At 71.0% G+C, this 56,621-nt stretch carries 50 protein-coding genes and 1 riboswitch (2 of these 51 cut by a window edge); of the genes, 20 read left to right on the forward strand and 30 right to left on the reverse strand.

The window, feature by feature from the left end:
* The 4 genes from AB0959_RS24695 to AB0959_RS24710 form a co-directional block, all read right to left on the reverse strand.
* Window positions 1-511, reverse strand: partial view of an NlpC/P60 family protein gene (locus tag AB0959_RS24695; RefSeq protein ID WP_366828683.1) — the beginning only. Its footprint begins 518 nt before the window's first position; 511 of the gene's 1,029 nt are visible here — the first part of the coding sequence; the start codon lies at window positions 509-511; its stop codon lies beyond the left edge, outside the window.
* A 225-nt stretch (window positions 512-736) separates the two neighbouring features.
* Window positions 737-1,768 carry an NlpC/P60 family protein gene (locus AB0959_RS24700; RefSeq protein WP_366828684.1) on the reverse strand — a complete coding sequence of 344 codons (1,032 nt, stop codon included), beginning with the start codon at window positions 1,766-1,768 and terminating at the stop codon, window positions 737-739.
* A gap of 375 nt (window positions 1,769-2,143) precedes the next feature.
* Window positions 2,144-3,493, reverse strand: a complete 1,350-nt coding sequence (locus AB0959_RS24705) for an NYN domain-containing protein (protein WP_366828685.1) — start codon at window positions 3,491-3,493, stop codon at window positions 2,144-2,146.
* Window positions 3,494-3,539: 46 nt separating this feature from the next.
* Window positions 3,540-3,782, reverse strand: coding sequence for a hypothetical protein (locus tag AB0959_RS24710; protein WP_366828686.1), 243 nt, complete (start codon window positions 3,780-3,782; stop codon window positions 3,540-3,542).
* A 152-nt stretch (window positions 3,783-3,934) separates the two neighbouring features.
* Between AB0959_RS24710 and AB0959_RS24715 the strand changes: the two genes are divergently transcribed.
* The 7 genes from AB0959_RS24715 to AB0959_RS24745 all read left to right on the forward strand — a co-directional run bounded on the left by AB0959_RS24715 (window position 3,935) and on the right by AB0959_RS24745 (window position 10,252).
* Complete coding sequence (locus AB0959_RS24715) at window positions 3,935-4,666, forward strand: rhomboid family intramembrane serine protease (protein WP_366828687.1); 732 nt, start codon at window positions 3,935-3,937, stop codon at window positions 4,664-4,666.
* Complete coding sequence (locus AB0959_RS24720) at window positions 4,663-4,944, forward strand: Lrp/AsnC ligand binding domain-containing protein (RefSeq protein WP_366828688.1); 282 nt, start codon at window positions 4,663-4,665, stop codon at window positions 4,942-4,944. Before AB0959_RS24715 ends, AB0959_RS24720 begins: the two co-directional genes overlap by 4 nt.
* A 140-nt stretch (window positions 4,945-5,084) precedes the next feature.
* Complete coding sequence (locus AB0959_RS24725) at window positions 5,085-5,354, forward strand: small secreted hydrophilic protein (protein ID WP_366828689.1); 270 nt, start codon at window positions 5,085-5,087, stop codon at window positions 5,352-5,354.
* Entirely contained in the window at window positions 5,323-6,780 is a 1,458-nt protein-coding gene (locus AB0959_RS24730) for an ATP-binding protein (RefSeq protein WP_366828746.1), read from the forward strand. Before AB0959_RS24725 ends, AB0959_RS24730 begins: the two co-directional genes overlap by 32 nt.
* Window positions 6,777-7,439: a response regulator transcription factor gene (locus AB0959_RS24735; protein ID WP_366828691.1), complete on the forward strand. Its 663-nt coding sequence runs from the start codon at window positions 6,777-6,779 to the stop codon at window positions 7,437-7,439. The genes AB0959_RS24730 and AB0959_RS24735 overlap by 4 nt, the downstream gene beginning before the upstream one ends.
* A gap of 124 nt (window positions 7,440-7,563) precedes the next feature.
* Window positions 7,564-8,979, forward strand: coding sequence for an SLC13 family permease (locus AB0959_RS24740; protein WP_366828692.1), 1,416 nt, complete (start codon window positions 7,564-7,566; stop codon window positions 8,977-8,979).
* Window positions 8,980-8,989: 10 nt separating this feature from the next.
* Window positions 8,990-10,252: a glycerate kinase gene (locus tag AB0959_RS24745; protein ID WP_366828694.1), complete on the forward strand. Its 1,263-nt coding sequence runs from the start codon at window positions 8,990-8,992 to the stop codon at window positions 10,250-10,252.
* Here the strand turns inward: AB0959_RS24745 and AB0959_RS24750 are convergent.
* The 6 genes from AB0959_RS24750 to AB0959_RS24775 all read right to left on the reverse strand — a co-directional run bounded on the left by AB0959_RS24750 (window position 10,207) and on the right by AB0959_RS24775 (window position 17,550).
* Window positions 10,207-11,574: an aminotransferase class V-fold PLP-dependent enzyme gene (locus AB0959_RS24750; RefSeq protein WP_366828695.1), complete on the reverse strand. Its 1,368-nt coding sequence runs from the start codon at window positions 11,572-11,574 to the stop codon at window positions 10,207-10,209. The two genes, AB0959_RS24745 and AB0959_RS24750, sit on opposite strands and share 46 nt — an antisense overlap.
* 148 nt (window positions 11,575-11,722) lie before the next feature.
* Window positions 11,723-11,839, reverse strand: a riboswitch (SAM riboswitch).
* A gap of 259 nt (window positions 11,840-12,098) precedes the next feature.
* Window positions 12,099-13,163 carry an anthranilate phosphoribosyltransferase gene (trpD, locus tag AB0959_RS24755; RefSeq protein ID WP_366828696.1) on the reverse strand — a complete coding sequence of 355 codons (1,065 nt, stop codon included), beginning with the start codon at window positions 13,161-13,163 and terminating at the stop codon, window positions 12,099-12,101.
* Window positions 13,164-13,311: 148 nt separating this feature from the next.
* Window positions 13,312-14,973 carry a cytochrome bc complex cytochrome b subunit gene (locus tag AB0959_RS24760; RefSeq protein ID WP_366828697.1) on the reverse strand — a complete coding sequence of 554 codons (1,662 nt, stop codon included), beginning with the start codon at window positions 14,971-14,973 and terminating at the stop codon, window positions 13,312-13,314.
* The gene (locus AB0959_RS24765) at window positions 14,970-16,028 is read right to left on the reverse strand and encodes a Rieske 2Fe-2S domain-containing protein (protein ID WP_366828698.1); all 1,059 of its coding nucleotides are present in this window, start codon (window positions 16,026-16,028) and stop codon (window positions 14,970-14,972) included. The genes AB0959_RS24760 and AB0959_RS24765 overlap by 4 nt, the downstream gene beginning before the upstream one ends.
* Entirely contained in the window at window positions 16,025-16,834 is an 810-nt protein-coding gene (locus tag AB0959_RS24770) for a c-type cytochrome (RefSeq protein ID WP_366828699.1), read from the reverse strand. The genes AB0959_RS24765 and AB0959_RS24770 overlap by 4 nt, the downstream gene beginning before the upstream one ends.
* A 95-nt stretch (window positions 16,835-16,929) precedes the next feature.
* Complete coding sequence (locus AB0959_RS24775; RefSeq protein ID WP_366828700.1) at window positions 16,930-17,550, reverse strand: heme-copper oxidase subunit III; 621 nt, start codon at window positions 17,548-17,550, stop codon at window positions 16,930-16,932.
* Between the two features lie 145 nt (window positions 17,551-17,695).
* Between AB0959_RS24775 and AB0959_RS24780 the strand changes: the two genes are divergently transcribed.
* Complete coding sequence (locus AB0959_RS24780; RefSeq protein ID WP_366828701.1) at window positions 17,696-18,094, forward strand: hypothetical protein; 399 nt, start codon at window positions 17,696-17,698, stop codon at window positions 18,092-18,094.
* 143 nt (window positions 18,095-18,237) lie between these two features.
* Here the strand turns inward: AB0959_RS24780 and AB0959_RS24785 are convergent, their stop codons facing one another.
* The 4 genes from AB0959_RS24785 to coxB form a co-directional block, all read right to left on the reverse strand.
* Window positions 18,238-19,476 carry an Ig-like domain-containing protein gene (locus AB0959_RS24785; RefSeq protein WP_366828702.1) on the reverse strand — a complete coding sequence of 413 codons (1,239 nt, stop codon included), beginning with the start codon at window positions 19,474-19,476 and terminating at the stop codon, window positions 18,238-18,240.
* A 130-nt stretch (window positions 19,477-19,606) separates the two neighbouring features.
* Window positions 19,607-20,005: a cytochrome c oxidase subunit 4 gene (locus AB0959_RS24790; protein WP_366828703.1), complete on the reverse strand. Its 399-nt coding sequence runs from the start codon at window positions 20,003-20,005 to the stop codon at window positions 19,607-19,609.
* Window positions 20,002-21,738, reverse strand: a complete 1,737-nt coding sequence (ctaD, locus tag AB0959_RS24795) for a cytochrome c oxidase subunit I (protein WP_366828704.1) — start codon at window positions 21,736-21,738, stop codon at window positions 20,002-20,004. Before ctaD ends, AB0959_RS24790 begins: the two co-directional genes overlap by 4 nt.
* A complete protein-coding gene (coxB, locus tag AB0959_RS24800; protein ID WP_366828747.1) occupies window positions 21,735-22,661 on the reverse strand; it encodes a cytochrome c oxidase subunit II in 927 nt (308 codons plus the stop codon). The genes ctaD and coxB overlap by 4 nt, the downstream gene beginning before the upstream one ends.
* 387 nt (window positions 22,662-23,048) lie before the next feature.
* Here coxB and AB0959_RS24805 point away from each other — a divergent pair, with 387 nt between their 5' ends.
* Window positions 23,049-24,431: an aminotransferase class V-fold PLP-dependent enzyme gene (locus AB0959_RS24805; RefSeq protein ID WP_366828705.1), complete on the forward strand. Its 1,383-nt coding sequence runs from the start codon at window positions 23,049-23,051 to the stop codon at window positions 24,429-24,431.
* A 156-nt stretch (window positions 24,432-24,587) separates the two neighbouring features.
* On the opposite strand, the gene AB0959_RS24810 is transcribed toward AB0959_RS24805, so the two are convergent.
* Window positions 24,588-25,562, reverse strand: a complete 975-nt coding sequence (locus AB0959_RS24810; protein WP_366828706.1) for a carbohydrate kinase family protein — start codon at window positions 25,560-25,562, stop codon at window positions 24,588-24,590.
* A 144-nt stretch (window positions 25,563-25,706) separates the two neighbouring features.
* On the opposite strand from AB0959_RS24810, the gene AB0959_RS24815 reads away from it, so the two are divergent.
* Window positions 25,707-25,925, forward strand: coding sequence for a hypothetical protein (locus AB0959_RS24815; RefSeq protein ID WP_366828707.1), 219 nt, complete (start codon window positions 25,707-25,709; stop codon window positions 25,923-25,925).
* 216 nt (window positions 25,926-26,141) lie between these two features.
* Window positions 26,142-28,064, forward strand: a complete 1,923-nt coding sequence (locus AB0959_RS24820) for a hypothetical protein (RefSeq protein ID WP_366828708.1) — start codon at window positions 26,142-26,144, stop codon at window positions 28,062-28,064.
* 172 nt (window positions 28,065-28,236) lie between these two features.
* Here the strand turns inward: AB0959_RS24820 and AB0959_RS24825 are convergent, their stop codons facing one another.
* On the reverse strand, window positions 28,237-28,593 hold the full coding sequence (locus AB0959_RS24825) for an iron-sulfur cluster assembly accessory protein (protein ID WP_366828710.1): 357 nt from the start codon (window positions 28,591-28,593) through the stop codon (window positions 28,237-28,239).
* A gap of 340 nt (window positions 28,594-28,933) precedes the next feature.
* Between AB0959_RS24825 and nadA the strand changes: the two genes are divergently transcribed.
* Window positions 28,934-30,118 (forward strand): quinolinate synthase NadA, encoded by a 1,185-nt coding sequence (gene nadA, locus AB0959_RS24830; protein ID WP_366828711.1) that lies wholly within the window; start codon window positions 28,934-28,936, stop codon window positions 30,116-30,118.
* Window positions 30,119-30,148: 30 nt separating this feature from the next.
* On the opposite strand, the gene AB0959_RS24835 is transcribed toward nadA, so the two are convergent.
* The 6 genes from AB0959_RS24835 to AB0959_RS24860 form a co-directional block, all read right to left on the reverse strand.
* The gene (locus AB0959_RS24835) at window positions 30,149-32,446 is read right to left on the reverse strand and encodes a protein kinase (protein WP_366828712.1); all 2,298 of its coding nucleotides are present in this window, start codon (window positions 32,444-32,446) and stop codon (window positions 30,149-30,151) included.
* A 122-nt stretch (window positions 32,447-32,568) separates the two neighbouring features.
* The gene (locus AB0959_RS24840) at window positions 32,569-35,712 is read right to left on the reverse strand and encodes an efflux RND transporter permease subunit (RefSeq protein ID WP_366828713.1); all 3,144 of its coding nucleotides are present in this window, start codon (window positions 35,710-35,712) and stop codon (window positions 32,569-32,571) included.
* A gap of 202 nt (window positions 35,713-35,914) precedes the next feature.
* On the reverse strand, window positions 35,915-36,598 hold the full coding sequence (locus AB0959_RS24845) for a response regulator transcription factor (protein ID WP_366828714.1): 684 nt from the start codon (window positions 36,596-36,598) through the stop codon (window positions 35,915-35,917).
* 58 nt (window positions 36,599-36,656) lie between these two features.
* Window positions 36,657-37,886, reverse strand: a complete 1,230-nt coding sequence (locus tag AB0959_RS24850; RefSeq protein WP_366828715.1) for a sensor histidine kinase — start codon at window positions 37,884-37,886, stop codon at window positions 36,657-36,659.
* Window positions 37,887-38,217: 331 nt separating this feature from the next.
* The gene (locus tag AB0959_RS24855) at window positions 38,218-38,502 is read right to left on the reverse strand and encodes a hypothetical protein (protein WP_366828716.1); all 285 of its coding nucleotides are present in this window, start codon (window positions 38,500-38,502) and stop codon (window positions 38,218-38,220) included.
* Window positions 38,503-38,541: 39 nt separating this feature from the next.
* On the reverse strand, window positions 38,542-39,342 hold the full coding sequence (locus AB0959_RS24860; protein ID WP_366828717.1) for a PspA/IM30 family protein: 801 nt from the start codon (window positions 39,340-39,342) through the stop codon (window positions 38,542-38,544).
* Window positions 39,343-39,643: 301 nt separating this feature from the next.
* Between AB0959_RS24860 and AB0959_RS24865 the strand changes: the two genes are divergently transcribed.
* The 3 genes from AB0959_RS24865 to AB0959_RS24875 all read left to right on the forward strand — a co-directional run bounded on the left by AB0959_RS24865 (window position 39,644) and on the right by AB0959_RS24875 (window position 42,239).
* Window positions 39,644-40,273 (forward strand): DUF3043 domain-containing protein, encoded by a 630-nt coding sequence (locus AB0959_RS24865; protein WP_366828748.1) that lies wholly within the window; start codon window positions 39,644-39,646, stop codon window positions 40,271-40,273.
* Window positions 40,274-40,356: 83 nt separating this feature from the next.
* On the forward strand, window positions 40,357-41,058 hold the full coding sequence (locus AB0959_RS24870; protein WP_366828749.1) for a methyltransferase domain-containing protein: 702 nt from the start codon (window positions 40,357-40,359) through the stop codon (window positions 41,056-41,058).
* A gap of 71 nt (window positions 41,059-41,129) precedes the next feature.
* Window positions 41,130-42,239, forward strand: coding sequence for a trypsin-like peptidase domain-containing protein (locus AB0959_RS24875; protein WP_366828718.1), 1,110 nt, complete (start codon window positions 41,130-41,132; stop codon window positions 42,237-42,239).
* Window positions 42,240-42,297: 58 nt separating this feature from the next.
* On the opposite strand, the gene AB0959_RS24880 is transcribed toward AB0959_RS24875, so the two are convergent.
* The gene (locus tag AB0959_RS24880) at window positions 42,298-42,504 is read right to left on the reverse strand and encodes a hypothetical protein (protein ID WP_366828719.1); all 207 of its coding nucleotides are present in this window, start codon (window positions 42,502-42,504) and stop codon (window positions 42,298-42,300) included.
* Window positions 42,505-42,629: 125 nt separating this feature from the next.
* On the opposite strand from AB0959_RS24880, the gene AB0959_RS24885 reads away from it, so the two are divergent.
* A complete protein-coding gene (locus AB0959_RS24885) occupies window positions 42,630-43,832 on the forward strand; it encodes a bifunctional adenosylcobinamide kinase/adenosylcobinamide-phosphate guanylyltransferase (protein ID WP_366828720.1) in 1,203 nt (400 codons plus the stop codon).
* On the opposite strand, the gene AB0959_RS24890 is transcribed toward AB0959_RS24885, so the two are convergent.
* Entirely contained in the window at window positions 43,821-44,726 is a 906-nt protein-coding gene (locus tag AB0959_RS24890) for a class I SAM-dependent methyltransferase (protein WP_366828721.1), read from the reverse strand. The genes AB0959_RS24885 and AB0959_RS24890 overlap by 12 nt on opposite strands.
* Window positions 44,727-45,021: 295 nt before the next feature.
* On the opposite strand from AB0959_RS24890, the gene cobT reads away from it, so the two are divergent.
* Complete coding sequence (gene cobT, locus AB0959_RS24895; protein WP_366828722.1) at window positions 45,022-46,134, forward strand: nicotinate-nucleotide--dimethylbenzimidazole phosphoribosyltransferase; 1,113 nt, start codon at window positions 45,022-45,024, stop codon at window positions 46,132-46,134.
* A 747-nt stretch (window positions 46,135-46,881) separates the two neighbouring features.
* Window positions 46,882-47,598, forward strand: coding sequence for a hypothetical protein (locus tag AB0959_RS24900; protein ID WP_366828750.1), 717 nt, complete (start codon window positions 46,882-46,884; stop codon window positions 47,596-47,598).
* Here the strand turns inward: AB0959_RS24900 and AB0959_RS24905 are convergent.
* Window positions 47,529-48,302 carry a hypothetical protein gene (locus tag AB0959_RS24905; RefSeq protein WP_366828723.1) on the reverse strand — a complete coding sequence of 258 codons (774 nt, stop codon included), beginning with the start codon at window positions 48,300-48,302 and terminating at the stop codon, window positions 47,529-47,531. The genes AB0959_RS24900 and AB0959_RS24905 overlap by 70 nt on opposite strands.
* A gap of 84 nt (window positions 48,303-48,386) precedes the next feature.
* Between AB0959_RS24905 and AB0959_RS24910 the strand changes: the two genes are divergently transcribed.
* A complete protein-coding gene (locus AB0959_RS24910) occupies window positions 48,387-49,184 on the forward strand; it encodes an adenosylcobinamide-GDP ribazoletransferase (protein WP_366828724.1) in 798 nt (265 codons plus the stop codon).
* 6 nt (window positions 49,185-49,190) lie between these two features.
* Here the strand turns inward: AB0959_RS24910 and AB0959_RS24915 are convergent, their stop codons facing one another.
* The 5 genes from AB0959_RS24915 to AB0959_RS24935 all read right to left on the reverse strand — a co-directional run bounded on the left by AB0959_RS24915 (window position 49,191) and on the right by AB0959_RS24935 (window position 55,867).
* Complete coding sequence (locus tag AB0959_RS24915; protein ID WP_366828725.1) at window positions 49,191-49,982, reverse strand: endo alpha-1,4 polygalactosaminidase; 792 nt, start codon at window positions 49,980-49,982, stop codon at window positions 49,191-49,193.
* Window positions 49,979-50,674, reverse strand: coding sequence for a spherulation-specific family 4 protein (locus AB0959_RS24920; RefSeq protein WP_366828726.1), 696 nt, complete (start codon window positions 50,672-50,674; stop codon window positions 49,979-49,981). The genes AB0959_RS24915 and AB0959_RS24920 overlap by 4 nt, the downstream gene beginning before the upstream one ends.
* Complete coding sequence (locus tag AB0959_RS24925; protein ID WP_366828728.1) at window positions 50,671-52,188, reverse strand: hypothetical protein; 1,518 nt, start codon at window positions 52,186-52,188, stop codon at window positions 50,671-50,673. The genes AB0959_RS24920 and AB0959_RS24925 overlap by 4 nt, the downstream gene beginning before the upstream one ends.
* Window positions 52,185-53,705: a GT4 family glycosyltransferase PelF gene (pelF, locus tag AB0959_RS24930; RefSeq protein ID WP_366828729.1), complete on the reverse strand. Its 1,521-nt coding sequence runs from the start codon at window positions 53,703-53,705 to the stop codon at window positions 52,185-52,187. The genes AB0959_RS24925 and pelF overlap by 4 nt, the downstream gene beginning before the upstream one ends.
* A 119-nt stretch (window positions 53,706-53,824) precedes the next feature.
* Window positions 53,825-55,867 carry a hypothetical protein gene (locus AB0959_RS24935; protein WP_366828730.1) on the reverse strand — a complete coding sequence of 681 codons (2,043 nt, stop codon included), beginning with the start codon at window positions 55,865-55,867 and terminating at the stop codon, window positions 53,825-53,827.
* Window positions 55,868-56,574: 707 nt separating this feature from the next.
* Between AB0959_RS24935 and AB0959_RS24940 the strand changes: the two genes are divergently transcribed.
* Window positions 56,575-56,621: the start of a leucyl aminopeptidase gene (locus tag AB0959_RS24940; RefSeq protein WP_366828732.1), read on the forward strand. It continues 1,489 nt past the right edge of the window; the window shows 47 of its 1,536 coding nt (coding positions 1-47); the start codon lies at window positions 56,575-56,577; its stop codon lies beyond the right edge, outside the window.

Raw genomic sequence — 56,621 nt, forward strand, 5'->3', positions numbered from 1 at the left:
CCAGCTGCCGGAGTTTGCCGCTCGCCTCCCGGCGCTCCTGGGCGAGGTCGCGCAGGGCCCGCTGGAGGTCCTCGAGTTCCCTGGCGTGGTGGGCGCTGATCCGGTCGAGTGCGGCGGCCTTGTCGAGGTAGCTCTCGGGGTCCTCGGTGAGCAGCAGGGCGAGCGAGGGGTCGACCCCGCCGGAGCGGTACTGGGCCACCGCGAGCGAACCGAGCGCCTCCCGCATGGTGTTGACGCGCTCCTGCTGGCGGGCGATCGTGTCCTGCGCGTCACCGATCTGCTGGCGCAGGGCGCCGGCACGTTCGTCGGCCTTGTTGAACGCCTCGGTGGCCTGCTCGGCCTCCTCGTAGAGGCGGTCCACCTCGGCACGGGTTTCGTCAGGCGGCGCGGCGGCGGCCGGCCCGGCCGGTACGACGCCGAGGGCCGCGGCCGCGGCGGACAGTACGCAGAGTGCTGCGCTCGCGCCCCGGTCGGACCCGGGCGGTGCGAGGCGGCGATGGTGGGACCCCACGGGAAGCCGCTCTCCCTTCTCTGGCGGACACGGACCGTCCCCCTGTGCGGGGAAACGGCCAGACAGTAGCCCTGTGACCAGGCGTCGGCCAAAGAAGTCGTGGGGTGCGGAACGGGCACACAGCGTGACGCCCCGCCTCAGACGCAGGTCATCAGCGGGGCGTGGGGTCAGCGTCGCTCGCGGCAATTCGCCCGTTCGGGCGCTACGGCGTTCTGATCGTGAAGGTCAGATGCGGACGCCGAACTGGAAGGAACCGACGGTGTTCATCGACTCGTAGCGAACGACGGCACCCGGCTTCGGGGAGTGCAGGATCGTGTTGTTGCCCGCGTAGAGGCCGACGTGCGCCAGGTTGTTGAAGAAGACCAGGTCGCCCGGCTTGAGCTGGCTGCGGCCGATCTTCGTGCCGTCGTTCTGCTGGGTGTACGTGGTCCGGGTGATCGACACCCCGGCCTGGGCGTACGCCCACTGGGTCAGCCCGGAGCAGTCGTAGGAGTTGGGACCGGTGCCGCCGGACAGGTACGGCTTGCCGAGCTGGGTGGCGGCCGCGTTGAGGGCGGCGGCGCCGCGCTGGGAGGCAGGCGCCTCGTTGCCGAGTTCGACACGTTCCCCGGCGGAACGGCTGGCGCGCTGCTCGCTGTCCGCCAGCGCCGCCCTCTCCTGGGCCGTCAGGGTGTTGAGGAGCTTCTGCGCCTCGGCGAGCTTGTCCTGGACCTGCTGCTTCTTGTCGCCCAGGGACTTGCGGGTGTCCGCGAGGTCCTTGAGCTTCTCGGCGGCTTCCTCGCGCTGCTGGGCGAGCATCCGCTGCTTGTCCTGGACCTTCTTGAGCGCCTCGACCTGCTGAGCGCTCAGCTGGTCCATCGTGGACGCCTTGTCGAGGTAGTCGTCCGGGTCGGCGGAGAGGAAGAGCTGGACGGAGGGGTCGATGCCGCCCGTGCGGTACTGGGAGCTGGCCATCAGGCCGAGACCCTCACGCAGGTCGTTGAGCTCGCCCTGGCCGCGCGCGACCTCGTCCTGGAGAGTGCTGATCTCCTTCTCGAGCTTCTTCTGCTTCTCCTTGGCCCCGTTGTACTTGTCGGTGGCCAGCCCCGCCTCTTCGTAGAGGGCGTCGACCTTGGACTTGACCTCGTCCTTGCTCGGCTTCTCGCTGGGCGCGGCGTTCGCGGCCTGCGAGGTCAGAGCCACGGCGGCGGCGGCCGCGGTGGTGAGCACGGTGACACGTGCGCGGTTCGGCTGCTTCGGTCGACGGTGGGACGCCACGGAGGCGAGCTCCTTCTTCCTTCAGCCGCCTACCGACACACCGGTGGGCGGTGCCCCTCCACCGTCACTCCCCATGAGTGATCAACCGAGCGGAGGTTCGGGCCAGACCCTAGTGACCTTCTTGTGATCAGATCAAATCCTCGCGTGAAAAAACTATGTGACGCAGCGCATTCTTTGCCCTTAACTCACGTGCGGTGATGTCGGCTTGACGCTACGTTGCGTGACGATTCCGCCAATTCGGGCATAGGGACCCGTACGTTGCGCTTGGGACCTACGTGGCCCATGGGATGTACGGATCAGAAGGATCCGACGTTCAACCGGGCGTTCGGAGGCGACCGGAATCAGGCCACCGCGCGCCGCACCTGGGGACGGGTTTCAGCCGCGCGAGAACCGCTTCAGCAGGACCACCGAAGCCACCGGCCGGGCCCCCGCCTTCGCCACCCCGTCGGCCACCTCACGGTCGGTGGAGGCGACGATGACCGGACGCCCGGGCGGCTCCGCGCGCACCAGCTGGCGGATCAACTCGTCCGCGGTGACACCCGGCTTGGAGAACAGCACGCGCACCCCGCGCGGCGGCGCGAGCAGCACGGGCGCGGCCAGCTCGGCGCCGTCGAAGACACACGTCACCTCGGCGTTCGTCTGCGCGGCGAGCTGCGAGAGCTGCCCGAGGAGCCTGAGGCGCTGCTTCTCCAGCGGCATCTGCGGATAGCCGGTCTTGGTGACGTTGTAGCCGTCGACGACGAGGTGCGCCTGAGGCAGCGCGAGCAACTGGTCGAGGATCGCGGGGTCGTTCTCGGACAGGGCGCGGGCGGCGATGTCCTTCGGGGTCATGCGGCCGGGCTCGACGGCGTCCACGGTCTCGGCGGGCCGTACGGACACCGGCGGCAACGCCAGCTCGCGCCGCAGCCCTTGGGCCGCCTCCAGCACGGTGTCCAGGAGCAGCCGGACGCGCATGTCCTCGACGCTGCGCCCCTCGCGCGCGGCGCGCCGGGTGGCCTCCAGCGCCGCCTCGGCCTCCCCCAGCCGCGCCTTGAGCCGCCGGGTCTCGCTCTCGGCGGCCGACACCTGGGCGTGGCTCTCGGCGCGCACGGCCTCGACCTCGCCCTGCACCTTGCGCAACGCGGCCTCGCCCCGCTTGACGTCGCTGAGGGCTGCGCGCAGTTTGCGGTGCAGTGCTTCGGCTTCCTTCTTGGCCGAGTCCAGTTCCGCGCGCAGCCGCTCGGTCTCGGCCCGGGTGTGCCCGCGGGCCTCCGCGAGCTCCTCGCGCAGCCGCTCCAGCTCGGCGCGGCTCTCCTCGTCCGCGCGCTCCGCGTCCGCCCGCTGGGCCTCCTCGCCGGCGGCGGCGACCAGCTTGACCCATCCCGTGGGGCGCAGCACGTAGGCCGCGGCCGCGACGTCCAGCGGGTCCGCGGCCGGGGGCGGCGCGCCCGAGTCCAGGGCGGCGGCGAGCTCGGGCTGGGCCTCTCTGAGCCGCTCCCCGATGCGCTGCCGGAACAGTGTGTCGCCCTCCAGGGCCGCCGCCATGGCGTTGCCCGCGAACTTGGCCCTGCGGTTGGGCGCGAACCGGGCGTACTGTCTGAGCTGCGCGGGCAGTTCCGAGACGGTCAGCCCGCCGAAGCCGTCCGACACGATCTGCACCACGCGTCGGCGCACGCCCTCGGGCAGCGGACGGTCGAGCACCTCGGCGGCGCCGTCGCCCGGCCCCCCGCCTGTGGTCTCCACCATCCGTCACCCCAATACCTGTCCGGTACCTTTGCGGGGGCCGCTCCCGTCAGGAGCCTGCCCCCGGCCTGTCCACGAGTTCCACCTGGTCCACGGCGTTGCACCAGCGGCAGCGCACCGACTCGATCGTCTCACTGAGCACCTCGCGCTCCTCGACGTTCGGCTGCCCCGCCAGGTCGAGGTGCACGTACTCGACGACCTTCGACGAGCGGGTCACGTCGAACCGCGTGAGGTTGCCGCAGAGCGTGCAGCGCCAGCGGGTGGTGTCGGTCGGCAGGGGGACCGTCGTCATCGTGGCTGCTCTTCCTTCCAGTCTCCGTGATGCGCCAGTTTCCCTGGTGCGTGTGGCTCGTAACCCTACGGCCTGGCGGGTACTCGCCGCCCGTCCGGCCATGGCGGCGAGGCGCTCTGCGCGGTTCGGTCCCGTTACGTCATGATCTGCTCATGATCGGCGAGTGGAGCGCGAGGGCGGGCCGGGCGCTGCGGGAGCATCGGGCGCCGGTGACGTACGGACTGATCGGCGCCTGCTGCGTGATCTTCCTGATCGGGCCCTCGTCCGGCATGAACGCCGCGTTCGGCACCGGGGACGAGCTGCTCACCGCCCAGCGGGTGTACTTCCGGCGCTGGGGCGTCGTGCCGGCCGAACTGATCGGCGCCGAGCCGCGCGCCGTGCTCACGCCCGTGACGGCACTGTTCGTCCACGGGAGCTGGCTCCACCTCCTCGGCAACATGCTGTTCCTCTACGTCTTCGGCGCCATGACCGAGGAGCGGATGGGCCACATCCAGTTCGCCCTCTTCTACGTGGCCTGCGGCTGCCTCGCCCTCCTGGGGTACGCGGTCGCCAACGCCGACTCGTCGCAGACGCTGGTCGGGGCCTCGGGGGCGATCTCCGCGGTCCTCGGCGCGTTTCTGTACCTGTTCCCCGGAGCGCGGGTCACCAGCCTCTTTCCGTTCCTGTTCTTTCTTCCGCTGCGCTTCCCGGCGTGGGTGACCCTGCCGTTCTGGGTGGCCCTCCAGTGGCTCGCGGCCGGGCACGCCACGCGGGGGCCCGGGGTGGCCTACCTGGCGCACGTCGTGGGCTTCCTGCTGGGGTTCGCCTACGCGTGGGTGCGGTACATGTGGCCGACTAGAGTGACATCCCCAGCGTCCGCCCCCGAGGGAGAGAACCCGCCGTGATCACCGCGATCGTGCTCATCAAGACCAGCGTGGACCGGATCCCCGAGATCGCCGAGTCGATCGCCGCGCTGGACTCCGTCAGTGAGGTGTTCTCCGTGACCGGTACCTATGACTTGATCGCCATGGTTCGGGTGCGGAGCCATGACGATCTGGCTGATGTCATTCCCGGGCGGATCAGCAAGATCCCGGGGGTTGAGGGCACGGATACGCATGTGGCGTTCCGGACGTACTCCCAGCATGATCTTGAGGCTGCGTTCGCGATCGGGCTCGACAGCTGAGGTTGTTTGGCGTCTGCGGGTTCGTCGTGGCTTGTCGCGCAGTTCCCCGCGCCCCTTAAAAGCCTCCACTCCCCCTCAGATGAAGAGTTCCTCATCTTGGGCTCATCCTCGCTGTCGGGTGCCCGGCCCAGGCTGTGCTCATGGTTTTCTCTCGCCGGATGGTGGCCCTTGCCGCTGTTGTGCTGATTCCTCTCGGGATCGCCGCCACCAGCTTCGCCCTTACCGACAGTCCGGAGTCGCCCAAGGTGCCGCCCAAGGTCGAACTGGACAGCGGCTCACCCTCCCCGGCGCTCACCCCCTCCTCGCCCTCGCCCACGCCCAGTGACGAGGTCGTGTCGCGGCCTCCGGTGACGGACAGCAGCTCTGCGGATGACGACGATGACGACGACGGGCCCGGCGACGACGGATGAACGTCCGCGACGGCCGCTGTCCGCCCGGGTCCGCATCCTCCTCTGGCTGCTGCTCATGATGGCCGTGGCCCTCGGCTCGGTGGCGGCGACGACGCGATCGATACTGGTGCGGGACGTCGAGCACCGGATCAACGGACTGCTGGCCCAGGAGACCGGTGAGTTCGCCCACTTCGAGGAGCGGGGGGTCGACCCCGAGACCGGCCGGCCGTTCACCGATCCGGGGCGGCTGTTGCACGTCTTCCTGGAGCGGCAGTACGCCGACCCGGACGAGGAGCTGATCGGGCTGGTGGGGCGCCAGGGCCGGGGTCCCGCGCAGATCATCCAGCCGCCCCGGGACCTCCCGGTCACCGTGCCACTCCACCGGGACGCCGACGCCCGGCGCCGTATCTTCGACTCGCCCGGCTCCACCGGCGTCCTGGACCGGGCGTCGGGCGAGATCCGCTGGGCCAAGGTGGCCGTCGCCCGGCACGGCAGCGAACCGGACGCCGCGTTCGTGGTCGCCTTCCATCCGGGGCGCGAACAGGGCGGCGTGGACGACGTGTTCCGCATCATGCTCGCCATCTCCGGGGTGGCGCTGGTGCTGACGACCGGGATCGGGTGGGTGGTCGCGGGGCGGATCCTGCAGCCCGTACGGCTGGTGCGCGCCGCGGCCGCGCAGCTCACCGAGCAGGACCTCACCCGCCGTATCCCGGTGCGCGGCAAGGACGACGTGGCCGCGCTCGCCGAGACGTTCAACGCGATGCTGGACCGGCTGGAGCGCGCCTTCGCCGCCCAGCGGGAGTTCGTCGACGACGCCGGTCATGAGCTGCGTACTCCCATCACCATCGTGCGCGGGCACCTGGAGCTGATGGGCGACGATCCCGCCGAGCGCGAGGAGACCGTGCGCCTCGTCACCGACGAGCTCGACCGGATGAGCCGCATCGTCGAGGACCTGCTCCTGCTCGCCAAGGCCGAGCGTCCCGACTTCGTCACCCCGGAGCCGGTCCAGCTCGCCGAACTGACCGCCGACGTCTACGTCAAGGCCCGCACCCTGGGCGAGCGCGACTGGCGGCTCGACGAAGTCGCCGACCGGGAGGTGGAGTTGGACCCCCAGCGGATCACCCAGGCGATGGTCCAGCTCGCGCAGAACGCCGTGCAGCACACGACGCCGGGGCAGACCATCCGCATCGGCTCCCGCGCCGACGGCTCGCGCGTCGAGTTGTACGTCGTCGACTCGGGGCCCGGTGTGCAGCCGCAGGACGCCCGGGTCATCTTCGAGCGGTTCCGGCGCGGGACCTCACGGCGCGGCGCACGGGGTTCGGGGGCCGGGCTCGGGCTGTCGATCGTGCGGGCGATCGCGGAGGCCCACGGCGGCCGGGTCCGCCTGCACGACACGGAGGGCGGCGGCGCCACCTTCGTACTCGCCCTGGGAGAGGCACGCACATGAACCGCATCCTCATCGTCGAGGACGAGGAGCGCATCGCCTCCTTCGTCGAGAAGGGCCTGCGCGCCAACGGATTCACCACCACGGTGGTCGGCGACGGCGACGCCGCGTACGAGTACGCGCTGACCGGCGGCTTCGACCTCGTCGTCCTCGACATCGGGCTGCCCGGCCGCGACGGCTTCACGGTCCTGCGGGAGCTTCGGGAGGCCCGTGTGACGATCCCGGTGATCGTGCTCACCGCGCGGGATTCCGTACGGGACACCGTGGCCGGTCTGGAGGGCGGCGCCGACGACTGGATGACCAAGCCGTTCCGCTTCGAGGAGCTGCTCGCACGGGTGCGTCTGCGGCTGCGTACGGCGGCACGGGCGCCCGAGGTGACGGTGCTGCGGTCCGGTTCGCTGAGCCTGGACCTGCGGACGCGCAGGGCCCGGTCCGAGGAGCGGACGGTCGATCTCACGGCCCGCGAGTTCGTGCTCCTGGAACTGTTCCTGAGGCATCCGGGGCAGGTGCTGTCCCGCGAGCAGATCCTGTCCCACGTGTGGGGCTACGACTTCGATCCGGGCTCCAACATCGTCGACGTGTACGTGCGCGCGCTGCGCAGGAAGCTGGGCACGGAGCGGGTGGAGACGGTGCGCGGGATGGGGTACCGGTTGCCGGCGTGACCGGTGAACGCGCTGGTGACCGCACTCGTGACCGCACTGCTGACCGCGCTGGTGAACGGCCGCGTGAAGTTCCCTTCATGTGCGGCTCATCGACGGCTCACGGCCCGGGTGAACCCTCGATGACGTGACCCTGAACCTCCGCCTGACCGCGGCCCTCTGCGGGGCGCTGTCCCTGTGCGCGCTGCTCGTGGTCCCCGGCAACTTCCCCGGGCTCGGCCCCGACGCCCGCCTCACGCTCGCGGTCTTCGCCCTGGCCACCTGCGCCTGGATCGCCACGCCGATCGACGACACGTACATCGCGCTGGGCGCCGGGCTGGCGCTGACGGTGACCGGCGTGATCAGCAGCGACACGCTCTTCGGCACCCTCGGCGACTCGACGGTGTGGCTGCTGATCTGCGCGTTCGTGCTGGCGGCGGCGGTGACCCGGACGGGGCTCGCGGGGCGGGCGGCGGTGTTCCTGGTCGGCGGCGCGCGCACCGTACGGCAGTTGACGCATCTGACGACGGCCGCGCTGGTCGTGACGGCGTTCGCGGTGCCCGCCACCTCCGGCCGGGCCGCCCTCGCGCTGCCCGTGTTCCTCGCCCTCGCCAAGGCGCTGGCCGACCGGAAACGACTGGTCGTGATGCTGGCGTTGCTGTTTCCCACCGTGATCCTTCTGTCGGCGGTGGCGACCCTGATCGGGGCGGGCGCGCATCTGATCACCGTGTCGGTGCTGTGGGAGGCCACCGGTGACCGGATCGGCTTCACGGAATGGCTGCTGCTGGGCCTGCCGCTGGCCGTGGTGTCCTCCCATCTGGCGGCCGAGGCCGTTCTGCTGACGACGACCCGCCGCGCGGACCGCCGGGGTCCCGTGCGCATCACCGCCGAGCAGATCCAGGAGCACAGCGACCGCCCGGTCACCGGCCCCTGGTCGCAGGCCGAGACCCGGTGCGCGCTGCTGCTCGCCACGGTCGTTCTCCTGTGGTGCGCCGAGCCGCTGCACCGGGTGCCGCCCGCGGTCGTGGCGCTGATCGGCGCGGTCGTCGCGTCCTCACCGGCCCTGGGCACCGTGCGGCTGAAGGACGCGCTGAAGACGGTCCCCTGGTCGCTGCTGCTGTTCATGGCGGCGACGATGGCGATGGGTGTCGCGCTGGCGGACTCGGGCGCGGCGAAGTGGCTGGTCTCCGGGCTCCCGGTGAGCGTCACCCCGGCCGTGTTCCTGACCGTCGTCGTCGTGGTCAGCACGGCGGCGCACCTCGTCCTGCAGTCCCGTTCCGCGCGCTCGTCGGTGCTGGTCCCGCTGGTGGTGGCGGCGGCCGTGGGCGCGGGCGTCAACCCGGTCGCGGCGGCGCTCGCGTCCACCGCGGCGGCGGGCTTCTGCCACACCCTCCCGGCCTCCGCGAAGCCGGTCACGCTCTTCGCCGAGATCCCCGGGACGCCCACGTACACCCCGCGCGACCTGCTGCGCCTGTCCGCCGTCCTGGCGCCGCTGAGCGCCGTCCTCGTCCTGCTCTTCGCCGTCGCGGTGTGGCCGCTGCTCGGCGTGCCCACGACCCGCTAGGAGGAATCCCATGCTCAGCCGTGTCGCCGTAGCCCCCAGTGGCTTCAAGGAGTCCCTGTCGGCCCGGGCCGCCGCCGACGCCATCGCGGACGGCGTCCGCCGCGTCGTACCCGGCGCCGAGATCGACCTCATCCCCCTCGTCGACGGCGGCGAGGGCACGGCCGCCGCGCTGGCCGCCTCGACCAGGGGCCGGCTGGTCGCCCTGCCCGCCACGGGCCCGGTCGGTGAGCCCCTGGGCACCCACTTCGCGCTGCTCGGATCCCGGGACACGGCGGTCGTCGAGATGGCGGCCGTCGCGGGCCTCTCCCTCGTCCCGCACAGCCTCCGCGACCCGGGGGCGACGACGACGTACGGCGTGGGCGAGCTGATCCGGGCCGCCCTCGACCAGGGCGTACGACGCGTCCTCGTCGGCTGCGGCGACTCGGGTACGTCGGACGGGGGCGCCGGCGCCCTCCAGGCGCTGGGCGCCCGGCTGCTCGACGTGGACGGCTTCGAACTCCCGCCCGGCGGCCGTGAGTTGTCCCGGCTCCACCACATCGACCCGTCGGGCCTGGACCCCCGTCTCAAGGACGTCGACCTGCTGGTCGCCTGCAACCCGTACAACGTGCTGTGCGGCGAGCGCGGAGTGGCCCGTGTCTTCGGCCCGCAGAAGGGCGCGACCCCGGCGCAGGTGGAGGAGCTGTCGGCGGCCCTGGAGAACTGGGCGTACGTCCTGACCCGGGACGTCGCCGCCCCGGGCACGGGTTCGTACGGCGGCCCCGGCCTGGATCTGTACGCCGGCCCCGGCACCGGAGCCTCCGGCGGCCTGGGGGCGGGCCTCGCCGCCCTGGGCGCCCGCCTCCTGCCCCGCTTCGAGGTGCTGCTCGACCACCTCGACCTGGACGCCCGTCTGGCCCGCGCCGACCTGGTCGTCACCGCCGAGGGCGCGCTGGACCGCCAGACGCCGCGCGGCAAGGTGCCGGCCGAGGTGGCCCGCCGCGCCAAGCTGCACGGGCGGCCGGTGCTCGCCCTGGCGGGAACGCTCGGCGAGGGCGCGCACGAGGTGCCGGGCGTGGACGCCTGTCACGGCATCCTGCCCGCTCCGATGGCCCTGGCGGAGGCGCTGGTCCGGGCCTCCGAGCTCCTCACGGACGCCACCGAGCGCGCGCTGCGGATGATCGCGCTCGGGACCCGGCTACCGGTTCACGCCGGCACGGCTCACGCGGAGACGGCTCGGTCGGAGATGGCTCACGCGGAGGTGTCGGGCACGCAACGGCCGTTCTCCGTGCGGTAGTTCCACTGGGCGCCGTTCCGGACGAGCTCCTTGACCGCGCCGACGAACCGCTCGACGTGCTCGTCCGGCGTACCGGCACCGAAGCTCACCCGGATCGCGTTGAGCGACTTCTCGCCGGGCGCGGCCTCGGGGGCACCGCACTCGCCCTGGGTCTGCGGGTCACTGCCGAGGAGCGTCCGCACCAGCGGGTGGGCGCAGAAGAGACCGTCCCGTACGCCGATCCCGTACTCGGCGGAGAGGGCGGCGGCGAAGTGCGAGCTGTTCCAGCCCTCGACGACGAAGGAGATGACGCCGACACGCGGGGCGTCGTCCCCGAAGAGGGAGAGAACCCTGACCTCGGGGACCTCGGCGAGACCGTCCCGTACCGTGCGGACGAGGTGCTGCTCACGGGCGACCAGGTTGTCGAACCCGGCCTCGGTGAGGGCCTTGCAGGCGGAGGCGATGGAGTAGACGCCGATGACGTTCGGCGAACCGGCCTCGTGGCGCGCGGCGGTGTCGTGCCACTCGACGTCGACACCCCCGTCCGTACGCCGGGACACCTTGCGGCTCGCGCCGCCGCCCGCGAGGTACGGCTCCGCCTCGCGCAGCCAGTCGGCGCGGCCGGCCAGGACGCCGGAGCCGAAGGGCGCGTACAGCTTGTGCCCGGAGAAGGCGATCCAGTCGACGTCCAGCTCCCGTACGGAGACGGGGTGGTGGGGCGCGAGCTGGGCGGCGTCGAGGACGATGCGGGCGTCGTGGGCGTGCGCGGCGGCGGCCAGCTCGCGGACGGGCCACAGCTCGCCGGTGACGTTGGAGGCGCCGGTGACGCAGACGAGGGCGGGTCCGTGGGGGTCGCGGGCGGCGAGGGCGCGCTCAAGGGTGGTGACGGCCTCGGCCGGCGTGCGGGGGGCGTCGAGGTAGGTGACGCGGGCGTCGCGCCAGGGCAGCAGCGAGGCGTGGTGCTCGGTCTCGAACACGAAGACCTGGCAGTCGGCGGGGAGCGCGGCGGCGAGGAGGCCCAGCGAGTCGGTGGTGGAGCGGGTGAAGACCAGCTGGTCGTCGTCCCGGCAGTCGAGGAACTCGGCGACGGTCCTGCGGGCGTTCTCGAAGAGGTCGGTGGACAGCTGGGAGAGGTAACCGGCGCCACGGTGCACGCTGCCGTAGTACGGCGCGTACGCGGCCACGTCGTCCCAGACGCGCTGCAGGGCGGGGGCGCTGGCGGCGTAGTCGAGCGCGGCGTACGTGACTTCGCCGCCGGTCACGAGCGGGACCGTGACGTCTCGGCCGAGAACGGGCAGAGGGGTGCAAATGGCCTGGGCGGAGGCAGCGGTGACGACAGACATGGGGAACTCCCGTGAGAGGCACGCACGGCAAGAGAAGCGTGCGGGAAGAAGGGAAAAGGGTGCGCGGAGGCGGGGCTCTGCGGCCCTATCGCATTCGCTTGCTCACGGAAGGCTCCCTCGACGACCAGGACCCCTGGTTTTCGCGAGGGGTCCGCGCTTGCCGTAGACCTCGCTGCCTACGGCCTGGTCTTCACCCGGGGCACCCCGCCACGGACGGAGGGTTGCCGGACAGCCGGCCGGGGCCTTGTGGCTGTCGCTCATGACCTGTGCAGCATCTTGCCACACGATCATCCGGACGCAAGTGGGGTGTCCGGATGGCGGGATGGGGGGGTGCGGGGGTGGCTGCGGGCGGATTGTTTTCGCCCCCGCCGCCCCTACCCTCCCCCAGCTACCGCTGGGAGGTGCCCCCAAGGGGCTGAATGATGCGGGGACCTGCACGGTTTTTTAGGGGCGCGGGGAACTGCGCGACCAGCCCCCACTCACCCGCACCCAACGCACCCGCCCGCCCAGCCTCAGGGGCACCGTTACGCGTTGCTCGCCGCGACCCACCGCTCCAGCGCCCGCTTCGCCGCCCCCGAGTCGATCGACTCCGCGGCCTTCTCCATGCCCGCCCGGAGCTGGGCCGCGAGCGGCCCGTCCCCCGGCTCCAGCGCCACCAGCGCCGCCGCCGAGTTCAGCAGAACCGCGTCCCGCACCGGCCCGCTCTCCCCGTTCAGCAACCGCCGGGCCACATCCGCGTTGTACGACGCGTCGGCGCCCCGCAGCGCCTCCACGGGGACCAGGTCGAGACCGACGTCCCGCGGATCGAAGGTCTCCTCCGTGACCTTGCCGTCGCGGACCACCCACACCCGCGACGTCGCCGTCGTGGTCAGCTCGTCCAGCCCGTCGTCACCGCGGAACACCAGCGAGGAGTTGCCGCGCTCGGCGAAGACACCGGCGACGATGGGCGCCATCCGCGGATCGGCGACCCCGACCGCCTGGGCGCGCACGTTCGCGGGGTTGGTCAGCGGACCGAGGGCGTTGAACACCGTACGGATGCCCAACTGCCCGCGCGCAGCGCCCGCATGGCGCAGCGCCGGATGGAACTTGATCGCGAAGCAGAAGGTGATCCCGGCCTCCTCGGCCACCTCGGCCACCCGCTGCGGGGTCAGTTCGAGGTTGACGCCGAGCTTCTCCAGGACGTCGGAGGCGCCCGACGCCGACGACGCGGCCCGGTTGCCGTGTTTGACGACCTTCGCACCCGTACCCGCGATCACGAGCGCCGACATCGTCGAGATGTTCACCGTCTTGGCGCCGTCACCGCCCGTACCGACGATGTCGACCGTCTTGCCCGGCACCTCGATCAGATTGGCGTGCTCGTACATCGTCCGGACGAGCCCGACGATCTCCTCGACGGTCTCCCCTTTGGCCCGCAGCGCCACCACGAACCCGGCGATCTGCGCGTCCGTGGCCTCGCCGCGCATGATCAGGTCCATCGCCCAGGCGGTGTCGTCCGCCGTCAGGTCGCGGCCGGCGAGCAGTCCGTTCAGCAGAATGGGCCATGAGCGGCCCGCCGCGGTGTCGCCTCCAGCGGGGATCACAGCGCTCATAAGCCGCTCCTGGGTGATGGGGCAACCGATCAACGGATCAGTCGCACGGATCTCAACGGGTCCACCCTATCCAGCCCGGAGCATGGCGAAGGGCCCCGTCCGTACAACGGACGGGGCCCTTCGACTGTGCGCGTGGCGAGCGCAGCGATCAGTGGTGGCCGTGGCCGCTCGTGATCTCCTTGTACTCCTCGACGGTCGGCTTGGCGATCTGGCTGTCCTCGTCGTAGTACGCCTTGCTGAGCTTGGCGCGCAGCTTCGCGGAGCCCTTGATCTTGCGCTTGACGCCGTTCTCGTCGACGGCCGGGCCGATCTCGGCCGGCTGGTACTGCTCGTGCGCCGTGAGCGTGTGCAGCTGCTCCTGGCTGAGCGGCTCGTGGACCTCGATGAACTCACCGTGCGGCAGGCGCTTGATGATGCCCGTCTCGCGGCCGTGCAGCACCTTGTCGCGGTCCCGGCGCTGGAGGCCGAGGCAGATGCGCTTGGTGATGACGAACGCGATGACCGGGGCCACGAAGAACGCGATCCGGACGAACCAGGTGATCGAGTTGATCGACAGGTGGAAGTGGGTGGCCCAGAGGTCGTTTCCACCACCGATCAGCAGGACCATGTACCAGGTGATCCACGCGACACCGAAGGCCGTGCGGGTCGGGGCGTTGCGCGGGCGGTCCAGGATGTGGTGCTCGCGCTTGTCGCCGGTGACCCAGGACTCGATGAACGGGTAGACCGCGATCGCGACCAGCACCAGCGGGAAGATGACCAGCGGGATGAACACACCCAGGACGAGCGTGTGACCCCAGAGGTTGATCTCCCAGCCCGGCATGACACGGATCAGGCCCTCGGAGAAGCCCATGTACCAGTCGGGCTGGGCGCCGGTGGACACCTGGTCCGGACGGTAGGGACCCATGGTCCAGATCGGGTTGATCGTGGCGATCGCCGAGATGACCGCGATGACACCGAAGACCAGGAAGAAGAAGCCTCCGGCCTTGGCCATGTAGACGGGCAGCAGCGGCATGCCGACGACGTTGTTGTTCGTCTTGCCGGGGCCCGCGAACTGCGTGTGCTTGTGGTAGAAGACCAGGATCAGGTGCGCCACCACGAGGCCGAGCATGATGCCCGGCAGCAGCAGGATGTGGACCGAGTAGAAGCGGGCCACGAAGTCGCCGCCGGGGAACTCTCCGCCGAAGAGGAAGAAGGAGAGGTACGTGCCGACGACCGGCACGGACAGGACCGCGCCCTCCATGAAGCGGACACCGGTGCCGGAGAGCAGGTCGTCGGGGAGCGAGTAGCCGGTGAAGCCGGTGAACATGCCCAGGACGAACAGCAGGAAGCCGAACAGCCAGTTGACCTCACGCGGCTTGCGGAACGCGCCGGTGAAGAACACGCGCATCATGTGCACGAACATGCCGGCGAGGAAGATCAGCGCCGCCCAGTGGTGGATCTGCCGGATCAGCAGACCGCCGCGCACGTCGAACGAGATGTGCATCGTCGAGTTGAACGCCTCGGACATCAGCTGACCCTGCAGCGGGATGTACGAGCCGTGGTACTCGACCTCGTTCATCGACGGGTGGAAGAACAGCGTCAGATAGACACCCGTGATGATGATGATCAGGAAGGTGTAGAGGCAGACCTCGCCCAACATGAACGACCAGTGGTCGGGGAAGATCTTGCGCATGTTGGCCTTGGCCAGGGAGTAGATCCCCAGGCGGCCGTCGGCCCAGTCGGCGACCCGCTCACCGGCGGGCGCCTTCCCGCGGGAGCGGTCCGCCGCGCCGGCGTCCGATGCGGCCGTGGTGTTGTCGTTGGTGCTCATCCGCGCTCCCAGAAGGCAGGACCGACCGGCTCCTCGAAGTCGCCGAGCGCCTCGAGGTAACCGTCGTCGTTCACGCCGATCCGCAGCTGAGGCAGGGCGTGACCGGCCGGGCCGAAGATCACCCGGCCGCCGTCGGACAGGTCGAAGGTGGACTGGTGGCAGGGGCAGAGCACGTGGTGCGTCTGCTGCTCGTACAGGGAGATCGGGCAACCGACGTGGGTGCAGATCTTCGAGAACGCCACGATGCCCTGGAAGGACCACTCGAGCTCTTGCTTGTCCTTGATGTTGTCCGGCTGGATGCGGACGATCATCGTCGCGGCCTTGGCGATCTCGGTCTGGAAGTCGTGGTCGTGCTCCTCCAGGCCCTCGGGCTTGACGAAGGTGAGTGACCCGACCGCGATGTCGGCGGGACGCAGCGGCTCGTTCGTGTTCATGTTGACGAGCAGCTTGCCCTTGGACCAGATCGTGTGGCGCAGCTTGGTGCCGGGCAGCGGGCCGAGGTCGCGCAGCAGGACGACGCCGGAGAGCGGGAACAGGGCCAGCGCGCCGAACATCGTGTTGCGGATCAACTTGCGGCGACCGAGCGCGGACTCCTTGGCGCCCTCCGCGAAGTCGGCCATGACCTTGGCCTTGACCTCGGGCGTGGCCTCGATCGGGTGACGCTCGTCGGCGATCTCCGCGTCCGACATCAGCGTGCGGGCCCAGTGGACCGCGCCGGCGCCGATGCAGAACAGGGCGAGGCCCAGGCACAGGCCCAGCGCGAAGTTCAGCGCGCTGACGTGCCCGATCGGCCAGACGTAGATCGACTTGTCGACGTCGATCGTCACGTACGAGGCGATGAAGCCGACGGTGGCCAGCATCGACACCGTGAACAGCAGGGCGACCGTGCGCTCGGACCGCCTGGCGGCCCGCTCGTCGATGTCCTGGACGCGGTGCTCGTGGGGCGGCAGGCCGGGGTCCGCGAACGGGTTCTTCTCGTCCGCGACGCTCACGGCACCGTGCGCGTGCTCCTGCTCTGCGGGCAGGTTCTCTTCTGGAATGTCTTGGCTACTCATGACTTCTTGGCCTTTGCGGTCCGAGCGGCGACCCATACGGCGACGGCGATCAGCCCACCGAGACCGAAGACCCAGGCGAACAGGCCCTCGCTGACCGGACCGAGACCGCCGAGGCTGAGGCCACCGGGCTCCACGGTGTCGTCGCCGTTGACCGCGTCGAGGTACGCGATGATGTCCTTCTTGTTCTTCTCCGTCATCGTGGTGTCGGGGAAGGACGGCATGTTCTGCGGGCCGGTCTGCATGGCCTCGTAGATGTGCTTCGGGTCGACACCCTCAAGGGTCGGCGCGTACTTGCCCTCGGACAGCGCACCACCCTTGCCGGTGAAGTTGTGGCACTGCGCGCAGTTGGTACGGAAGAGCTCGCCGCCCTTGGCGATGTCCGCGCCCGCGGGGCTGTACTCCTCGTCGGTCGGGATGGACGGACCGGCGCCGAGCGACGCGATGTAGGCCGCGAGCTGGTCGATCTCCGCCTGGGAGTAGATGACCTTCTTCTTCGGGATCTGCGCGCCCGGCTGCTGGGCCGGCATGCGGCCGGTGCCGACCTGGAAGTCGACGGCCGCGGCGCCCACGCCCACGAGCTGGGGCCCGTCGGAGGTGCCCTGACCGCCGGTGCCGTGGCAACTGGCGCAACCCACGGAGTAGAGCCTCTTGCCCTCGTCGATGGCGAGGGACTGCGAGGTCTCATCGGCCTGCGCCTTGTCCGCGGGTGCGAAGGCGGTGTACAGCCCCGCGCAGGCCGCCAGCGCGATGAATAGGACGACGACCGCCGCCAGGGGATGGCGTCGTCGTGCGGAGAGCTTTTTCACGGATTACCCCGGTGTCAGGATCTTCTGCGTCGATGCTTCTGGCTGTGATCGGTTGTGGCCCGCGGCCGATGGGTCCGCCGCGGTCGGCAGCCCGATTACTTGATCAAGTAGATCGTGGCGAAAAGGCCGATCCAGACGACATCGACGAAGTGCCAGTAGTAGGACACGACGATGGCGGCGGTCGCCTGCTCGTGGGTGAACCTCCGGGCCGCATAGGTACGGCCGAGGACCAGCAAGAAGGCGATGAGACCGCCCGTCACGTGCAGGCCGTGGAAGCCGGTGGTCAGGTAGAACACCGAGCCGTACGCGTCGGACGAGAGCGAGAGGCCCTCGTGCTTGACCAGCTCCGTGTACTCGAAGACCTGACCGCCGATGAAGATCGCACCCATGATGAAGGTCACGATGAACCACATCCGGAGCTTCTTCACGTCCCCGCGCTCGGCGGCGAACACGCCGAGCTGGCAGGTGAGCGAGGAGAGCACCAGGATCGTGGTGTTCGTCGCCGAGAACGGCAGGTTCAGGGAACTGGCCTTCTCATGCCAGAAATCGGCCCCGCTCACCGATCGCAGGGTGAAGTACATCGCGAAGAGGGCCGCGAAGAACATCAGCTCGGAACTCAACCAGATGATGGTTCCGACGCTGGTGAGGTTCGGCCGGTTGACCGACGGGTGCGCGTGCCCGGTATCTACTGTCGTTGCTGTCGCCACGACCGACATTATGTCGGTCGCTTATCCCGCCCTCACTCCGGGGGGTCCCGTTCGGAGTGTCCGGGGTGTGCGAACCGCTGTTGACGTGGTGTTCATGGGGGTAGCATCCGCGCAACGGTGCTTGTCCGTACGACGCTGACGTCCCGGAGGAAGAATGCAGCCGACCGCCACGGTGCTGGTCTACAGCGACGACTCCAACACCCGCGAACAGGTGCGGTTGGCCACGGGCCGGCGGCCGGCTCCCGATGCCCCCTTGGTGGAGTTCGTGGAGTGTGCCACCCCCGCTGCCGTGATCCGGGAGCTGGACAAGGGTGGGATCGATGTCTGTGTCCTGGACGGTGAGGCCGTGCCCATGGGGGGTATGGGGGTGTGCCGTCAGATCAAGGACGAGATCTTCAACTGTCCGCCTGTACTGTTGTTGATCGGGCGGCCTCAGGACGCGTGGCTGGCGACGTGGAGTCGGGCGGACGCGGCGGTGACGCTGCCGGTTGAGCCGGTGGAGTTCGCGGGTGCGCTGGCTTCTTTGCTGCGGCGCCATGCGTTGAGCGCCTGAGAGCTCGGGCGGGGTTGTTGTAGGGCGGCTGCGGGTTGTGTGTGGCTGGTCGCGCCCACGCGGCGGAGCCGCATATGTACACAGCCCCGCGCCCCTGAAAGCCTCCCCGCGCCCCTTTCGGGGCGCGGGGAGGAGGCTTCCCGTCAGGTGGACTGCGGGGTCAGGCGGGGGCTCTCGTCGTGGTGGGCCGGGGTGCCGGCCATCAGGGCGCTGCCGGTCTGCCACTTGTCCCAGGGCAGGTTCCAGTCGCCGTAGCCGTTGCCGAAGGGGGCCATCGTGTCACCGTTCGAGTTGACGACCTGGACGATGTCTCCCTCGCGCACGGTGTCGTAGAACCACTGCGCGTTCGCGTTGCTCATGCCGGTGCAGCCGTGGCTGACGTTGGCGTAGCCCTGGGATCCGGTGGACCAGGGGGCGGCGTGGACGTACTCACCGCTGGTGGTGACCCTGACCGAGTTGTGCACGACCAGGTCGTAGAAGTCCGAGGCGCCGATGCTGGCGCTGGTCATCCGAACGGTGCCTTCCTTGGCCAGGATGACCTTGACGCCGTTGCGGGTCTCGTAGCCGGGCATGCCCGTGGTCACCGGGATCTCCTTGATGACCTCGCCGTTCTTGTAGACGGTCATCTGGTGGGCGGAGGCGTCCGTGACGGCGACGACGTTGTCGGCCGTGCTGAGCTTCAGGGGCTTGGCCCGGCCGCCCCAGAGGCGGTCACCGATCTTGATGCCGTTCAGGTTGCTGCGGACCTGGATCGTGGCGTGGGCGGGCCAGTACTCCTCGGGGCGGAAGTGGAGCTTCTTGTCGTCCACCCAGTACCAGGCGCCCTTGACGGCGGGCGTCGAGTCGACCTTCAGGGCGCGTTCCACGACGGCCCGTGAGGCGCTGTCCTTGACGGGGGCGCTGAGTTCGGCGGTGACGGGCTGGCCGACGCCGTACGTGCCCGCTCTGGGGCCGAAGGTGACGTTCAGCCGCTTCTTGGTGGTGGGTCTGCCGGTGCTGAGGGTGAGGACCTTGCGGCCGGGGGCACCGTCCTCGTCCTCGGTGCTCACACGGACCGTGTAGTGGGCGCTCGCGGCCAGCGGGGAGGTGCTGTGCCAGCGCCTGCCGTCGGCGGAGAGTTCGCCCGCGACGTAGCGTCCCGTCGCGTCCACGGCCGTGACGTCGGTTATTCGCCCGTCGTCGTCGGCCGTTATCTCCAGGGGTTTGTCGGGGTCGGCCTTCCGGCCCTCGCCGGTGGGTGCCTTGACCGAGATCTGGTCCGCCGCGTCGTACGGATCGGCGGAGAGCGGGTTGCCGCCCGAGCAGGCGGCGACGGCTATGCCGAGGGTGAGCGCCGGCAGGTAGCGCCGGGCGACCGTGCGGTTTCGCGGAGTGTGGCTCATGGCCCTCACGCTAGGAACGCGCCCCGGCGGCGGCGCGGTGAGTGGGCCGTACGGGGGAATTCGGCGTGGCAAACGAGGGAGCCCGGGCCTCCTCGCGGAGTGTCCGGGCTCCCTTGTCGCTCAAGCCGTGTTACTGGTTCTGGTTCTCACCACGGTAGTACTCGAAGACCCAGCCCCACAGGCCGATCATGATGATCGGGGCCGAGAAGTACAGCAGCCACCAGCCGAAGACGACGCCCATGAAGGCGAGCGCGCCACCGACGCCGAGGGCGAGCGGCTGCCAGCTGTGCGGGCTGAAGAAGCCCACCTCGCCGGCGTCGTCCGCGACATCGGCCTCCTTGTTGTCCTGCGCGCCCGCGTCGACCCGCCGGGCCGTGAAGGCCAGGTAGTAGCCGATCATGATGCACAGGCCGAAGGCGAGGAAGAGCGCCGTGGTGCCGGCCGGCTCCTTCGACCACACGCCATAGACGATCGCCATGGCGAGGACGAAGACGCTCAGCCAGATGAACATCTTGCCCTGGATCTTCACTTACCGGCCTCCTTGCCGCTGCCCGCGAGCTCACCGGAAGCCGGGCCGCCGTGGCCGAGCTGTTCGAGCGCGGCGATCTCGGGGTGGTGCAGGTCGAACGCCGGGGATTCGGAGCGGATCCGCGGCAGGGTGACGAAGTTGTGCCGCGGCGGCGGGCACGAGGTCGCCCACTCCAGCGAGCGGCCGTAACCCCACGGGTCGTCGACCTCGACCTTCTTGCCGTACTTGGCGGTCTTCCAGACGTTGTAGAAGAACGGCAGGATCGACAGGCCCAGCACGAAGGAGCTGATCGTCGAGATCGTGTTCAGCGCGGTGAAGCCGTCGGCCGCGAGGTAGTCCGCGTAACGACGCGGCATGCCCTCGGCGCCCAGCCAGTGCTGGACGAGGAACGTGCCGTGGAACCCGACGAACAGGGTCCAGAACGTGATCTTGCCGAGCCGCTCGTCCAGCATCTTGCCCGTCCACTTCGGCCACCAGAAGTGGAAGCCGGAGAACATCGCGAAGACGACGGTGCCGAACACCACGTAGTGGAAGTGCGCCACCACGAAGTACGAGTCGGAGACGTGGAAGTCCATCGGGGGCGAGGCCAGGATGACGCCGGTCAGACCACCGAAGGTGAAGGTGATCAAGAAGCCGACGGCCCAGAGCATCGGTGTCTCGAAGGACAGCGAGCCCTTCCACATGGTGCCGATCCAGTTGAAGAACTTCACACCGGTGGGCACCGCGATCAGGAAGGTCATGAAGGAGAAGAACGGCAGCAGCACACCGCCGGTGACGTACATGTGGTGCGCCCACACCGTCACCGACAGACCCGCGATGGCGATGGTCGCGCCGATCAGGCCCATGTAGCCGAACATCGGCTTGCGGGAGAAGACCGGGATGACCTCACTGATGATGCCGAAGAACGGCAACGCGATGATGTACACCTCTGGATGGCCGAAGAACCAGAAGAGGTGTTGCCATAGCAAGGCTCCGCCGTTGGCCGCGTCGAAGACGTGGGCTCCGAACTTGCGGTCCGCCTCCAGGGCGAACAGCGCCGCCGCGAGGACGGGGAAGGCGAGCAGGACCAGGACCGCGGTCAGCAGCACGTTCCACACGAAGATCGGCATGCGGAACATGGTCATACCGGGTGCGCGCATGCAGATGATCGTGGTGATGAAGTTGACCGCGCCGAGGATGGTGCCGAAGCCGGAGAAGGCCAGACCCATGATCCACATGTCGGCGCCGATGCCCGGCGAGCGGACCGCGTCCGAGAGCGGGCTGTAGGCGAACCAGCCGAAGTCGGCCGCGCCCTGCGGGGTGAGGAAGCCACCCACCGCGATGAGCGAGCCGAACAGGTACAGCCAGTAGGCGAACATGTTCAGCCGGGGGAAGGCCACGTCCGGCGCGCCGATCTGCAGCGGCATGATCCAGTTCGTGAAGCCGGCGAACAGCGGCGTCGCGAACATCAGCAGCATGATCGTGCCGTGCATCGTGAACGCCTGGTTGAACTGCTCGTTCGACATCAGCTGCGTGCCGGGACGGGCCAGCTCGGCGCGCATGAAGAGCGCCATGACGCCGCCGATGCAGAAGAACGCGAACGACGTCACCAGATACATGGTGCCGATCGTCTTGTGGTCCGTCGTGGTCAGCCACTTCACCACGACGTTGCCGGGCTGCCTGCGCCGTACGGGAATCTCGTTCTCGTACGAGTCTTCGGCGGCGGCACCCTGAGGTTCGTTGAGGATGCTCACAGTTGGGTCGTCTCCCGGTTCTTCTCGTTGCTCGTCTGCTCAATACCGGAGGGGACGTAACCGGTCTGACCGTTCTCCGCGAGCTTCTTGAGGTGCTCCTCGTAGCGCTCGGGAGAGACGACCTTCACGTTGAAGAGCATCCGAGAGTGGTCGACGCCGCAGAGTTCGGCGCACTTGCCCAGGAAGGTGCCCTCACGGTTGGGGGTCACCTGGAAGACATTGGTGTGGCCCGGGATGACGTCCTGCTTCATGAGGAACGGCACCACCCAGAAGGAGTGGATGACGTCCCGCGAGGTGAGGATGAAGCGGACCGTCTTGCCCTTGGGGAGCCAGAGGGTCGGTCCGGGGTTGCCGGTCTGCGGGTTCTTCTCACCGGGGGTACCGCAGTTGTAGACGCCGCCCGCGTTCGCGGGGAACTGGTCCTTCCACTTCTGCGGGATCGCGTCCAGGTTCTTGTCGGTCTTCGCGTCACCGGTGGAACCGGGGACGTCCGCGATGGTGTTGAAGCACCAGCTCCACTGGAAGCCGACCACGTTGACCGTGACGTCCGGCTTCTTGGAGGTACTCAGGAGCTCCGACTCGTCGCGGGCCGTGAAATAGAACAGCACCGAGACGATGATGAGCGGGACAACCGTGTACAGCGCCTCGATGGGCATGTTGTACCGGGTCTGCGGGGGAACCTCGACCTTGGTGCGGCTGCGCCGGTGGAACATGGCGCTCCACAGGATCAGGCCCCACACCAGCACGCCGACGGCGAGCGCAGCCGCCCAGGACCCCTGCCACAGGGAGAGGATCCGCGGAGCCTCTTCCGTGGTCGGGGTGGGCATACCAAGGCGGGGGAAGTCTTCCCAGTTGTACGAGCAACCGGTGGCTGTCGCCAGGACCAGGCCCGCAGTCAGTGCCTGCAGCAGCTTCCGCCGCATCGGGCGCCGCGACGTGGGGGTACCACCCGCGCCCTTCAGGCCGCGGGGGAGGTCGGAGCCGTTGGGACTCACGTAGCGCCTTCCCGAGAGTCTCGCCCGCGCTGTTGGCTGCGGCCTTCTCGCTGGTCCGGTCGCCGCCCTGCGTCGGGCAGGGGTTTGATGTTTATGCGGACCAAACCCTACTGGACGCCGTCCGGCGGTCTGCGGGGAGGGTGTGCCTAACGCGTGGCGGGTCGCACTGGGCGCCTGAGAGCTCGGGGGGTTCGCTGTTTTGGCGGTGCGGGTTGTTCGTGGTTTCTCGCGCCCACGCGGCGGAGCCGCATATCGACACAGCCCCTCGCCCCTTGCGGGGGCGCTGCAGCCAGCCGGAGGAATTAGCGTTGCTGTGTGGCTTACTTCGACGCTGCTTCCGCTGCTCCTCTTCATCCCGTTGCGCGGCAGGCGCTTCAGGCCTCTCTCGATGAGGGGTGGGCCGATCCCGCTCGTCTCTATCGGGAGGGGCGGCGGGCCCGGTTGCTGCTGGATGCCGCGCGGGAGGCGGCGGCCGAGGCTGCGGGGTGCCGGCCGGACGAGTTGGTGTTCACCGCTTCGGGTACGCGGGCCGTGCACTCCGGGATCGCGGGGGCGCTGGCGGGGCGGCGGCGCGCCGGGGCTCACCTGATCGTGTCCGCCGTCGAGCATTCTTCCGTGTTGCACTCCGCGGAGGCGCACGAGGCCGGGGGCGGGACCGTGACGCGGGTGGCCGTGGATCGCGCGGGTGCGGTGGCGCCGGAGGCGTACGCCGCCGCCCTGCGGTCCGACACCGCCCTGGCCTGCCTCCAGTCGGCCAACCATGAGGTGGGTACGGAGCAGCCGGTGGCCGAGGTCGCGTCGGTGTGCCGGGACGCCGGGGTGCCGCTGCTGGTCGACGCGGCGCAGTCGCTGGCGTGGGGTCCGGTGGAGGGTGACTGGTCCCTGTTGACGGCGAGTGCCCACAAGTGGGGTGGGCCGCCGGGTGTCGGACTGCTCGCCGTCCGGAAGGGGGTGCGGTTCGCGCCCCAGGGTCCCGTGGACGAGCGGGAGTCGGGGCGGTCGGCCGGGTTCGAGAACATCCCCGCGATCGTGGCGGCGGCGGCCTCCCTGCGGGCCGTGCGGGCCGAGGCGGCCCAGGAGGCGGTACGGCTGCGGGAGTTGACCGAGCGGATCCGGGCGCGGGTGCCGGCGTCGGTGCCGGACGTGGAGGTGGTGGGGGACCCGGTGCGCCGGCTGCCGGGTGTGGTCACCTTCTCCTGTCTCTATGTCGACGGAGAGACCTTGCTGCACGAGCTGGACCGGGCCGGTTTCTCCGTCTCGTCCGGTTCGTCCTGTACGAGCAGCACGCTGACGCCCAGCCATGTACTCAGGGCCATGGGGGTGCTGAGCGAAGGCAACGTGCGGGTCTCGCTGCCGCCGGGCACCTTGGAGGAGGACGTCGAGCGGTTCCTCGACATCCTGCCGGGTGCGGTGTCGGGGGTCCGCGACAAGCTGGGCGCCTCGCCCGCGGCCCCCGCGGCGGCCGTGCGGGAGGACGCCCTCGTCGTGGACTCGCTCGGCAAGCGCTGCCCGATCCCCGTCATCGAGCTCGCCAAGGTCATCGGGGACGTCCCGGTGGGCGGCACGGTCCGCGTGCTGTCGGACGACGAGGCCGCGCGGCTGGACATCCCGGCCTGGTGCGAGATGCGCGGGCAGGAGTACGTGGGTGAGGAGCCGGCGGAGCGAGGAACGGCGTACGTGGTCCGCCGGGTGACCTGACGCGCCCCTCAAGGGGCGCGGGGCTGTATCGACAGCGGCTCCGCCGCGATGGGGGTCCCCCCGCTCGAGCGAAGCCGAGAGTGGGGGAGCGACCAGCCCCGACGGACCGCAAGTCGACAACGGATCCGCCGGGGCAGATGAATGGTCGCACCCAGCTCAGCTCAGGTGAACCTGAACCTCCTCAGCGGCAGCGTCCCCGTACGCCTTGGTGAAGCGCTCCATGAAGTGGGCGCGGCGCAGCTGGTACTCCTGGGTGCCGACCGTCTCGATGACGAGTGTGGCGAGCATGCAGCCGACCTGGGCCGCGCGCTCCAGGGAGACACCCCAGGCGAGTCCGGAGAGGAAGCCCGCGCGGAAGGCGTCGCCCACACCCGTCGGGTCGGCCTTGCGCTCCTCGTCCGGGCAGCCGACCTCGATCGGCGCCTCGCCGGCCCGCTCGACCCGCACGCCCTGCGCGCCGAGGGTGGTCACGCGGTGGCCGACCCGGGAGAGGATCTCGGCGTCGGTCCAGCCCGTCTTGGACTCGATGAGCCCCTTCTCGTACTCGTTGGAGAAGAGGTACGTCGCGCCGTCCAGCAGTATGCGGATCTCCTCGCCGTCCATGCGCGCGATCTGCTGGGAGAAGTCGGCGGCGAAGGAGATGCCCCGGGAGCGGCACTCCTCGGTGTGCCGCAGCATCGCCTCGGGGTCGTCCGCGCCGATCGAGACGAGGTCGAGGCCGCCGACGCGGTCCGCGACCGTCTTCAGCTCGATGAGGCGGGCCTCGCTCATGGCGCCGGTGTAGAAGGAGCCGATCTGGTTGTGGTCGGCGTCCGTGGTGCACACGAAGCGGGCCGTGTGCAGCGTCTCGGAGATGCGCACGGAGTCCGTGTCGACGCCGTGCCGGTCCAGCCACGCGCGGTACTCGTCGAAGTCCTGGCCGGCCGCGCCGACGAGGATCGGCTTCGTGCCCAGCTGACCCATGCCGAAGGCGATGTTCGCGCCGACTCCTCCCCTGCGGACGTCGAGCTTGTCGACCAGGAAGGAGAGGGAGACCGTGTGCAGCTGATCCGCGACCAGTTGGTCCGCGAACCGGCCGGGGAACGTCATGAGGTGGTCGTTGGCGATGGAGCCGGTGACTGCGATACGCACGGCTAGGACACGCTCCTGCGACGGGAGGGGATTGACAGTTCACGCTATCGGGTCCTCCTCCCGGGCTGAAACAGCACCGGGGCAGGAAAAACTACCCGATAGTAGGGCTTTTTCCGCGGCTTCGGCGGTGCATACGGTTCCGTTATGACGAACCACCAGGACCTGAAGGTCCACAGTTACGCTCCGCTCGACCCGGAAGGCGGTCTGGCGGCGCTGCGCGGCGACTGCGCCCGGATGGTGCCGCACTGGGCGGCCCCCGACCGGATCGTTGCCCTCCCCGTGTCCCCGTCACGCATCCACGGTGTGAAGGTGCCTCCGGCGTCGGCCCGTCTCGTGGACGCGATGTCCGACTACGGCGACTGATTCGGCCACTGCGGCCAAACCCGTGAGGTGCCCTCGCAGCCACTCGATGACCAAGAGGATGACCAAGAGGGCGCCTGAACGGGGAACCGCGCGCTCCCCCGCCGCGTCCCATCGCTGTCCCCCGTAAAGGGGATCCGGTATACGACCCTTCCGTGCCCCTCCCTCCTGGCAGGACCGGGTCACCAGGGACAGCTGTGGAGCTGAAGGAGCGATGCGGTGAGCACCGAGCGACCCGACAACGACGCGGCACCCGACGCGACCGATCCGGCCGACGCCACCCCGTCGGCCGAGGACGCCGAGAGCGGCGTGGGGGCCGAGCGCGCCGAGGGTGCCGCGAGCACCGAGGGTGCCAACAGCGCCGAGAGCGCCGCTGAGAGTGCCGCGAGCGCCGAGCATGCCGAGAGCGCCGGGAGTGCCGCTGAGAGTGCCGCGAGCGCCGAGCATGCCGAGAGCGCCGGGAGTGCCGCGAGCACCGCCGATAGCGCCGCGAGCGCCGAGCATGCCGAGAGCGCCACTGGCAGTGCCGCGAGCACCGAGGGCGCCGCTGGCAGTGACGAGAGCGCCGAGCCTGTCGCGGGCGCCGAACGCGCGGCCGGTACCGACGACGCCGCGAGCCCCCAGGGCCCCGAGAAGTCCTCGCCTCCCGAAGCCGCTCCCCACCCCGACACGGACGTGAGTACCCGGACCGTCGGGGGCGCCGAGGAGCGCAAGGCCGGGCGTGGGCGCTCCTCCGTGCTCGTCGCCTCGGTGGCGGCCGCGGTGCTGCTCGTCGGAGGTGGCGGGGCCTACCTCGCCACGAGCGCCACCAGCGACTCCGGTGGCAGCGACTCGGGCGCCCCGGCAGCCGACGGCACTCCCCCGCCACTGGCCCTCGACGGCTCCACCGAGGGCGGTACGAACGGGATCGCCCCCGGCGAGCCCGACCCCAACGGCGTGACCTACCGCGCCGGCGGCGACCTGCCCGACGGCCCGGACTCCGCGCCCGTGTACCGGTCGGCCGGCGAGGTGACCTCGGCCGAGGTGGCCCGGCTCGCGAAGGCGCTCGGCGTCGAGGGAACGCCCGCGATGCAGGGCGGCACCTGGAAGGTGGGTGGCACGAAGGACGGTTCCGGACCGAGCCTCCAGGTGAACAAGGACGCACCGGGCACCTGGACCTTCAGCCGGTACACGCCCGGCGCGGACAACTGCCGGAAGGCCGACGTCTGCGCCTCGGGCAGCGCGGCCGGGGGCGACCCGGCCAGCGAGGCCGTGGCGAAGAAGGCGGCCGCGCCTGTACTGAAGGCCCTCGGCCAGGACGCGGCCAAGCTGGACGCCACCCAGGTCTCGGGCGCCGTCAGGACGGTCAACGCCGATCCCGAGATCGGCGGGCTGCCCACGTACGGCTGGACCACCGGCATCCAGGTCGGCGCCGACGGCCGGGTGGCCGGCGGAAGCGGCAACGTGAAGGCGCCGGACAAGGGGGACACGTACCCCGTGACCGGCGCGGACAAGGCGCTGGACCTGATGAACGGGACGGGTCAGGGTCAGGGAACCGGCGACGGGCGCAAGGGTCCCGGTGGCTGCCCCAGTCCCGTACCGCTGAAGGACAAGGACGAGGCGCCGTGCGGATCGTCGACCGCGGCTCCGGCGTCGCGGTCGGTCGCCGTCGAGGACGCCGTCTTCGGGCTGGCCGCGCGCTTCTCGGAGGGGAAGTCGGTGCTGGTGCCGTCCTGGCTGTTCCAGGTGCGGCCGGAGGGGGCCGGCGCGAGCTTCACCGTGACGCAGCCGGCCGTCGACCCCGCCTACCTGACCACGCCCGAGCCGCCGTCGGTCAACCCGTCTCCGGGTGAGCCATCGGGTTCGGCGCCGAAGAAGCGCGACGTCAAGGTCGAGGGCTACACGGCGCAGGGCAAGGAGCTGACCGTGAGCTTCTGGGGTGGGGTGTGCGATGAGTACTCGGCCTCGGCGGACGAGAAGAACGGCGAGGTGACGGTCACGGTGACCGACAAGCCGTCTGACGAGGTCTGCATCATGATCGCGAAGGCCATGGAGCGCACGGTCCAGCTGGACAAGCCGCTCGGCGACCGGGAGGTCGTGGGCACGAACGGCAAGGAGGTCCCGAAGGGGAGCCTCGCCGACCGGGTCCCGAGCGCCCAGTAGTTCACCGGCATCGGCACCGACATCGGCATCGGCACCGGCACCGGCACCGGCACCGGCACCGATTACGGATCGCGGATTACGGATTGCGTAGGCGAAGGCGGCGTCCCCCTCGGAGGGGGCGCCGCCTTCGTGTGCGCTGGTACGCGCGGTGTGCGCCGAACGGGTGGGCGGCTCAGTTGAAGGAGTCGCCGCAGGCGCAGGAACCCGTGGCGTTCGGGTTGTCGATCGTGAAGCCCTGCTTCTCGATGGTGTCGACGAAGTCGATGGAGGCGCCGCCCAGGTACGGGGCGCTCATGCGGTCGGTGACGACCTTGACCCCGCCGAAGTCCTTGACGACATCGCCGTCGAGGGAACGCTCGTCGAAGAAGAGCTGGTAGCGCAGGCCGGAGCAGCCGCCGGGCTGAACGGCGACGCGCAGCGCCAGATCGTCACGGCCTTCCTGGTCGAGCAGGGCCTTGACCTTCGCCGCGGCGGCGTCGGACAGGATGATGCCGTCGGTGACGGTGGTGGACTCGTCCGATACGGACATCTACATCTCTCCCGGGTTGTACGGAGACTGCTTGGCGACGTGTCCAACCGGCAGGGCCGCGGATTCATTCCGGGCCGGGCGGTTTTCCTTTCGCCGCTCTCTTCATGCTCGCACATGGGCCGTGGAACGGGGATCGCCCTGTGGACGGGGCGTCGCGGCGATCACTCGTCAGCGGCCGCCGGGATTCACGTCACATCGACGCTATGGCCATCGTCAAAGTGACGTGAAGCAGTTATCATAGATAACGTCAATTCGACGAAAAGCCGTCAACGGTGTCCCGCATGTCCCGCCGGTCCGGATTCCCGGACCGGCGAGCCGCAGAACAGAAAGGGTGCGTGTCGTGACCACCGCCCAGACCCAGGAGCTCGACGTAACTCCGACGCCCCTCGCCCTGCTGCTGCTCGGCCGTGAGGCCGACCCCAGGAGCGAGCGCGGTGTCGAGTGCCCCGGCGACCTGCCCTCCCCGTCCGACCCCGACCTGGTGGAGCGCGCCCGCGCGGCCAAGGCGAAGCTCGGGGACAAGGTGTTCGTGCTCGGCCACCACTACCAGCGCGACGAGGTCATTCAGTTCGCGGACGTCACGGGCGACTCCTTCAAGCTGGCCCGGGACGCGGCGGCGCGCCCGGAGGCGGAGTACATCGTGTTCTGCGGTGTGCACTTCATGGCGGAGTCGGCGGACATCCTGACGTCCGACGCCCAGAAGGTGGTCCTCCCCGACCTGGCCGCCGGCTGTTCCATGGCCGACATGGCGACGGCCGAGCAGGTCGCCGAGTGCTGGGACGTGCTGACGGAGGCGGGGATCGCCGAGCAGGTGGTGCCCGTCTCGTACATGAACTCCTCGGCGGACATCAAGGCGTTCACCGGGAAGCACGGCGGCACGATCTGCACGTCCTCGAACGCCGAGCGGGCCCTGGAGTGGGCCTTCCAGCAGGGCGAGAAGGTGCTGTTCCTGCCGGACCAGCACCTGGGCCGCAACACCGCTGTCCGCGACATGGGGATGTCCCTGGAGGACTGTGTCGTCTACAACCCGCACAAGCCGAACGGCGGGCTGACGGCGGAGCAGCTGCGTGACGCGAAGATGATCCTGTGGCGCGGCCACTGCTCGGTGCACGGCCGCTTCTCGCTGGACTCGGTGAACGACGTACGCGAGCGCATCCCGGGCGTGAACGTCCTCGTCCACCCGGAGTGCAGGCACGAGGTCGTGGCCGCGGCGGACTACGTCGGTTCGACGGAGTACATCATCAAGGCCCTGGAGGCGGCCCCGGCGGGCTCCAAGTGGGCCATCGGCACGGAGCTGAACCTCGTGCGGCGCCTCGCGAACCGTTTCGCGCCCGAGGGCAAGGAGATCGTCTTCCTGGACAAGACGGTCTGCTTCTGCTCGACCATGAACCGCATCGACCTGCCCCACCTGGTCTGGGCGCTGGAGTCGCTGGCCGAGGGCAACCTGGTCAACCGCATCGAGGTCGACCAGGAGACCGAGGCGTTCGCGAAGCTGGCGTTGGAGCGGATGCTCGCCCTGCCGTAGTCCTTCCTCAGCCCTCGTCCCGCCCCGCCGTCACCCCGACGCGGACTTCCGGTCGGGGTGGGCGGGGTCGAGGCTGACGACGGTGCCGTCGGGGGTGTTCACGATCAGCGCGCCGCCGTACGGCAGCACCTCGGACTTGATCGTGTCGCTGGTCGCGAGCCGCTCGGCGTGTGTGCCCGTCTCCCACAGCAGCGTGCCCTTGCGTGCGTCGAGGGCCGCGACCCGGCCGCTGGGGCTGGCCAGGTACAGGGTGCGGGTGCGGGCGTCGTAGGTGGGTTGGCCGGAGCCCTCGACGCTGGTCCGGGTCTGCCACAGCTGTTTGCCGGTCAGCGGGGACACGGCGGTCACCTGGCCGTCGGCCCCGGCGATCCACAGGGTGTCGGCGGCCAGCGTCACCGAGCCCTCGTAGGTCTTCGCCAGCTTCGTCGTGGTGCCGGCGCCGGTGTCCGGGTCGGCCAGCAGGATCTTGCCGAACGTCAGGTCCTCGGGGCGCATCGGGCCGGTGTCGCCCCCGACCACGAAGGCCAGGCGGTCGTCGACGGCGCCGAGCAGACCGCTCGCGTTCGGGGTCTTCAGACGCCGGATCACCGACCCGTCGGTCCGCTTCAGCTCCAGGAGCTCGGCGTCCCGGTTCTCGTCGTCCGGGAAGCAGTGCTGGTACAGGCCGGAGCCGACCGTCAGGAACTGGCAGTAGTCGCCGGCGGGCAGCTGCTTGGTCCAACGGTCGGTGCCGGTGCGCGGGGAGCGGGCCGTCACCAGCCGGCCGCCGGCGTCGGTGGTCAGCACGAGGTCGCCGGACAGGGTCAGGTCGACGCTCGTGTCGTTCACCTTGCGGACCCACAGCCGCGTGCCGCTCTGCGCGTCGAGGGCGACGATGCTGACCGTGCCGTTCGCGCCGTTGTCCGGGTAGACGACCTGCCGGACGAGCACCGCGCCGTCCCGCGCGCCGAGGATCGTGAAGGCGTTCAGCGCTCTCTCGCCGGAGTGGGCGGACGCGAGGGAGGCACGCCAGACGGTCTTGCCGGTACGGCCGTCCAGCCGTACGGGAAGGATGTTGCTGCCCGCGCAGTAGACCGCGTCCTCGTACCTCCGGCAGGTGGCGTCGCCCGAGTCGCCGCTCGCCTTCCCCAGTGGATCGACCTCGCCGCGCGGTGCCGGCTTGAGCGCCGTCGTCTGCCAGGGCTCCCAGCCGGTGGGGACCGCCGCCCAACGGGAGGCCGCGGCCGCGGAGGAGCCCGCGGGCTGGGGATCCGCGAATCCCGGCCCGAACCGTAGGTACCAGAGCAGCCCCAGGCCCACCGCGCCGACCACGGCGGTGGCGGCCAGCACAGGGCGCCCGCGACCACGGCGGGCGGGGAACCGATCCTTACGGGGGATACGGCTGACACGGCGGATACGGCCGCCACGGCGGACGGGATGATCGGCGGCCGTCGGGCCGGCGAGGTCACCGGGATGGGTCGGCTCCACGAGCGGCAGATCGGCCGCGCGCAGCGTCACGGTGGACGGTTCGTCCTCCCCCGGCGCCGGCAGGTCGGCGAACTCCCGTGCCAGCTCGTCGAGTTCGGGCCGGTCCGCGGCCTTCTTGGCCAGGCAGCGCTCCAGGATGCCGAGCAGTGGCTGCGGTACGCCGTCGAGGGCGGGCTGGTTGTGGACCACCCCGTACGCCGTCATGTAGGGGCTCTCGGCGTCGAAGGGGCCGCGCCCGATCACCGCGAAGCCCAGCAGCGCCCCGAGCGAGAAGACGTCCGAGGACGAGGCGACCGCGCGCGGGTCGGTGAACTGCTCCGGGGACATGAAGGGCGGGGTGCCGATCATCTGGCCGGTCTCGGTCAGGGTGTTGCCGTTCTCCACCGCCCTGGATATGTCGAAGTCGATGACCCGCGGGCCGTCCTCGGCCATCAGGACGTTGGCCGGCTTCAGATCGCGGTGCACGACCCCCGCCCGGTGGATGTCCCGCAGCGCCTCGACCAACCCCAGCGCCAGCCGCCGCAGTTCGGCGCCCCGCAGCGGGCCCCCCTCGCGGATCCGTTCGGCGAGGGAGCGGCCGGCCACGTACTGGGTCGCCATCCAGGGCCGTGCCGCCTCCGGGTCGGCGTCCACGACCGGCGCGGTGAAGGCGCCGCTCACCCGGCGGACGGCCTCGATCTCCTGCCGGAACCGGGCCCGGAAGACGGCGTCCTCGGCGTACTGGGCGTGCACGACCTTGACGGCGACCTCGCGGCCGGAGCGCGATCTGCCCCGGTAGACGATTCCCATACCCCCGGCCCCGAGCCGGTCGACCAGCTTGTACCCGCCGACGGACCTCGGGTCCTCACCGCGCAGTGGCACCGCCCGAACTTCCTTCCGCGTAGATCAGTTCGCGCCACACAATACGGAACCGGAATGCCGAACGGCCGGGTACCGAGAGGTTCGGTAACCGGCCGCCGTGGATCAGGACGTGGATCAGGACGTCAGACGCCCGCGGGCTCCGGCTCCTGCACCGGCGTGCCCGTCTTCGCCGTCTTCTTCCCCGCGCGCTTCTTCGCCCGGCGCTCCTTGCGGAGCTCGATCATGGCGTAGAGGGTCGGGACCAGGAGAAGGGTCAGCAGGGTGGACGTGATCAGGCCACCGATCACGACCACCGCCAGCGGCTGCGCGATGAAGCCGCCCTCGCCGGTGACGCCGAGCGCCATCGGGAGCAGGGCGAAGATCGTCGCCAGGGCCGTCATCAGGATCGGGCGCAGCCGGTGGCGGCCGCCCTCGACGACAGCCTCGACGACGCCGTAACCCTGCTTGCGGTACTGGTTGATGAGGTCGATCAGGACGATCGCGTTCGTCACCACGATGCCGATCAGCATCAGCATGCCGATCATCGCGGGGACACCCATCGGGGTACCCGTGGCGACCAGCAGTCCGAGTGCGCCGGTCGCCGCGAACGGGATGGAGACCAGCAGGATCAGCGGCTGCACGAGGGAGCGGAACGTCGCGACCAGCAGCATGAACACGATCGCGATCGCCGCCAGCATCGCCAGACCCAGGTTCGCGAACGCGTCGTCCTGGTCCTGCGAGACACCGCCGATCTCGGCCGTGGCACCCTCCGGAAGCTTCAGCGCGTTCAGCTTGGAGGTGAGCTGCGTGCTCACCGCACCCGTGTTGTCACCGGTCGGCTTGGCCGTGATGGTGGCCGCGCGCTGACCGTCGATGCGGGTCATGGAGACCGGGCCGTCGACCAGCTTCACGTCCGCGATGTCGCCCAGCTTCACGGGACCGAGGCGGAGGGCCTTCAGCTCGTCCATGGTGTCCGCCGGCTTCGCCGACTTCACCACGATGTCCCGCTCCGTGTCGTCCAGGATCGCCCGGCCGCTCGTGGTGCCGCGCACCGCCTGGGCGACGGCCGCGCCGAGCGTGGTGTCGTCGAAGCCGGCCGCGGCCGCCTTGTCGTTGGCCCTCACGGAGATCCGTGGCACGCTCGTCGCCAGGTCGCTCGTGACGTCGGTGACGTCGTCGAGCTTGGCGACCTCGTCACGGACCTCGTCCGCTGCCTTGCGCAGCACGTCGCCGTCGGCGGCCTTCACGACCACGCTCAGGTCCTGGTTGCCGAAGCCGTCGCCGGCCGCGATCGTCGTCGTACCGATGCCGGAGAGCTCCCCGAGTCCCTTCTCGATACGGTCCTGGACGGCCTCGGCCGAGGCCGAGTCCTCCAGCATGACCGTGTACGACGCCTGGTTGGTGTCCGTACCGCCGCCGAAGGCCGCCAAGAAGCCGGACGAGCCGATGGTGACCTGGTAGTCCTTGACGCCGTCGATGCCCGAGAGCATCTTCTCGACCTTCTTCGCCGCCACGTCCGTCGCCGCCAGGCTGGTGCCCGGCTTCAACTCCTGCTTGACGTTGAGGACTTCCTGCTCGCCCTGGTCGAAGAAGTTCGTCTTGAGCAGCGGGGTCATGGCGAAGGTGCCGATCAGGACCACCACGGCGATCGCCACGCTCGTCAGACGGCGGCGGGTCGCGAAGCGCAGGACAGGGACGTAGAGGCGCTGGAGCCGGCTCTTCGCCTCCTTCTCCTCGGCCTTGCGGCGGGCCTCCTCGGCGTCCTCGGGCGTGCCCTTCGGGGCGCGCAGGAACCAGTACGACAGCACCGGGACGACCGTCAGCGACACCACGAGGGAGGCGAGGAGAGCCGCCGTCACCGTCAGGGAGAACGAGCCGAACAGCTCGCCCACCATGCCGCCGGTCAGGCCGATCGGGAGGAAGACCGCGACCGTGGTGAGCGTCGAGGACGTGACCGCGCCCGCGACCTCGCGTACCGCCTTGAGGATCGCCTCCTGGCGCTCCTCGCCGTAGCCGAGGTGGCGCTTGATGTTCTCCAGGACCACGATCGAGTCGTCGACGACCCGGCCGATGGCGATGGTGAGCGCGCCGAGCGTGAGCATGTTCAGGGAGAGGTCGCGGGTCCACAGGACGATCAGGGCCAGGACGACGGAGAGCGGGATGCTCACGGCCGTCACCAGCGTCGAGCGGATCGACGCGAGGAAGACCAGGATGACGAGGACCGCGAAGACGAGGCCCAGAGCGCCCTCGGTCGTCAGGCCCTCGATGGACTTGGCGACCGCCGGGCCCTGGTCGCTGACGACGGTGATCGTCGTCCCCGAGCCGAGGTCCTTGCGCATGCCGGGCAGCGCGTCCTCGACGGCGTCCGAGATGGCGACCGCGCTGCCGTCGCGGTCCATCGTGACGCTCACGGCGAGGCTCGGCTTGCCGTCGGTCCGCGTGATGGAGTCGGCGCGGGCCTCCTGCTCCTTGACGGTGGCGACGTCACCGAGGCGCACGGGCTTCTTCGCACCGCCGGTCGCGGCACCGCCGGGCGCCCCCTGACCGGTGACCATCAGGTCCTCGATCTGCTTCAGCGAGGTGTAGCCGCCGCCGACCTGGACGGTGTGGTTGGCGCCGTCCTCGTCGAACGAGCCGGCCGGGACGGTCGCGCCGCCCGCCTGGAGGGCCTGGCCGAGCGCGGCCGACGTGATGCCGGCCTGAGCGAGCTTCTTGTCGTCGGGCGTGACGGTGACCTGCAGGTCCCGTACGCCGTCGACCGTCACCTGGCCGACGCCGTCGATGGCCTTGAGGTCGGGTACGACGGTCCGGTCGAGCTTGTCGGCGAGGGCCTGCTGGTCCTGGCCGGAGCCGGAGCTGACGGCGAGGACGACGGTCGGGATGTCGTCCGTCGAACCGGCGACGACCTGAGGGTCGACGTCGTCCGGGAGCTGGACGCGGGCCCGGTTCACGGCCTGCTGGACATTGGCGACCAGCTGGTCGGTGCCCTGGCCGTAGTCGAAGGAGGCCATGATCAGGGCGTTGCCCTCACTGGCCGTGGAGGTGACGCCCGTGATGCCGTCGACGGCTTCCAGGCTGTCCTCGATGGGTTCGACGACCTGCTTCTCGACCACGTCGGGCGAGGCGCCCTGGTAGGGCGCGAGGACGGACACCATGGGAAGTTCGATGGTGGGCAGCAGCTGCTGCTTGAGCTGGGGTATCGCGATCGCCCCGAAGGCGAGCGCGATGATCGACATCAGGCCGATCAAGGCCCGTTGTGCGAGGCTGAATCGGGACAGCCAGGACATGGGTCAGGGTCTCTCTTCTGGGAGCGGCAGAAGCGGGCGTGCCCGCGGAACGCTTGCCGCGGGGTGAAGCACACGGGTGCCTGTGCTGCACATGTGAGCACCCGCCCTTACACCCTGAGCCATGGCAGAGCCCCCACTTGTAGGCCCCAGGTCCATTTCCTTATACGGCGCATACTCCGGCCGCAGTACACCCGGGTTGAGGTCACTCCACCCTTGGGCGTACGAGTCCGGACTCGTACGCGATCACCACGAGTTGGGCCCGGTCGCGGGCGCCGAGCTTGGCCATGGCCCGGTTGACGTGCGTCTTCACGGTCAGCGGGCTCACCTCGAGCCGTTCGGCGATCTCGTCGTTGGAGTGCCCGCCCGCGACCTGGACGAGGACCTCGCGTTCCCGGCCGGTCAGGGAGCCGAGGCGCTCGGAGCGGGCGGGGTCGCGCCCGTCGTCGTCTGCGTCGCCCTGGGCGAGGAACCTGGCGATGAGCCCCTTCGTGGCGGCCGGCGACAGCAGTGCCTCGCCGCTCGCCGCGACCCGGATGGCGTTGAGCAGCTCCTCGGGCTCCGAGCCCTTGCCGAGGAAGCCGGAGGCCCCGGCGCGCAGCGACTGCACCACGTACTCGTCGACCTCGAACGTCGTCAGCATGACCACGCGGACGTGGGCGAGCGCGGGGTCTGCGGTGATGAGCCGGGTGGCGGCGAGCCCGTCGGTGCCCGGCATGCGGATGTCCATCAGCACCACGTCCGCCCGCTCACCGCGGGCGAGTTCCACGGCCTCCGCCCCGTCCGAGGCCTCCCCCACGACCTCCATGTCCGGCTCGGAGTCGACGAGCACACGGAAGGCGCTGCGCAGGAGCGCCTGGTCGTCGGCGAGCAGGACGCGGATGGTCATGCGGTGTTCCCCCCGGTCGGTCACAGCTGGGTCGGTCGTACGGGCCCGCCCGCGGCGGTCACGCGGTGTCCTCGGCCGGGGCGGTACGACTGCTGACCGGAAGGATCGCATGCACGCGGAAGCCGCCTCCGTAGCGGGGGCCCGCGGTGCAACTGCCGCCGAGGGCGGTGACGCGTTCGCGCATCCCGAGCAGTCCGTGGCCGCCACGGCCGTCGTCGTCCTCGGGGGCGGTGTGTTCTCCGCCGCCGTTGTCGAGCACGGTGACCTCGATGTTCGGTCCCACACGTACGACGCTGACCTCGGCCTTCGCTTCGGGCCCCGCGTGTTTCTGGACGTTGGTGAGGGCCTCCTGGATCACCCGGTACGCGGCGAGGTCGACGGCGGCCGGGAGGGCGGTGCCGTGGTCGGCACGGGCGACCTCGACGGGCAGTCCCGCGTTGCGGAAGGTGGCGGCGAGTTCGTCGAGCCGGTTCAGCCCGGGGGCGGGCTCGGTGGGGGCCTCGGGGTCTCCCGACTGCCGCAGCAGGCCGACCGTGGCGCGGAGCTCGTTGAGCGCTGAACGGCTGGCCTCGCGGACGTGGGCGAGGGCCTCTTTCGCCTGGTCGGGCCGCTTGTCCATGACGTGGGCGGCGACCCCGGCCTGGACGTTGACGAGGGCGATGTGATGGGCGACCACGTCGTGCAGGTCGCGGGCGATGCGCAGGCGTTCCTCGGCGACCCGGCGGCGGGCCTCCTCCTCGCGGGTGCGTTCGGCGCGTTCGGCGCGTTCCCTGATGGCGTGGACGAAGGCGCGGCGGCTGCGTACGGCGTCTCCGGCGGCGGCGGCCATGCCGGTCCAGGCGAAGATGCCGAGGTTCTCCTGCTCGTACCAGGGCAGGGGGCCGGCGAGCATGGCGGTGCCCGTCAGGGTGGTCATGGTGAGCAGGCCGACGCGCCAGGTGGTGGGGCGGTCGGTGGTGGAGGCGACCGTATAGAGGGCGACTACGGCGGACATCGCGACCGGGGCGCGGGGATCGCCGTTCACGAGCTCCAGGAGGGTGAAGCCGGCCGTGACCGCCAGTACGGTCCTGGGGGCGCGGCGGCGCAGGACGAGGGCGGTCGCGCTCAGTGTCATCAGGGTGACGCCGAGGGCGTCCGGGGTGCGGGCGCCCCACTTCGCCCCGTGGTCGGCGTTCGGGTCGACGAACGAACCGGCCAGCATGCAGACCAGCACGGCGGCCGCCAGGGCCGCGTCCAGCGCCAAGGGGTGCGTTTTCAGCCAGTGGCGGGCGTGGAGGAGGGTGCTCACGGTTTCACACGGTACGGGGCCCTGCCGGGGGCGGAACAGGTACGGGGGTGTTGGGGATGGGTGGGTTGGTGCGGGTTGAGTGTGGCTGGTCGCGCAGTTCCCCGCGCCCCTGAAAGACCGGGCCGTCCCCCGCGGCCCTGAAAGGCGCGCACTTCCCCGCGCCCCTAAAAAGCCGCAGTTCCCCGCGGCCCTGAAGACCAGCCCCGGCCGGGAAAATTCAGCGCCACCCCGCACCATCCAGCCCCTCCGGCGATTGAGGAGCGGGGTCCGGGGCGGAGCCCCGGGGAAGGGACGGGTAGGGGCGGCGGGGGCGAAGGACGCCGGGGTCGGGTCAGGTCGCGCCCGGGATCAGGCCGTCGTCGCTCAGGAGGTCGCGGACCTGGTCCAGGGTCGCGTCGGCGGCCGGGAGGATGAGACCGGAGGGCTCAAGGGTGTCGTCCGGCAGCGGCGTGCCCAGTTCGCGGACCTTGTCCAGGAGCGAGTGGAGGGTGCGGCGGAAGCCGGGGCCGTCGCCGCTCTCCATCTCCACGAGCAGTTCGTCGTCGAGCCTGTTCAGTTCGGTGAGGTGGCTGTCGTCCAGCCTCACCTGCCCCTCCCCCATGATCCGTACGATCATGTCGCCCTCCTCAGGCGTGGGACGCGGACCGTCAGCCGGTCACTGCTTGTCGAAGCGTGGGGTGTCCTGCTGCTGGGACTGCGACTGCTGGGAGGTGTTGTCCGCGCCGCCCTCGATCGCCTGCTGCGAGGACGAGCCTCCCGCCAGCTCCGCCTTCATGCGCTGCAGCTCCAGCTCTACATCCGTACCACCGGACAGCCGGTCCAGCTCGGCCTGGATGTCGTCCTTGGCCATGCCGGAGGGGTCGTCGAGGGCGCCCGAGGCGAGCAGCTCGTCGATGGCGCCCGCCCGCGCCTGGAGCTGGGCCGTCTTGTCCTCGGCCCGCTGGATGGCCAGTCCGACGTCGCCCATCTCCTCGGAGATGCCGGAGAAGGCCTCGCCGATCCGGGTCTGCGCCTGGGCCGCCGTGTACGTCGCCTTGATGGTCTCCTTCTTGGTGCGGAAGGCGTCCACCTTGGCCTGGAGCCGCTGGGCCGCCAGGGTGAGCTTCTCCTCCTCGCCCTGCAACGTCGTGTGCTGCGTCTCCAGGTCCGTCACCTGCTGCTGGAGCGCCGCACGGCGCGAGAGCGCCTCACGGGCCAGGTCCTCGCGACCCAGCGCGAGCGCCTTGCGGCCCTGGTCCTCCAGCTTGGACGACTGGGACTGGAGCTGGTTCAGCTGAAGTTCCAGGCGCTTGCGCGAGGTCGCGACGTCCGCGACACCGCGGCGCACCTTCTGGAGCAGCTCCAGTTGCTTCTGATACGAGTAATCGAGGGTTTCGCGCGGGTCCTCGGCCCGGTCAAGGGCCTTGTTCGCCTTCGCGCGGAAGATCATCCCCATACGCTTCATGACACCGCTCATGGGCTTCGCGCGCCCCCTTCTGACGGACTCCAGCTCACAGGTCTGCGACAGAACCCACAGTACGGGCCCTGCATCCATTACCGCACTGTTCGGGGACGGATGCGCTCATCCCCAAGGACGACTGCGTACGGCACTGCTCCGGCGTAGGGAGTAGGTGCCTCCCGGGGTTGTGTACGGGACGGGCCCCGGAATTCCTCAGCTCCCTCGGGGGCGGGCCGTCGCCGGCCTTCCCTTTCAGGCCACTCTGTCCCCCTACATGACGAGCGGTGTTGCCGGATCGTTCCCCGCCCGGCTGCGGTCCATGCCGGGAAACCCCGTACCCTTGGGTTTCGTGTTCCGTAGCCGCGCCAAGAGCGAGAAGGACACGGCCGCCGAGAAGGCGCCCGTGAACAACTCCCAGCAGACCCGTGACCCGCAGGCCAAGAAGGGCCGACCCACGCCCAAGCGCAGTGAGGCCCAAGGCCAGCGCCGAAGCGTCGCCAACACGCCGACGTCGCGCAAGGAGGCCTCCAAGCGTGCCCGCGACGATCGCCGGGCCGCGATGGAGAAGCAGCGCCAGGCGCTGGCGGGCGGTGACGAGCGCTACCTGCCCGTGCGCGACAAGGGCCCCGTGCGGAAGTTCGCGCGGAACTTCGTGGACTCGCGGTTCTCCATCGCGGAGTTCTTCCTGCCGCTGGCCGTGGTCATCCTCGTGCTGAGCATGGTGCGGGTGGCGTCGCTGCAGAACATCGCGCTGCTGCTGTGGCTCTTCGTGATCGTGCTGATCGTGGTCGACTCGTTCTGGATCGCCTTCCGTCTGAAGAAGCAGCTCAGCGAGCGCTTCCCCAACGAGAACAGGCGCGGGGCCGTCGCCTACGCGCTGATGCGCACCCTCCAGATGCGTCGCCTCCGGCTGCCGAAGCCGCAGGTCAAGCGCGGAGAGCGGCCCTGAGCACGACGTCCTTCTCCGGGGGCGCGGCGGATGCCTGGCTGAGCAAGGTGGGCGGGCTGCGTGACGTCGTACGGCAGGAGCTGGTGGCCCGGCAGCTCGACGAGCAGATAGCCGGGCGGTTCCCCGTCGGGCAGCGGCTGCGGGTGCTGGACGTCGGCATGGGACAGGGCACCCAGGCACTGCGGCTGGCCCGGGCCGGGCACAAGGTGACCGGGGTCGAGCAGGACGCGACGATGCTCGCCGTGGCCCGCGAGGCCCTCGCCGGTGAGCCCGAGGGGATAAGGAGCCGCGTCCGGCTGGTCGAGGGCGACGGCCGGGACACGGGCGTGCACTTCCTGCCGGGCAGCTTCGACGTGGTGCTGTGCCACGGCGTGCTCATGTACCTGGAGGACCCGGACGCGCTGCTGGCGGGCCTGGCGCGGATGCTCGCCCCCGGAGGGCTCCTCTCCCTCCTCGTACGCAACGGTGACGCGCTCGCCATGCGGCCGGGCCTGGCCGGCGACTGGGCGACCGCGCTGGCATCCTTCGACAGCACCGCGTACACGAACCGTCTGGGCCTCGACGTGCGCGCCGACCGCCTCGACGCCCTCACGTCGACCCTCGCGGGCATCGGCGCCCCGCTCCACGCCTGGTACGGCGTCCGGGTCTTCACGGACCTCGCCGCCGACGACGCCCCCGCCCCTCAGGACATGGACGCGCTGCTGGCGGCGGAGGAGCGGGCAGGACGGACGGATCCGTACCGCGCGGTGGCGGCTCTGCTGCATCTGTGCGGGGTGCGGGGCTAGCGCCGTACCCCCGGGGCCCGTTCGGGTGCCCACCGGGAGCCGGGGGCGGACGGCGACGTGAGACTCGGGCCATGGACGTTCTCCGTGCCCGTGACGCCCGCCGCGGTCGTCTCCGTGCCCGTTCCCCCGCCCTGCGGCGGCTCCTTCCCGTGGCCGTCCTCGCCGTCGTCTGCGGCCTGCTCCCCGGCTGCTCCGGTGACGCGGCGCCGGGCGCCGCGGGCAGGTCCACCACCGCCCGGGCGGCCGTCCCCCTGCAGCCGGGCGATCTGCAGGGCGCCTACCAGAAGGTGGTCAGGAACGTGCTGCCCTCGGTCGTGCAGATCCAGGCGGGCGACCACCTGGGCTCGGGAGTGGTCTACGACGACAGGGGGCACGTCGTCACGAACGCGCACGTCGTGGGGAACGAGCAGAAGTTCCGGGTGACGATCGCCAACAGTGAGGTCGAGCTGGGCGCGACCCTCGTGTCCTCGTACCCGCAGCAGGACCTCGCCGTCGTGAAGCTGGACCGGGTGCCGGACGGGCTCAGGGCGGCCAGGTTCGGGGACTCCGGCAAGGTCGAGGTGGGGCAGATCGTCCTCGCCATGGGCTCACCACTCGGGCTGTCCTCCAGCGTGACCGAGGGGATCGTCTCGGCGACCGGGCGGACCGTGAGCGAAGGGAACGACGACGGGGGGACGGGCGCGACCATCGCGAACATGGTGCAGACGTCCGCCGCGATCAACCCGGGCAACAGCGGCGGAGCCCTCGTCGGCCTCGACGGCCTGGTGATCGGCATCCCCACACTCGCCGCCGTCGAGCCGGACCTGGGCGGAGAGGCGGCGCCCGGGATCGGTTTCGCCATCCCCTCCTCGACGGTGACGAACATCGCCGACCAGATCGTGAAGAACGGCAGGGTCACCGACTCGGGGCGGGCCGCGCTCGGCATCACGGGCCGTACGGTCGTCGGCGGCGACTTCCAGCCCGACGGGGTCGCCGTCGTCGAGGTCAAGGACGGCGGCGCGGCCGACCAGGCGGGCATTCGGTCCGGCGACGTCATCACCCGGTTGGGTGACACGGACATCACCACGCTCACGTCGCTCTCCGAGGCCCTGGCGGTCGAACAGCCCGGGGACCGGACGACGGTCGCGTACAGGAGAAACGGGAACAGCAAGACGGTCGCCGTGACGCTGGGCGAACTGTAGCCCCGCACCCCGAACGGGGCACGGGGCCGTGGTGACCGTTACTCCCCTACTCCCCGTGCTACTCCCCGTGCAGACTCATCGGCCCGTAGATCTGCGTCGCGTCCTCGAACAGGCGGACCTGGTCGGCGCCCCCTTCCTGAAGGGCCTTCCAGTGCTCACCGATCCAGGACTCGGCATCCCCCTGCGTGGTGAAGTCGTCCGGCTGCACCGAGGGCTGGACCTCCGCCCCGTCGGCCTTCTCGAACCGCCACGTCCATGCCGCCATGTGAGCCTCCGTAAGTACCGGCCCGGCACCGAACACAGTACCGAGCAAGATCCGGTTCCTTCGCAGAGCCTAGTCGGACGCGCAAGACCTGCGCGGATTTGACGGGACACGGGAAAATCAGGCGCGTGGAACTGACACTGCTCGGCACCGGCGCCCCCGAAGGCCTCCCCCGCCCCGACTGTCCCTGCGCGGCCTGCGCGAACTCGCTCGGTACCGACACGCGCGCGGCGACCGCGCTGTTGCTCGACGGCACGCTGCTGCTCGACCTGACCCCAGGCGCCGCCCTCGCCGCCGCACGCTCCGGGCACACGCTGGCCGGTGTACGGCAGGTGCTGCTCTCGCATCCGCACGAGGGACCCGCCGTCGAGGTCCCGGCGGGGCTGCCGCAGCCCGGACGGGTGCCGGACGGGAGGGAGTTGGCGCTGCTGACCGGGCATCGGGTGCGGGCGGTGGCGATGGACGCGCCGGGCACGGGGTACGCGGTGACGGGACCGGACGGCCAGCGGCTGCTGTACCTGCCGCCGGGCGCGGCACCGGCGGGGATCGAGGAGCGGTCCACCGAGCCGTACGACATGGTCCTCGCCGATGTCGTGGGGCGGCCGGACGCGCTGGCCCGGCTGCGGGCGGTGGGGGCCGTGGGCCCGGCGACCGACGTGGTCGCCGTGCATCTCGACCACGACGTGCCGCCGGGCGCCGAACTCGGCCGCCGGCTGGCGGCCGCGGGAGCGCGGGCCGTCCCGGACGGTACGACGCTGACCGTGGGCGTCTACGAGGACGTACCGGACGTGCCGCGCCGCACCCTCGTGCTGGGCGGGGCGCGCTCGGGGAAGTCGGTGGAGGCCGAGCGGCGCCTGGAGTCGTTCCCGGACGTGCTGTACGTGGCGACGGGCGGCGTGCGGGGCGGGGACAGCGAGTGGGCGGCCCGTGTCACCACTCACCGTGAGCGGCGGCCCGGCTCCTGGCGCACCGTCGAGACCTGCGATCTCGTGCCGTTGCTGAAGGGCGACGGAACGCCCCTGCTGATCGACTGTCTGTCGCTGTGGCTGACGGACGTGATGGACTCCGTCGGCGCCTGGGACGACGCCGAGTGGGCCGGCGGCGGTGAGCGGGCGCTGCGGGCGCGGACGCGGGAACTGACCGAGGCTCTGCGCGAGACCCGCCGTACGGTCGTCGCGGTGTCGAACGAGGTGGGCTCGGGGATCGTGCCCGCGACGGCGTCCGGGCGCCGCTACCGGGACGAGCTCGGGCGCCTGAACGCGGCGTTCGCGGGCGAGTGCGAGCACGTGCTGCTGGTGGTGGCGGGGCAGGCGCTTTCGCTACGCGGATGAGGCCGCGCGGATCTTCGCCGGTCTGCGCACGATGATCCGGTACGCGTTCGAGAAGCGGGTGCGGCTCAGCAGCGGGGCGAGGCCGACATCCAGGGCCGAGGCCGCCGCCAGGAGGGGCGCGCAGGCCCGGGTCAGCGTCGACCGGGCGCGCCGGCGGACCAGCGCCAGACAGAGGGCGCCGGTCAGGTCGTAGGGGACATGGGGGGCGGCCCGGTCCGTGGCGACGACCGTGCAGCCCCGCGTCCGCAGTTCCCGCTCCAGGTTCGCGAGCGGCATCAGGTGCAGGTGGCGCGGCTGGTCGTACGCCACCCACCAGCTGCCGAGCAACGTGGCGAACGCGCAGGCGGGGTCCGGGACTTCGACGAGGAGATGGCCGCCGGGGCGGAGCACGTCGAGGGCGGCGCGCAGTTCGGCGCGGGGGTCGGGGGTGTGCTCCAGGTGGTGGAACATGCTGACCACGTCGTAGCGGCCGCGCAGCCGTCCGGCGATCTCCGGGTCGGTGAGCAGTCCCTGGTGCGCCTCCTCGATCCGCCCGGCGGCACGGGCCCGCTGCACGCGCGCTGTGGCGTCGAGCCCGTCGAAGGAGGTGTACGCGTGCACCTCCCTCGCGGTCTCCGGGAAGTGCCCGTGACCGGTGCCGACGTCGAGCCAGCTCTCGGGCTCGGGGTACGGGAGCATGGCGCGGGCGGCGGCCTGGTGGCGCCGCCGGATGCCGCGGGCGCCGAGGGCGCGTTCGACGGAGGGGTCGGGGCGGCCGCGGGTGTCCCGGGCGGCCATCGCCTGGGCCGTGATCCGGGGGTTCTGGAAGGCGTGGCCGCACTCCCGGCACTCGTCGACCACGAACGGGCCCGGCGTGCGGCGTGCCGGGTCGGGCGTGCGGACGCGGGTGCGCAACCGCCGTGCACCGCACCAGGGGCAGTCGTCTCGGCGCGGTTCGTGGAACGGCCCGGGGGGCGGCTCGTGTGGTGGCTCGTGTGACCGCTCGTGTGACTGCTCGTGGGACGACATCGCGGCTCCTGCGTCGATCGAGCGACATCTCAGCTGTGCGACATTCCGGATTCCGGAAGAAGACATTCGGGACATCAGACATTCAAGACAAAGGGAACGTATGGGATCGGCATCCCGGGTGCAATGACGTGGTGACGATGTGGCGCCGTCGTGTTCGATCGCTGCCGGTACTGTTCGGCGAATGAGCTCGCTTAATCTCGACGACTTCACCGATCTGATCGAGCGCCCCGACGGCGGGGTGCGCCGCGACGCCGAGGCGCGGCGGGAACGGCAGATCGTGCCGCCCGGAGCGCTGGGGCGCCTCGACGACCTGGGCGAGTGGCTGGCGGCGGCGCAGTCCTCCGTTCCGGTGCGGCCGGTCACCCGGCCGCGTGTGGTGCTGTTCGCGGGTGACCACGGGGTCGCCGGACTCGACGTCTCCGCGCGGCCCGCGGGCACGGCGCACGAGCTGGTGCGGGCGGTGCTCGACGGGGCGAGTCCGGTGTCGGTGCTGGCCCGGCGGCTCGACGTGCCGGTGCGGGTGGTGGACATGGCGCTCGACTGCGCGCCGGAGGAGCTGCCGGACGAGGTCGTACGGCACCGGGTGCGGCGCGGGTCCGGGCGGATCGACGTCGAGGACGCGCTGACCCTGGAGGAGGCCGAGGCGGCCTTCCTGGCGGGGGTCGCGGTCGCGGACGAGGAGGCCGACTCCGGTACGGATCTGGTGGTGCTCGGCGATGTGAGCGTCGGGGGGACCACGCCGGCGGCGGTGCTGGTCGCGGCGCTGTGCGGCACGGACGCGTCGGTCGTCACCGGGCGGGGTGGCCGGGCGATCGACGACCTGGCGTGGATGCGCAAGTGCGCGGCCGTGCGGGACGCGCTGCGGCGGGCCCGGCCGGTGCTCGGGGACCAGTTGCAGTTGCTGGCGGCGGTGGGCGGTGCCGACCTGGCCGCGATGACGGGCTTCCTGCTCCAGAGCGCCGTGCGCAAGACCCCGGTGATCCTGGACGGCGTCGTGTCGGCCGCGTGCGCGCTCGTCGGCCAGCGGGTCGCGTTCCGGGCGCCCGACTGGTGGCTGGCCGGCCAGAACAGCGGCGAGCCGGCCCAGGCGAAGGCCCTCGACCGCATGGCCATCGAGCCCCTCCTCGACCACGGAGTGGCCGTCGGCGAGGGCGCGGGCGCGCTCTTGGCCCTGCCGTTGGTCCAGGCGGCGGCGGCCTTGGCGGCGGAGCTGCCGGAACGCTCCGCGGAGCCGGAGGGGTCGGCGGAGCCGGAGAAGTCGACGGAGCCGGAGAAGTCGGTAGAGGAGGAGTAACCGCGACGGCTGTCCGGCCGGGGGCGTTTGGGCGGCTTTCCAGCCGTTGTGGCTCGGGCGCCTGCCGTTTCGTCGTGGGTCGGGGGCGCGCCGGGAGGTCTCCGTCCTCGGTCCGGCGGTGAGGTGGGTGTGCGAGGTTCTCGGCGGCGGACGCCGGCCGCTGCGGGCGGACACCTCCCGGCACACCCCCTCACGTGCGTACGCGACCGCGGGTACGTGGGGGCGGGCGTTGCCTTCGGCGCGTTGCGGCGTCGGGTGCGGCGGGGCTTTCAAGGGGCGCGGGGAACTGCGCGACCAGCCACCAACGCGCCCGCAGCCGCCAACAAACAGAACCCGGCAGACGGTGGGTAGGGGTGCGCTGTGCCGGCGGTACGTGGCGTCGAGGGGTGCGCGCGCTTTTCAAGGGGCGCGGGGAACTGCGCGACCAGCCACCAACGCGCCCGCAGCCGCCAACAAACAGAACCCGGCAGACGGCGGGTAGGGGTGCGCTGTGCCGGCGGTACGTGGCGTCGAGGGGTGCGCGCGCTTTTCAGGGGCGCGGGGAACTGCGCGACCAGCCACGACCAACCCGCAGCCGTCCACCGGCAGGAACCCGGCAGGAATCCGGCAGACGAGAACGCACCCGCCTCCCGGAGGGAGAGAGGCGGATCACCTCGGGCTCGCTCAACTTCCCCGTGTCCCGTCCGGTCTTCGAAAGCGGCACCCATCGACTGGATGAGTGCCCGCACGGGGACGGAGGACTGGCACATGAGGGTCCGCGACGGGGTCGTCCGACTGTTCCGAGCCGAGTGGGGACGGCTGTACGACACGGTGCGCCCGGTGGTCGTACGGAAGCGCTGGAGATCCGTACCGCTGGCCCTCACCGCGGTGACCCTCACCGCGCTCCTGCACTTCGCGCACGGCCGGCCGTGGGGCCACGGCTTCGTGGAGGGGATCGGAGCCGTACGCGCCGAGGATCCCCTCTGGCTCGCCCTGCTGCGCACCCCGTTCTCCCTGTTCGTACCGGCCCTGGACCTGCCGGTGTGGGGCGGGCTCCTGCAGATCCTGGTCGTGTTCGGGATCGCGGAGATCTGCCTGGGCCGCCGCCGGACGCTCGCCGTCGCGTACGTCGCCACGCTGGCCGGCACGCTGTACGCGCGTGTGGGCGTCGCGCTGGGCCCGGACGTCCTGTTCGGGTTGCCCGCGTCGGACGGGCGGGTCGTGGACACCGGGCCGTCGGCCGCCGTGGTGGGGCTCGCCGTGTTCGTGGGCCGGCGCTACGGCGCGCACGCCACGACGGCGGGCGTGGTCGTGGCGATGGTCGTCGAGGTACTGCTGAAGGAGAACCTGGCGGGCAAGGAGCACCTGGCGGCGATCGCGGCGGTGCTGGCGGTGTGCGCGGTCTCCGAGTGGCGTCAGCGGCGGTCGGCGGTGTGGGTGGAGTCCACCGCGGGTGCGTCGGGGGCACCGCCGATCCAGTCCTGAAACTTGCGGCCCAGCACCACCCAGCGGCGGTCGTGATGGTAGGCGCGCAGCTGGGACTTGGCGCGGGTGCGCGGGCGGCCGCGGTAGAAGCGCTTGGCCCACGGGGAGCCGGGGCGGGCCACCCGGAGCGCGCCGATGACGGCGATGAAGGGCACGATCACGCCGAAGATCGCGAGGCGGGCCTTGCCCTTGCTGAGGGCGAGCAGCGCGAAGAGGAAGTTGAGCGCGACGGTGAGGACCGCCCCGCCCCGGCCGGCCATTTCGTCGTCGCTGAGGTTGTTGACCCCGAACGGCAGGAACCCGAGGAGCACCAGGCCGACGAGCGCCGCCGTCAGCACCACCATCTCGACGCTCTTGCGGCCCTGTTCGCTCCAGTACACGTCGTCGAGGTGGAGGATCAGCGCGAACTCGTCCAGCACCAGGCCCACCCCCACCCCGAACAACACGGCACACAGGGCGGCGCCGAACCCGTTCCGGCCGCTGGCCACCGCGCCGAAGCCGCCGCTGATCGTCAGCAGGACCCCGGGGACCACGTGGTGGATGTGCACGCCACCGGAGTCGATGTTGCGGAACGGCCCCTTGCCCGCGCGGATCATGCGGGTGATGACCCGGGTGATCACGAACGTCAGCACGAAGGAGGTGAGGGCGAGCAGGAGGGGCAGCTTGCCTGGCTCGATGATGTTCCGCTGCAACCAGTGACCCATATGGGCACTTTAGCCAGATTTCAGCCCCTGCCTGTCCAGCGGCCCGCTCTTCCCGGCCCCGAGGCCGCCGGATACTCTGCGCCGGTGTCCACGCCGGTCTCCAAGAACTCCCTCCCCGACGGCCTCCGCTTCGCCTTCGGCACCCTGACCGTGCTGCCCGTGACGGTGGCCCGCTGGGACCGTGACGCCGCGCGCGCCGGGATGCTGTGTGCCCCGGTCGCCGGCCTGGTCGTCGGGCTCGCCTCCGCCGTCCTCGGCCTGCTGCTGCTCCTGCTCGGCGCGGGCCCCCTGCTCGCGGCCGTGGCCACCGCCGCCGTACCCGCCGCCCTGACCCGGGGCCTGCACCTCGACGGCCTCGCCGACACGGCCGACGGGCTCGGCAGCGGCAAGCCCGCCGAGGACGCGTTGCGGATCATGAAGCAGTCGGACATCGGCCCGTTCGGCGTGATCACCCTGGTCTTCGTCCTGCTCGCCCAGGTCGCCGCGCTCACCGAGGCGTACGGGGAGTCCTGGGGCCATGGCGCCCTCGCCGCGGTCGTTTCGGCGACCGCGGCCCGGCTCGCCCTGACCCTGGCCGCGCGCACGGGCGTGCCGCCGGCCCGGCCCGAGGGGCTGGGGGCGGCGGTCGCGGGCACGGTGCCCGTGCGGGACGCGCTGCTCGTGGCGGGACTGGTCGTGTGTGTCGCGGCCGGTGTGAGCACGCTCCTCGTGCCGTACGCCGCCGTCCTGCGTACGGTCCTCGCGGTCGTCCTCGCCTGTGCCGCCGCCGAGGCGCTGCTGGGGCACTGCACGCGCCGCTTCGGCGGGGTGACCGGCGATGTGTTCGGCGCGCTGGCGGAGACGGCGGCCACGGCGGCGCTGGTCGTGCTCACCCTCGGCTGACGGCTCTCAGCAGGCCCGCCGCCACACCCCCAACTCGTACTTCTTGAGCATCGAGCTCAGCCGCAGCCGCCGGGCCTCAGGGCAGAAGTCGCTGGTGGTGAGCTCGTACTCGACGTGGAAGACGGCCTTGTCCGCCTTGATGAAGGGCTTCATGTCCTTGCATTCCTCGTACTGGGCGCACTGTTCGTTGACCGCGAAGTCGAAGTCGCCGACGAGCTGGGGGATCTGGTCGAGGTCGTTCTTCAGGCCCACGGCCATGCCGCGTTCGTGGGCGAGGCGGGCTATGAGGCGGTTGTAGCGGAGCTGGTCGGCGGCCGTCAGGTCGAAGCCCGTGCGGTTCTTGTAGCCGTCCATGTTGTCCGGTTCCACCGCGTCGAAGCCCTTCTCCTCGCACATGTCGAGGCGGTCCGCCATGAGGGGTTCCAGGACGTCGGTGCGGCGGATGTCGAGCCAGCGCTCGCCCTCCCAGCCGTTGCCCCGGCCGAGGACGGACTTGGGGAAGTCGTCCGCGTCCGGGCGGAAGTCCTCCCACGCTCCCGTCGACAGGTAGCAGATGACCTTGCGGCCGTCGTCGTGGAGTTCGTCGACCGTGCCGGCCGGGTGGTCGAAGCCGTCGATGTCGTAGACGGGTACGTCGACGGAGGTGTCCAGGCGCCCGCTGAGCTGCCACTGCCAGGCGGTGCCGGGGCGGGGCCGCCACCGGTCCGTGTCTCCACCGCCCTCCGGCTGGTCGTCGGAGGCGGTCGTACAGGCCGTGAGCAGCACAAGCAGGGCGCACAGGACGAGCGGGCGTTTCACCGGGCGGGCTCCAAGGAGTACGGAAGGGTTCCCCAAGGATGATCTCCTGTGCCCGGCACGGCACAGTGCACGGAGGCCCCCCGCTCGCGGGCGAGTTCGCCGACCCCGGCGCCGGGCGGCACCCCGTACACGAGGTGGCACTGCCGTGGCCCGCCGCCCGTCCGGGGCGGCGGCCGCAGCCCCCGGTACGTCTCCCAGGTGCCCTCGAAGGTGACGAGCACGTCGGCGATGCGGGCGTACACGGGATGCGGCTGTGTGCCGTGGTTGAGGGCGAGGGTGCGGCAGCCCCCGCCCCACGCGGCCGAGGCGAGCCGCCGGTAGTAGTCGAACTGCTCGGGCCCGGCGGCCACTTGGTCCAGGAACGCGCCGTCCGCGCCGTACCAGGAGCGGTGCCGGGTGAGGTCCCGGACGACGGCGGCGACGGGGCGGCGGCCGTACGCGGTGTCGGTGTAGCCGAGGACGCGGACGCCCGCGTCCCGCAGCCGGGCCGCGACCTCGGCGAACGCCGGGTCGCGGTGTTCGCCGGAGCCGCTGGCCGGGTTCAGGACGACGCCGTACAGCCGGGGCGCGGCCGCGACGATGGCGTCCCATTCGGCGGGGCGTAAGGACGGGTGCTCGTAGTAGGGCACGAGAAGGGTGCGCGCCGGAGGGTGCGGGGGCCTTCCCGTCGCCGTTTCGGTGGGTGTTCTCATCGGTGTGCGGTCACCCTTCCCAGAGTCGTGCAGACGAGGGCCGCCTGGGCGCCGGCCGCCGTGCCGTACACGGCCAGGCCGATCCAGTGGAGGCCGCCCGCGCCGGTCGCCAGGGCCGTGGCCTGGGCGAACGCGGCGGCGCAGCACACCACGGTGGCGCCGGTCACCTCGCCGAACGACTGGAGCAGCAGACCCGTCCAGAGCACCACGCCCAGCAGGAGCAGCCCGGCGAGACGGACGCCGCCGGGCCCCGGTGCGTCCGGCCACAGGGTGGAGGTGGCGTGGGTGAGGACCAGCAGGGCGGCCAGGTAGGCGGCGAGGCACTCGACCAGGGTGAGGGCGGTGCCGCGCCGGAAGGCCCGCGCGGTGCTGCTGGAGCGCAGTCCGGCGAGGCTGCCGCTGCGGAACCGGTGGAGCAGCCATTCGGCGGGTCCCATGCTCAGCGTGAGCGCCACGGCGGCGGGCGCGGCGACCGCGCTGTGCTCGTCGCCGCTGATCACGTCCGCGAGCGCCGCGTACAGCACGAGGACACCGCTGCCGAGCCCGAAGAGGGCGTACGGGAGGGAGCCGGCGAGCCGGGGTCCGGCGGGTTTCTCCGGGGTGGCTCCGCGGGCGCCGAGAGGCAGCAGGCCGACGAGGCCCGCTCGCCGGCTCCCGTCGCCCGACTCACGTACGACGCCGGCTACTTCCCGTACGGCCAGCAACGCCACCGCGGCCAGGGAGCCCATCAGCAGCACCAGCCGGAACCAGGCGGGCACCGGCCGGGCCAGGGCGAGCACCGCGCCCGCCGCCATCGGCAGCAGGGCGGCGAGCAGGGCCCGTTCGCGGCCCAGCACCAGCAGGACGGTCGCGGCGCCCAGATAGCAGGACTGCCCGGCGGCGAAGGCGGCCGTGCCCGGCTCCCCGCGTCCCGCCACGGCGAGTGCCACCAGGGAGCCGAGCAGTGCGCCGAGCGGGGCTCCGACCAGCAGGGAGCGGCGGGCCGCGGACCGGTCGCCCAGCCCCAGCCAGGAGTACGCCCGGTGGGCGAGGCCCTGGTTCCAGGCCCAGCCGGACAGGGCCCCGGCGAGCAGCGGGACCGTACCGGCCGGGAGGCCCGGCCCGTCGTGCGGGCCGGCGAGGAGGGGCGCCCCCAGCACGTACCCGAGACCCGGCAGGGCGAAGACGACGCCCCGCAGCAGGCAGCCCAGCAGGCCGGTCCGCCAGGGATCGTGCGCCGGGCCGTCGGGTTCGGGGTAGCGGCGCTCGACGCGTTCGTACAGTTCCTCGGCGAGCGCGAAGGAGTCGCGGTAGCCGTAGCGCTCGCGGATCTGGTCGTCCGAGAGTCCGTCGGACTCCAGGAGCGCGGCTATCTCGTCCGGGTGCACGGCGGCCGCCGTGAAGTCACTGAGCCGCTCGGTGAGTTCGTCGACCGGATCGGGCCGGGCCCAGCGGGGCGACCGGTGGCGCCGGCGCGGGATGCCGGGCAGGGAGTCGCGCCGGACTCCGGGCCGCAGCCAGAGGGATTCGCTCACCAGCCGGTCCCGTTCGTCGCCACGGTCTGGTACCAGGGGTCGCGCAGTTCGAGGGTCCAGTCGGCGACGGTCTCCACGGCCGGCTCGTACGCCTCGGCCCGGCCCGCGAGCTCCAGGTAGACCGCCCGGAAGGCGTCGACGGAACGGCGCAGCGTGAAGCGGTCGATGACCCTCTGACGGGACAACTCGCCCAGCTTCAGACGTCGTTCGTCGTCGCGGAGCAGCGTGAGCGCCGCCGCGGCCATCTTCTCCGGCTCCCTCGGGGGGACGACGATTCCGGTGTCCCCGACCGCCTCGCTGACCCCGCCGACGTCCGTCGACACCGTCGTGCGGCCGCAGGACATGGCCTCGATGATCGAGAACGGGAAGCCCTCGGAGATGGACGACAGCATCACGACATGGCCCGCCGCGTACGCGCGCCACACCTCGCTGATGCGGCCCTCGAAGGTCAGCCCGTCGGTGACGCCCAGTTCGGCGGCCAGCTTCTCGAGCCGGGTCCGGTAGGCCTCGCCGCCCGGCGGCACGGGGCCGAAGAGGCGCAGCCTGGTCGCGGGGATCTCCGCGCGGACCATGGCGTACGCGCGGATCAGGGTCTCCAGGTCCTTGATGGGGTCGACGCGGCCGCACCAGGTGAGGGTCGGCACCTCGGGCTCGGGTCCGGCGTGCGGGAAGGCGTGCGGGTCGACGCCGTTGTAGACCGTGCGGATCTTGTCGCCGTCGGCGCCGCCGCGCTCCTCCCAGCGGCGGTTGTACTGGTTGCACGGCGTGATGAGGTCGGCCTCCCGGTAGCCGAGGGAGTTCAGCTCGCGGTAGAAGCCGAGCAGACACGCCTTCACGGGCCAGCGCTGAGCTTCGCACTTGTAGCCGAGGTAGCGCTCGCGCAGGTAGATGCCGTGTTCGGTCAGCAGGAAGGGCACGCCGTCGAGGCGGTGCGCGACCAGCGCGGGCAGGGTCGCCAGGCCGTTGCTGACGGCGTGCGCCACCGACTCCTCGGGGATGCGCGTGCCGAGCGGACGCAGCGCGTGCTCCAGCAGGTCGGTCGCGAGGAGCGCGTCGTGGACCGTGGGCCGGGCCTCCGCCGTCGGCAGGTGCGGCAGGGTCCAGATCCACATCAGGGAGCGCAGCGCCGACTCGGTGCGCAGGGCCGCCGACAGGTGTCCGGCGCGGGCGAGCCCGGCCAGTTCGAAGAGGGCGTCGCCGAAGTCGACTCGCGCCTCGGGGTCGAGGAAGGAGAGCAGGAAGCGCTCGTAGGCGTCGGTGAAGCGGCGCCGGGACCTGCCGTGGGGCGCCCTCCCGCGCCCGGGCCTCGGCCCCCAGGTGGGTACGGAGGTATGTCGGCGGACGTTGGGCGGCAGCTCCCAGGTCACGGGTTCGCGACCGCTGCCGGTGAGCGAGACGAGGTGGAAGTCCACCTCCGGCATGCCCTTGACGAGTTGGTCGCACCAGGTGCTGACCCCGCCGTGGACGTGCGGGTACGTGCCTTCGGTGAGCATGGTGACGTGACGTCCGGTACGCATGCGCTGCGCTGCTCCCCCCTGTTGTGCGGATGATGTCTGGGGAACTGCATGCCGGGCCCCGACTGAGGGTCCTTGGTGGCTGGTCGCGCAGTTCCCCGCGCCCTTTCGGGGGCGCTTCCCTACGGCAGCTTCAGCGTCAGTGCCGACTGCGGCGAAGCCGGCGTGGTCCAGGCCGAGCGCCTGCCCGCGTACGGTGTGCCGAAGGCTGTCGTGCCGGTCACGAGTTGCTGTCTGGTTCCTTCCGGTGCGGTCACCGGGATGCTGGTCCCGGTGGGGGCGGTCACGGTGACGGTGGTGCCGACGCGGTACGCCGAGACGCGGCCGGCCGAGACGGCCTGCTGCCAGGCGGCGCGGCGCTGGAGTTCGGTGCCGATGGCGCTCTGGCGAAGGTTCTCCAGCGGGGTGTTGTCGGCGAAGAGTGCCTTGTAGTCGCTCAGCACCTTCTCCATGACCGGGTACAGCAAGCGGTCCTCGGCGAGGTTGGACTGGTGGGCGTAGTGCGGACGCGGGTCGCCCGCGATGGCGTGACCCAGGTCGGTACGGGCCTCCCGCGGGACGATGTACTCGTCGTAGCCGGTGGCCGTGTCCAGCGGCCGGGAGAGGCAGGTGGAGGACGCGTTGCCCTCGCAGTCGCCACTGCCACCGTCGGCCGCGGAGGCGTGGATCCAGTTGTACTCGTCGGCCATCTCGGCCTTGGTGCCCGTGTTGTAGTACACGTTCATCGGATGACGCGGGACGGTCAACGCCTTGCCGACCGCGCGCTGTTCGGGCTCACGCGAGTTGTCGGACGCGATCCACTGGACGCCGTTGTCGGAGAGCGCGCCGGCCAGGTTCGGGTTGTCGTTCGGCTGCTGCGGCAGCGTCCTGAGGCCCGAGTGCTCGCCGGTGACCAGTTCGGTGCGGTCGATGGGCAGGCCCTTGGCGGCGGCCCAGTTGTTGTTGTCGCGGATCTGCGCGGAGATGTCGGCGCGGCTCATGTACCGCGTCGAGCCGTCGGTGTTCTTCGCGCAGCTCCACGGCACAGTGGAGGTGTCCTGCACGCAGCCGAGGAACGGGTGGGTGTAGGTGTGGTTGATCCAGCGGTACCTGGCCTTGTCGGCGAGCAGCCGGCCGGCCATGGCGTCGGTGCCGCCGTTCTCGGTCTTCCACTGCTCCCCGGCGCCGGCGTTGTACACCATGTCCATGGTGAAGCCGTGCTCCTGCTGCCACTGGGCGGCGTAGGCCGCGTCGGCCTCCGTCATCCTGATCGGCGTGCCGTCGCCATCACCGCCGCCCACGCAGTCGATGTCGCCCGGCGTGCAGTTGCGCTCGCCGTCCCAGCGGGCGTCGGGCGCGAACACGTCGTCGACGTGGACGGCGAAGTAGTTGCGGGCCCGGCCCAGGTGGATGCCCTGGGTGAGCCACTCCACGATGCCCCGGGCCAGGAGCCGGAACTGCTGCTGGTTCTGGTTGTAGGCGAAGGTGACGACGAGTTCGCGGCGCCCGTCGTGGGCGTACTCCCCGACGAGGCTGCCGCGGCCGGAGCCGGCGGGCACAGGGATGTCGATGTAGCTGGTGAAGCCCTCGCGGGGCCTCGCCACGTACCCGTAACTCTCCTGGACGGAGGGCGAGTTGTCCTCGAAGGCGAAGGCCCCGTCGAGGTAGCCGAAGAAGCCCGCCTTCCCGGCGGCGGTGACCGTGGCCTCACGGCCGTCCAGGGCGCCGGTCCAGCCGCCCTCGCTGGTGTAGTCGAGGCCGACGCCCGGGTGGGCCCAGGTGTAGGCGTCCACCTGCGGGATGCCGTACGTCCGCTCGTACGTCTCCAGGGCGGTCCGCTCCGCCGAGTCCGCGGCGAACGGGCTCTCGTTGGGCAGGACCACGCCCTGGTACCTGGCGCGCGGGGTGGAGCCCGTCGTGTCGCTCAGGAAGCCGGCGTCGATGGCCGGGCGGTCCGCGTCGGCGAGGCCGACGCGGGTGTACGGGACGCCGGTGCTCCTCAGTTCGGCGATGACGGCCTGGACGGGGCTTCCTCCGTCGTCCACGACCAGTACCCTCAGATCGACGCGCGGCTCGCCGACCGCGGACGCGCCGGGTGCTCCTGTCCCCAGCGCCAGCAGACCCGCGGCCGCCGTGACGGCGACCGTCCTTCTCCTTCTGCTCGTTGTGCGCGCGGCATGCGCCATGGGTCGTCCCCTCCCCCAAGAGGATCCCCCGCCATGATCGAGACGAGGGGGATCCGTGGAAATGATGCAAAGCGGTGAGCGGCTCGCTCACCGGAACCCGATGAGTGTGACTCAGCTCACCGGGACTGGGGGGACAGAAGTGGTCACGACTCCACACGCAGGTGAACGCCCGTAGAGATGATCGAAAACCCCTCGGTGACGGGTTCGCCCGGCGGCCCTGAACATCACCTTCCGCCCTCCCTCCACCCAGGGGCCCGGCGAGTGCACCTGCAACGCGGGAAACACCGGAGGGAAAGGGCGGCCACGGTCCGGGCCATGGGGATCCCCCTATGCGCAAGCCATGGGGATGTCCCTGTGCGGGCGGAGCCAGGAGCTCGTGGAGGCTGGAGCCCCAGGTCCGACGGGCCGAACGGGGCTAGGGTCCTTCTGATGGATCTGCGTGGAGGAGGGAGCGGCGCCGCGGTGCACGCATGGGGCGTCGCGACGCCGCGGAGATCCGTCGGAAGGGGCCTAGGCTCGTTGTCGGCACTCCCGGTCGAGCCGTGGGGCGCCGCGCCACGGATCCCCGGCCGCGCCGGGGCTGCCGCGTACCGCGGTCCCCCAGTCGGCCGGGGCTGCCGCGCACCGCGGACCCAGGGGCTGCCCCAGGGCCGGTCGACCCATCCGTTCGGCCACTGACACTCAACTGGAAGCGAGATTTCACCACCGTGACTGCTCTCACTCTCAGCACCGCCGCCGCGCCCGGCCTCCGCGC

The sequence above is a fragment of the Streptomyces sp. NPDC046862 genome (genome assembly GCF_040704615.1).
Lineage (GTDB): Bacteria > Actinomycetota > Actinomycetes > Streptomycetales > Streptomycetaceae > Streptomyces.

Excerpts from the sequence above, each read along its gene's own strand:
- AB0959_RS24845 (WP_366828714.1), bottom strand. The coding sequence starts at position 36,598 with ATGACCATCCGCGTCCTGCTCGCCGACGACCAGGCGCTCCTGCGCAGC.
- AB0959_RS24855 (WP_366828716.1), bottom strand. The coding sequence starts at position 38,502 with ATGATCGTACGGATCATGGGGGAGGGGCAGGTGAGGCTGGACGACAGC.
- AB0959_RS24730 (WP_366828746.1), top strand. The coding sequence starts at position 5,323 with ATGACGACGACGGGCCCGGCGACGACGGATGAACGTCCGCGACGGCCG.
- AB0959_RS24775 (WP_366828700.1), bottom strand. The coding sequence starts at position 17,550 with ATGTCGGTCGTGGCGACAGCAACGACAGTAGATACCGGGCACGCGCAC.
- AB0959_RS24785 (WP_366828702.1), bottom strand. The coding sequence starts at position 19,476 with ATGAGCCACACTCCGCGAAACCGCACGGTCGCCCGGCGCTACCTGCCG.
- AB0959_RS24750 (WP_366828695.1), bottom strand. The coding sequence starts at position 11,574 with ATGTCTGTCGTCACCGCTGCCTCCGCCCAGGCCATTTGCACCCCTCTG.
- AB0959_RS24745 (WP_366828694.1), top strand. The coding sequence starts at position 8,990 with ATGCTCAGCCGTGTCGCCGTAGCCCCCAGTGGCTTCAAGGAGTCCCTG.
- AB0959_RS24860 (WP_366828717.1), bottom strand. The coding sequence starts at position 39,342 with ATGAGCGGTGTCATGAAGCGTATGGGGATGATCTTCCGCGCGAAGGCG.
- AB0959_RS24865 (WP_366828748.1), top strand. The coding sequence starts at position 39,644 with ATGCCGGGAAACCCCGTACCCTTGGGTTTCGTGTTCCGTAGCCGCGCC.
- AB0959_RS24710 (WP_366828686.1), bottom strand. The coding sequence starts at position 3,782 with ATGACGACGGTCCCCCTGCCGACCGACACCACCCGCTGGCGCTGCACG.
- AB0959_RS24815 (WP_366828707.1), top strand. The coding sequence starts at position 25,707 with ATGACGAACCACCAGGACCTGAAGGTCCACAGTTACGCTCCGCTCGAC.
- AB0959_RS24875 (WP_366828718.1), top strand. The coding sequence starts at position 41,130 with ATGGACGTTCTCCGTGCCCGTGACGCCCGCCGCGGTCGTCTCCGTGCC.
- AB0959_RS24765 (WP_366828698.1), bottom strand. The coding sequence starts at position 16,028 with ATGAGTAGCCAAGACATTCCAGAAGAGAACCTGCCCGCAGAGCAGGAG.
- AB0959_RS24905 (WP_366828723.1), bottom strand. The coding sequence starts at position 48,302 with ATGGGTCACTGGTTGCAGCGGAACATCATCGAGCCAGGCAAGCTGCCC.
- AB0959_RS24935 (WP_366828730.1), bottom strand. The coding sequence starts at position 55,867 with ATGGCGCATGCCGCGCGCACAACGAGCAGAAGGAGAAGGACGGTCGCC.
- coxB (WP_366828747.1), bottom strand. The coding sequence starts at position 22,661 with ATGCGGCGGAAGCTGCTGCAGGCACTGACTGCGGGCCTGGTCCTGGCG.
- AB0959_RS24735 (WP_366828691.1), top strand. The coding sequence starts at position 6,777 with ATGAACCGCATCCTCATCGTCGAGGACGAGGAGCGCATCGCCTCCTTC.
- AB0959_RS24920 (WP_366828726.1), bottom strand. The coding sequence starts at position 50,674 with ATGAGAACACCCACCGAAACGGCGACGGGAAGGCCCCCGCACCCTCCG.
- AB0959_RS24725 (WP_366828689.1), top strand. The coding sequence starts at position 5,085 with ATGGTTTTCTCTCGCCGGATGGTGGCCCTTGCCGCTGTTGTGCTGATT.
- AB0959_RS24780 (WP_366828701.1), top strand. The coding sequence starts at position 17,696 with ATGCAGCCGACCGCCACGGTGCTGGTCTACAGCGACGACTCCAACACC.
- AB0959_RS24760 (WP_366828697.1), bottom strand. The coding sequence starts at position 14,973 with ATGAGCACCAACGACAACACCACGGCCGCATCGGACGCCGGCGCGGCG.
- cobT (WP_366828722.1), top strand. The coding sequence starts at position 45,022 with ATGAGCTCGCTTAATCTCGACGACTTCACCGATCTGATCGAGCGCCCC.
- AB0959_RS24715 (WP_366828687.1), top strand. The coding sequence starts at position 3,935 with ATGATCGGCGAGTGGAGCGCGAGGGCGGGCCGGGCGCTGCGGGAGCAT.
- pelF (WP_366828729.1), bottom strand. The coding sequence starts at position 53,705 with ATGCGTACCGGACGTCACGTCACCATGCTCACCGAAGGCACGTACCCG.
- trpD (WP_366828696.1), bottom strand. The coding sequence starts at position 13,163 with ATGAGCGCTGTGATCCCCGCTGGAGGCGACACCGCGGCGGGCCGCTCA.
- AB0959_RS24900 (WP_366828750.1), top strand. The coding sequence starts at position 46,882 with ATGAGGGTCCGCGACGGGGTCGTCCGACTGTTCCGAGCCGAGTGGGGA.
- AB0959_RS24840 (WP_366828713.1), bottom strand. The coding sequence starts at position 35,712 with ATGTCCTGGCTGTCCCGATTCAGCCTCGCACAACGGGCCTTGATCGGC.
- AB0959_RS24880 (WP_366828719.1), bottom strand. The coding sequence starts at position 42,504 with ATGGCGGCATGGACGTGGCGGTTCGAGAAGGCCGACGGGGCGGAGGTC.
- AB0959_RS24825 (WP_366828710.1), bottom strand. The coding sequence starts at position 28,593 with ATGTCCGTATCGGACGAGTCCACCACCGTCACCGACGGCATCATCCTG.
- AB0959_RS24705 (WP_366828685.1), bottom strand. The coding sequence starts at position 3,493 with ATGGTGGAGACCACAGGCGGGGGGCCGGGCGACGGCGCCGCCGAGGTG.